We start from the raw sequence: 56,762 nt of genomic DNA, 5'->3' as shown, positions 1-56,762 counted from the left end.
GCGTAGAGCATGGGCACTGCCAGCGGGGCGCCATCGACCACCGTGGACAGGACACCCACCCACTGCGAATCCAGCAGGTCATCGAGAGCGCTGCGCTCGTGCACTCCCTGCTCGGGGAAGCGGCCGAGCCTGTCCACGGGGCTCACCACCACCCCTGCCGTCGCGCCCACCGGAGCAGTGCCAGGCTGATCACGAGCATGACGGACACTGCGATCAGGAGCTCGAGGTACTGGGTCTCGGAGTTGACGATGACGTTCATGCCCAGGATCGAGGCGATGGCGGTGATCGGCAGGGTGACCGCCGCGATCACGGCCAGCCGTTCCATCGCGACCGTCATCTTGGTGTGCACCTTCGTCTGGTAGAGCTCGATCACACCGAAGAGGAACTGGGCCTCGCCATCTGCCAGGGAACGGACCCGGTCGAACTGGTCGGCGGCGTCCTGCGCCAGTGCGGCGTCAGCATCGTCCACGAGGCCACGGATCCGGGCCATCCGGTGCCACACGTCATGGCACTGCGCGGCTGTGGTGCGCGCCGTGATCAGCTCGTGGCGGATCAGGAACATCTGTTCCAGCAACTCCTCGGGGTTGCGCAGCTGGGAGGACATCACGTGCTTCTCGAGGCCGGGAAGCTTGCGGGCCACCTCCGCGATGACCGCTCCCTGGCGCCGGGCGACCGCCGAGGTGATGGCATAGGACAGCGCAGCCGGTGACGTCGGGCGGAAGCGGCCCTGATCCATGCGGCGCAGCGTGGCGTCGGTCTCCACCTGGGCGTGGCTGGGATCCAGCTCGGGATTGAGCGGGCCGTGCACCGTGACGAGGTAGTGGTGACCGATGATCTGGTCGAGCTCGAGCAGGTGGACGTGGCCACCGACACCGAGCATCGGCGACTGGGTGGTGATGAACGCGTGGTCGTCGTAGCTGTGCACCGTGGGGATGTAGTTGCGCTGCCGGCACGACTCGAGCACCAGTGGATGGCAGCCGAGCGCGACCAGGAACGCCTCGCTGTCGGGCCCGAGGGTGGGAATGTCGATCCAGAAGAATCCGTCATCGTGGGCGAACAGCTCGACCACGTCGTCCGGCTGCCGCGGATGAGCCCCTGCGGCATCGATGAACCGGACCTCCATGTGCCCAGACTGACGCTCCGGCACCGCTGGGGACAAGCACCCACGCGCATCGGGCGTGAGATGGTGACGCCATGGTGCCCACGCTCGGTCCGGTCCCGACCCACGAACTGTTCGTGGGCCTGGGGGTGGTGGTCGCGGCCGTCGTCTTCCTGCTCGAGATGCGCCGCCGGAGGCAGGTCGACGAACGCCTGGTCTACATCGTCCTCGGAGCCCTCGTGGGCGGTGCGGTCTTCATGCGCCTCGGCACCTGGCTGCAGCACGTGGACCTACGGGAGAACGCGTCCCTCACCGAGCAGTGGCTCTACGGGAACCGATCGATCCTCGGTGGTCTGGTGGGCGCCTGGCTGGGCGTCCACGTCGCCAAGCGGCTGACCGGCTACCGCGCGCGCACCGGCGACCTGTTCGCCCCGGCAGTGGCCCTCGGAATGGCCGTGGGGCGCATCGGTTGCCTGCTGAGCGAGAAACCGGGCACCCCCACCGGCCACGCGTGGGGGATCACCCTGAATGACGAGCAGGCGTCGTACACCGGTTCGGTGGCGGGGGTCAGCCTGCACCCGTCGTTCGCCTACGAGATCGCGTTCCACCTGGTCGCCTTCGTCCTGCTGTGGTGCTGGCTGCGCCACCTGTCCCTGCCACCGGGGGAGTCGTTGGTGCTGTACGTCGCGGCGTACGGCGTCTTCAGGTTCCTCGTGGAGTTCGTCCGCGGCAATGAGGTCGCCTGGCTGGGCCTGAGTCGCCCACAGCTGTTCCTGCTCGTGACGGTGCCGATCGTGCTCCTGCGGATCGGGTGGCAGGTCCGTGCGGGTGCCTACCGCACCGCCTTCGAGCGCCGGGTGGAGGTCGCCGCATGAGCCAGCCCAGGGGAACGGGGATGCCGCTGCGCGAGGGCCGGATCCACCGCTACGTCAACGCCTTCTGCCCGCTGTGCCACGAGGAGAGTCCGGACCGGCCGCTCACCGAGGTGCACCGCCTCTCGGGGTGGCTCGCGATCCGCGACGACCGGGTGTGGCTCGAGCGGGGGTGTGCGACCCACGGGCTGGTGCGGACGCTCTACGACGAGTCACCCGAGATCCTCACCTACCTCGAGCAGTGGACCGCGCCGACCAAGGTGCACGGCCCTGATGTCCGGGGCAACTTCACGCCAGTGCCAGCGGCCTACGCCGACGGGTTGCCGGAGATGCAGACCCAGCACACGTGCATCCTTCTGGAGGATCTGCTCGACCACTGCAACCTCAAGTGCCCCACCTGTTTCGCCGAGTCATCGCCGGCCAGGGCTTCGGTGGCGCCACTGGAGCAGGTCTTGGCCTCGATCGACACCCGCCTCGAGCGGGAGAACGGTCGCATCGACGTCCTGATGCTGTCCGGTGGCGAACCGACGCTGTATCCCCAGTTGGCCGAGCTGCTCGACGCCGTGACGGAGCGTCCGGTGGTGCGCGTGCTGATCAACACCAACGGGCTGCTCATCGCCCAGTCCGACGAGCTGTTGACCCTGCTGACCAGGCACCGGGAGCGCGTCGAGATCTACCTGCAGTACGACGGGGAGTCGGCCGCGGCATCGACGTACCACCGCGGCGCCGACCTGCGGCGCTTCAAGGACCGGGCCCTCGAACGCCTCTCCAGTGCCGGCATCTTCACCACGCTCACCATGACCGCGGCCCTGGGGGTCAACGACGACGAGATCGGGGCCGTCGTCAAGCGCGCGCTCGACACGCCGTACGTCGGCGGCGTCTGCATCCAGCCGGTCTTCGGCAGCGGTCGCTCGGGGGCGATCGACCCGCTCGACCGGCTCACGCATACGGGGGTGCTGGCGCGCTTGGAGGCACAGACGGCGGGCGCCGTCACCTGGCGCGACCTCACCGCGCTGCCGTGCTCGCACCCGCACTGCTGCTCGGTCGGGTATCTGCTGAAGGACGACTCGGGAACCTGGCAGTCGCTCACCCACCTGATCGGCCACGACCGGCTCCTGCAGTGGCTCGACCTCGACCCCGATCTGCTCGCCAACCGCATCGCCGACGACACCATCCCGGATGCGATGCGCAAGATCGTCAAGGACTCGTTGCTCGACCTCCTCAGCGAGCAGTCGTCGCTCTCGCATCCGTCGATGAGCTCCATCTGGCGCGACATCTGCCAGAACTGCGACCTGGGCATCGGCACACTGTCGGCTCTCGCGTCCTCGAAGCTGCCCGGGCAGCGCAGGCGTCTGCGTCAGATGTTGGGCGAACGGGTGCTGCGGGTGACGGTGAAGCCGTTCATGGACATGAACACCATGATCGAGGAGCGCCTCACCCAATGCTGTGTCCATGTGGCCACGGTCAACGAGCGCACGGATGCCCACCAGTGCGCGCCGTTCTGCGCGGTCCAGGCGTGGCAACCGCTGTCGCGGACCCGGATCTCGTCGGCGACCGGGGAGCGACCATGAGCGACCCTCGCCAGGTGCCGACCGGCTCGACCGGGATCGAGACCACCCCCTTCGACCCGCTCCGCCTCTGCATCTTCGCCACCGTCGCGCTCCTGGGATGGGTGTTGGGGCCGGTCGCGGTGGCCGGCTTCGCCGCGGTGGGCTTCGTGGGCTACCGGAAGGCTCGCCGCAAGGGGTTGCTGCGCTCCAGGTGCGCCCTGGGCGACACCCGCATCGTGTTGGCCTATCTGGCACTGCTGTGCCTGGCCGGCGTGGGCGGAGTGGTCCTGTGGCTTCGGTGAGCACGATCGCCGACCCGGCGTGGGTACGACGGTGCCTGGCTGCGACGTGTGAGCATGGCGTTGAGATGAGGACCAGATGAGCCAGCAGCCACCCGACCCGGGCGAGGAGTCGCCAGGCCAAGGTCAGCCACCGGGCTGGGTGCCGCCCCCGCCGCCCCCGATCTCGCCGATGCCGTACCAGTCGTCGCCCTACGTGTCCGCGTCCGACTCCGGATCGAAGCTGGCCTCCTCGCTCGGCGGCTTCTTCACGGGAGTGGCGTGGCTGTTTGTGGTCCCCGCCATCACCGTCGGCATCGGTTCGTCCCTGTGGCCGGACTTCGCAGGACCGGGGCTCACCTTCACCGCGCTGGTGACCCTGGGGGGACCGATCGCCCTGTTGTTCCACCCCCGAACCCGCCGTTTCGGGGCCTTCATGCTGATCGGGATGGCGGTGACCCTGATCGTGCTGGCGGGAGTGTGTGTCGCCTTCATCGCCCTGCTCACGCAGAGCGAGATGGGCTGAGTTCGCCGTCTGGGGGTGTCCCGGGAGACAATGGATCCCTCATGTCTGACGCACCCCGACTCCTTCCGCTCGTCTTCGACGAACCGCGTGGCCGCGCGAAGCCGCCGCGGCACCTGGCAGACCTCACCGAGGCCGAACGCAAGGACCTGCTGGAGGCGGGGGGGCTGCCCGGGTTCCGTGCCAAGCACTGTCCACCCACTACTTCTCCCGGCTCGTCGACGACCCGGCGGAGATGACCGATCTCCCGGCCGCCCAGCGTGCCGATCTGGTGGCCACCCTGCTGCCGACCCTGATGACTCCGCTGCGCACCCTCGAGGCGGACAAGGGCACGACCCGCAAGACCCTGTGGAAGCTGTTCGACGGTGCGTTGGTCGAGTCGGTGCTGATGCGCTACCCCGATCGGGCCACCGTGTGCGTCTCCTCGCAGGCCGGCTGCGGCATGGCGTGCCCGTTCTGCGCCACCGGCCAGGGTGGCCTGCAGCGCAACATGTCGACGGCCGAGATCGTCGAGCAGGTCGTCGCGAGCGCCAGATCCCTCGCCCGGGGCGAGGTGCCCGGCGGGCCGGGGCGGGTGTCCAACGTGGTGTTCATGGGCATGGGTGAGCCGCTGGCCAACTACAAGGCGGTCATCGGCGCCGTACGACGCCTGACCGATCCGGCTCCCGCTGGCCTCGGGATGTCGGCGCGCGGCGTCACCGTCTCCACGGTCGGCCTGGTGCCCCGGATCCGACAGCTCACCGAGGAGGGCATCCCGGTCACGTTGGCGCTGTCCCTGCATGCGCCGGATGACGAGCTGCGCAACGAGCTGGTGCCGATCAACACCCGCTCGTCGGTGGCCGAGACCGTCGAGGCTGCCTGGGACTACGCCCGGGTCACCAAGCGCCGGGTCTCGATCGAATACGCCATGATGCGCGGCATCAACGACCAGGCCTGGCGCGCTGATCTCCTGGGCGACGTACTCAACTCCTACGGCGACTGGGGTTGGGTGCACGTCAACCTCATCCCGCTGAACCCGACCCCGGGATCCAAGTGGACCGCCAGCGCTCCCGAGGACGAGGACGAGTTCGTGCGCCGACTCGAGGCCAAGGGCATCGCCACGACGGTGAGAGACACGCGTGGGCGCGAGATCGACGGCGCTTGTGGCCAGCTGGCTGCGCTCGAGTGACGGTTCATCAAGGGATGTCGCTGAACCGCCACTGACCATGGTGAACAACGCATGGGAAGCGGAGGTTCGCCTGCATACCTTGATGAACCTGCCAACTCAGGCGATGACCGCCACCGCCTCCTCCACCGTGTCGACCAGGTGCACGTACGACTCCATGGGTCGGCCCTTGGCCAGTGATCGGAGCAAGGGCCAGGCAGGCGCCTGCACCGTCCAATAGTCCCGACCGACCAACACCATCGGAGCCACCGACGACTCGTCGGCGTAGTAGTTCTCACACGCGTCCTGGAAGATCTCCTGCACCGTGCCGCCGGCGCCCGGTAGGAACACGATCCCGCGGTCACAGAGTCCGAGCAGGATCGCCTCCCGCGTGGCGTTGCGGAAGTATTTGGCGATGGTGCTCGCCATGGCGTTGGGGGGTTCGTGTCCGTAGTGCCAGGTGGGGATCCCCAGCGAGTCGCGACCCTCGGGCCATTGGTCGCGGACAGCGAAGGCAGCCGCCGCCCACGCGCCGATGTCCGGCCGGAACGCCGGAGCGCCTCGCAGGATGTCCAGCGCCGGCTCGATGCTGTCGGCCGAGCCCAGCCAGGCGCCGAGGTTCGCGGCCTCCATCGCTCCGGGCCCACCGCCCGTGGCCACGGTCGCATGATCGGCCAGCCCATGGCCCAGCAGAACGGCGTCGCGGTAGCCCACTTCGTCGCGTTGGTGAGCGTGACCACCCATGACCCCCACTACGTGTCGCCCCGCCACCCAGGCTCCGAGGGCCTCGTCGACGGCGTGGTCGTGCAGCGCCTGGGCCATCCGCATGTCCGGTGTCGCCGACTGGCGTGACCACGCGTAGATCTGGGCGTCGAGGGAGTCGGCGTAAGGACCGGACCCGTACAGCTCGCTGGGGGAGTAGAGGGCGGTGCGAAACGTGTTCACGGGGACGTCGGGGATGTCGGGGAACACTGTGGCACCTCGAACGCGCAGGTCCGCCTCGAGGGCAGGACTGAGCGTGCAGCCCAGGAAGAGCGCCCCGGCCACCTTCATGCGGCGCAGCGGCTCGTCGTACTCACGCAGATCGAGGTCGTGCAGGTGCCAGCCCGAGAGGTTGCTGGTCCCTCGAGCCAGCCGGCGATCCAGCTCACCCAGTGACTCGACGGCCACCACCCGCCCCCGCTTCTTCCTCACGACAGCAACCTAGTGCCCGCGCCAAGCCCTGAGCCGGATGGGCGAATCAGAACGCGCTGGCCACGAGCTCGTTGAACAGGTCGTGTTCGTCGACCTCGAGTCCTCGGGCCCGGAACCAGGTGCAGACGTTGGTGCAGTCACGCAGCAGGAAGTCCATGCCCCGTGGGTTGCCGACCAGGTCGACGACCTGCGGCAGGTCGATGATCACCAGCCGCTCGTCGGCGGCCAGGATGTTGTACGGCGACAGGTCGCCGTGCACGACACCCTGCTGGGCGAGCAGGATGAGAGCCTCGCGCAGCTGGGAGAAGTACGACGCCAGCAACGCAGGCTCCGGCCGGGTCTGGGCCAACCGCGGGGCCGCGCCGCCGTCGACCTCGATGTACTCCATCAGGATCTCGGTGCCGTCCACCTGGACGGGGTAGGGCACCGGCAGCCCCAGGTTCCACAGTCGCTGCAGTGCCTCCCACTCCGCCCACGCCCACTGGCCGGCTGCGACGGCCCGGCCGTGGGTGGTGCCCTTGGCCATCGCGCGGGCGTCGCGGGTGTTGCGGCCCCGGCGACCCTCGGTGTAGGCACTGGATCGGTGGAAGGTGCGGTGATCGGTGTCGCGATAGCGTTTGGCCGCCATCACGACCGACTCGCCGACGCGGGTCGAGTCGGGCACTGCACGCTCGAGGAGGAAGACGTCGGCTTCCTTGCCGGTCTTGAGGATGCCGAGCTCGGTGTCGATCGCGGCCTGGGAGGTGACGACCCACTCGGGTCGTGGCTCCGGGCCACGGGACAGCGGCTCCACGGAGAGCCAGGTCGACCAGCGTTGCGAGGAGTCGTCAGGCTCGTCGTAGGCCTGGAAGTCGAAGACGAAACGGGGATCGATCCCCGGATGAGGTGTAGACATCGGTGGTGGTGCTCCAGTTCGAAGAAGAGGGACGGGCTGCAGGGCAGGCCGACAGGACAGTCGTTGACATGTCACAGCTCCTCTCGAACGGGTGGGACTACGATCGCCCATGCTCCGGGATGCCCGGAGCATGCGCAACGGGTTTTTCGTCGGAAGGATCTCCATGGAGTTGACCTGGTTCCGCAAGCCGTCGTCGGACCAGCCGGGCACCCTCAACCTCTGCTACAACGCGCTCGACCGGCACGTCATCCGCGGACGTGCCCTCGAGCCCGCCGTGATCACGCCGGCCGGCACCGACGACTTCGCCACCGTGCTGGAGCACGTGGCGGCGCTGGCGGGCGCGCTCCGGGCGCTGGGTGTCGGACCCGGGGCAGCCGTCGGGATCGACCTCGAGGATCCGGCTGACGCGCTGCTCGCATTCTTGGCCTGCGCCCGGTTGGGAGCCGTTCCCGGCGGGGCAGGTGCTCCCGCGGTGCTGCTCACCTCGCGCGAGCCAGGTGCTTCCTCGGCCAGTGTCAGCGTGCTGCGGGGGATCCCGGTCACCGATGTAGCCCGTCAGGTGGACTGGGACCTGGCGATCAAGGCCGGGCGTGACGAACCTGCTCCCTGTGCTGATGTCTCCCCGCGCGATCCTGCGTGGAGCAGTCCTGAGGAGAAGGTGCTGGTCGGCGAGGCGGTGGGCCACGGCTCGCCGCAGGGACAGGTGTTGGCCCGCCTGTGCGCCGGCGAGCCGGTGGGCCTCAACTGAGCAGCGGCTCGACGGCGCGTGCGATGAGGCTGGGCCGGCCGGTGACCTGTTCCTCGGTGTCGGCCAGGGTCATGGCCTGGAGCCCGGCGTTCATGCCGAGCCAGCGCAGCGGTTCGGGCTCCCAGCGAGGGGAGCGGTGGTTGACCCAGGGCAGCCCGGTGAGCGCCGTCTCCTCCTGCACGATCAGGTCACGCAGGGTACGGCCGGCAAGGTTCGTCGTACTCACGCCATCGCCGACGTAGCCACCGGCCCAACCGACACCGCTCGCGCGATCGAGCCCGACCGAGGCACACCAGTCGCGGGGGATGCCGAGCGCACCGCCCCAGGCATGGGTGATCCGGGTCGGGGCGAGCGCAGGGAACAGGTCGACCAGGGTGGCGCGCAGTTTGGCGAACACCCGGTCGTCCCGGTCGAACGAGGGCTTCGTCCGTGAGCCGAAGTGGTACGGCGCGCCTCGACCGCCGAACACGAGACGGTCGTCGGCCGTGCGCTGCCCGTAGATGATCAGGTGACGGTGATCGCTGAAGGTCTCTCGCTGCCGCAGCCCGATCTGCTCCCACAGGCTCTCCGAGAGCGGCTCGGTGCCAATCATGAGGGAGTAGACCGGGGCCACGTCGCGGGTCTGGCCGCGCAACGTGTGGGTGTAGCCCTCCGTCGCGCGGACCACGTGTGCGGCGCGGACGCTGCCCCGGGTCGTCGCGACCCGCCCCGGCTCGATCGACAGGGCTCTGGTGTTCTCGTGGATGGTGACCCCGTGTCGCTCACAGGCAGCGGCCAGACCGTGGACGAGCTTGGCAGGGTGGATCGCAGCACAGTCCTGGGTGTACGTCGCCGCGAGGACCCGGCTCGCGCCGACCCGCTCGCGCGCCTGGTTGGCGGTCAGCAGCGTGACGTCGTCTCGGCCCCACTCTCGGGTGTCGGCGACCTCGGCCCGGGCGCGGCGCAGCTGCGCGGCGGAGCGGGCCAGCGAGATCGTGCCCCCGCGGGCGTAACCGCAGTCGATGCCCTCGAGTTCGGCGATCCGTCCGACCTCGAGCACCGTGTCGCACATGGCCTGGTGCTGGGCGAGCGCGGACTCCCGTGACGAGCCCGGTAGGGCAGCCAGGCTGGCCAACGAGGCTGGGAAGAGCGCGGAGCACCAGCCACCATTGCGACCTGAGGCACCGAAGCCGACGTGCTCGCCCTCGATCACCATCACGCTGAGATCAGTGGTGGAGGCCAGGTAGTAGGCCGTCCACAGTCCGGTGAAGCCACCTCCGACGATCGCCACGTCGACGTCACGCTCACCCGGCAGGGGAGGCCGGGAGAGGCGGGAGACCTGCCCCTCCCATAGTGAGCCGGACGGCGTCGACATGCGACTCAGCGGACACCCCACGAGTAGGTCTGCTTGCGCAGCTGGAGGTACATGAAGGTCTCGGTCGACTCCACGCCCGGGATCGAGCGGATCGAGTTGGAGATGAGCTCGAGCAAAGCGTCGTCACTCTCGCAGACCGCCTCGGCCAACAGGTCGAACGTGCCGGCGGTGACCACCACGTAGTCGACCTCGTCGAGCGCAACGAGCGCCTCGGCCACAGGCTCCAGGGGGCCGCGGACGCGGATCCCGATCATGGCCTGGCGGGCGAAGCCGAGCTGGAGAGGGTCGGTGACGGCGACGACCTGCATCACTCCGGTTTCGATCAGCCGTTGGACGCGTTGGCGTACGGCGGCCTCGGAGAGGCCGACCACCTTGCCGATCGCCGCGTAGGGCCGTCTGCCGTCCTGCTGGAGCTGCTCGATGATGGCCTTGGAGACGTCGTCGAGGTGGTTTCCGGACTTCTTCACCTGAGCATCGTTTCAGTTGTGTGAACAAATGCAAGGGATTTCGTCGTTCTTAGACAACTTTTCCACGGAATCCCTTGTCCTCAGCGCCCGCCAAATGTCAGAGTGCCGAGACCGGGGGACGGGTGGAGGAGGAGCATTGGTCGACGAGATTCGACAGCCAAGTCGTAGGACGCTGCTGAAAGCAGGAGGGTTCGCCGTTTTCGGGGTGGGCAGCATCGGGCTGATCTCGTCCTTCTCAACCGCGGGCGCCCAGCAGGATCCCCTGAAGTGCCGGGCAAAGGACCTGTCGGCGACGTCCAACAAGCTCATCGTCTCCAACTGGCCGGCCTACATCGACCCCAACAACAAGAAGGGCACCTCCACCCGCCAGGTGTTCACGGCGCAGACCGGCATCGAGGTCGACTACACCGATGACGTCAGTGACAACGCCGAGTTCTTCGCCAAGGTCCGCAACCAGCTGAGCGCCTGTGAGCCGATCAAGCGAGACATGATCGTGCTGACCGACTGGATGGCCGCGCGGATGATCAGCCTGGGGTGGATCCAGCCGCTCGACGCCGCCAAGGTCCCCAACCTGCACAACAACCTCATCAAGGCCCTCCAAGGGCGTGACTGGGATCCTGATCTGACCTACCACGCGCCCTGGCAGAGCGGTCTGACCGGCATCGCCTACAACTCCGCCAAGGTCGGCGAGGTGAAGAGCTTCGAGCAACTGCTCACGAGCAAGGAGCTCAAGGGCAAGATCACGCTGCTCTCCGAGATGCGCGACACCATGGGGTTCGTGCTGAAGGTCATCGGCGCCGACCCTGCGGAGTTCAGCGACACCGAGTGGGACAACGCTATCGACTACCTGCGCGGTGTGGTCCGAGGCGGCCAGGTGCGGGCCTTCACCGGCAACGAGTACATCCAAGACCTGGCTGCCGGCAACATCGTGGCCTGTGAGGCCTGGAGCGGCGACGTGATCTCAGCCCAGGCCGACAACCCGGACATCAAGTTCGTGGTGCCGGAGGAGGGACTGTCGCTCTGGAGCGACAACATGCTGGTGCCGAACCTGGCGCAGCACCAGGCCAACGCGGAGAAGTGGATCGACTACTACTACCAGCCCGACGTGGCCGCGAAGCTCGCCGCCTGGGTCAACTACATCTGTCCTGTGGAGGGAGCGCGTGAGGAGATGGAGAAGATCGACCCGAGCCTCGTCGACAACCCGCTGATCTTCCCCGACTCCGAGACGCTCGACCAGACCTTCGCCTTCATGGCGCTCACCGAAGCACAGCAACGCAACTACGAAGGAGACTGGGCCGATGTCACAGGTGGCTGATCAATTCTCGAAGTCGTCTTCCGACGACAAGGATTTCACCGGCCTCCGACTGCGTCAGGTCACCAAGGAGTTCGCCACCTTCACCGCCGTCGACAACCTGGACCTGGATGTGCCCAGCGGGTCCTTCTTCGCCCTGCTCGGGCCTTCGGGTTGCGGCAAGACCACGACGCTGCGGATGGTGGCCGGGCTGGAGACGCCCACCTCGGGAAGCATCACGTTGGCCGGGCAGGACATCACCTACGAGAAGCCCTATCGCCGACCGGTGAACACGGTCTTCCAGAGCTATGCGCTCTTTCCGCACCTCGACATCTTCGAGAACGTCGCGTTCGGGCTGCGTCGTCGCAAGAAGGCCCAGGTCGAGGCCGAGGTCGGCCAGATGCTGGAACTCGTCGAGTTGACCAGTCAGGCCCGCAAGAAGCCGGCCCAGCTCTCCGGCGGGCAACAGCAGCGAGTCGCGCTTGCCCGAGCGCTGATCAACCAGCCAGAGGTGCTGCTCCTCGATGAGCCGCTCGGTGCGCTCGATCTCAAGCTGCGGCGCGCGATGCAGATCGAGATCAAGCGCATCCAGACCGAGGTGGGGCTCACCTTCGTCCACGTCACCCACGACCAGGAGGAGGCCATGACGATGGCCGACACCATCGCGGTGATGAACAAGGGCGTCATCGAGCAGATGGGTGCACCCGACGAGCTCTACGAGAATCCCCGCACCACCTTCGTGGCCAACTTCCTGGGTCAGTCCAACCTGATCGACGGCACGGTCACCGCCCGGGCGGCGGACGTGGTCACCGTGGACATGCACGGAATCTCGGTGTCGATCCCCACCGGCCGCAGCCACGCCGACGGCGACAAGGGTTGGGTCGGCATCCGGCCGGAGAAGGTGCTGATCGGGGATGTCGGCGAGGCGCTGGACGCTCCCGGCAACACCATTCCCGGTGGGGTCGTGACCGACGTGAGCTTCGTGGGAGTCAGCACGCAGTACCTGGTGCGGATGCCCTGGGGCCAGGAGCTCCAGGTCTTCGAGCAGAACACCGGCCGTCGACGACTCTTCGCGACGGGCGACAAGGTCGAGCTGTCCTGGCGCCCGGAGTACGCGTTCCTGCTCGACCACGACCAGGACGCAGGCGCTGGAGCTGGTGAGGGCGCCTTGTGAGTGACATGAAGCGCCGCACCGGACTCACCGGCTATCTGCTGCTGGTCCCGGGGGTCGCATGGCTCGGGCTGTTCTTCGTCATCCCGTTCTACACGCTGATCGCGACCAGCCTCTACGACCCCAACGGGTCCGTGCTCACCGGCTACGACATGACGTGGGCGTTCTCGAACTACTGGCACGCGATCATCGACTACGGCAAGCCCGTCAGTTGGTCCAACTGGGGACCGATCCTCAACTCGATCGTCTACGCCGGCATCTCCACGCTTCTGTGCCTGGTGCTCGGCTACGTGCTCGCCTACGCGATCGCGTTCAAGGCCGGACGCTGGAAGAACCTGATGCTGGTGCTGGTCATCGCCCCGTTCTTCACCAGCTTCCTGCTGCGCACGTTGTCGTGGAAGCTGATCCTCGCCGACGACGGGTTCGTGGTGAACACGCTGCAGTTCCTCCACCTGCTCGGGAGTGACGGGCGCCTGCTCGCCACTCCGGTCGCGGTAATCGCGGGCCTCACCTACAACTTCCTGCCGTTCATGGTGCTCCCCCTCTTCGCGAGCGTCGACAAGATCGACCACCGGTTGATCGAGGCGTCCAGCGACCTCTACGCCAATCCCGTCGTCGGCTTCTTCAAAGTCACCTGGCCGCTCTCGCTGCCCGGCGTGGTCTCCGGCACGCTGCTGACCTTCATCCCGGCCGCGGGTGACTACATCAACGCCCAACTCCTGGGCAGCCCCAACCAGCGCATGGTCGGCAACGTCATCCAGAACCTGTTCACCGACGCGGGGGACTACCCGGCAGCCGCGGCCCTGTCGATGATCCTGATGCTGCTCATCGTGGTGATGGTGTTGTTCTACGTGCGCCGCGCAGGAACGGATGAGCTGCTGTGAACGCCGGGCGCAACCTCACCCGGTGGCTGCGGCAGCACCTGATCCTCATCCTGGGGATGTTGGTGCTGGCCTATACGTTCGTCCCGATCGTCATCGTCGTGCTGATGAGCTTCAACGCACCGAAGAGCAAGCTGGTCTACCGCTTCGACAGCTTCACGCTCGACAACTGGCTGCACCCCTGCACGGCTGAGGGGATGTGCGCTTCGGTGGGACGGAGCATGTCGATCGGCCTGGCCGCCACCGTGGTGGCCACGCTGCTCGGGACCCTGATGGCGTTCGCCCTGGTGCGGCACGATTTCGCAGGGCGCTCATCGATGAACCTGCTGATCTTCCTGCCGATGGCCTCGCCCGAGATCGTGATGGGCTCCTCTCTGCTGGCGCTCTTCGTCGCCACCGGTTTCGGCGGGCAGTTGGGGTTCTGGACGATCCTGATCGCCCACATCATGTTCTGCCTGTCGTTCGTGGTGGTGACCGTCAGGGCACGCCTGGCTGGCCTGGACGACACCTTGGAGCAGGCAGCCATGGATCTCTACGCGACGCCCTCGCAGACCTTCTGGCGGGTGACCTTCCCGCTGGTGTTCCCCGGCATCCTCGGGGCGGCGCTGCTGAGCTTCTCGCTGTCCTTCGACGACTTCATCATCACCAACCTGAACGCCGGGACCACCACCACGTTCCCGATGTTCGTGTGGGGCGCCGCCCAACGCGGCGTACCCATGCAGGTCAACGTGGTCGGGACGTTGATGTTCGTCATCTCCATCGCCATCGTCGTGGGTTCGGAGCTCAATCGGCGAAGGCAGGAGAGGGCGCTCGCCGCCTCATGAGGGAGCCACACCCGTCGCTCGCCGACACCGAAGCGTCGGTCTACTGGCTCGACGACCCGGCCCGCCCCGAGCAGCTCCCTTCGCTCGGCGGAGACCTCAGTGCCGACCTGGTTGTCGTAGGTGGTGGCTACACCGGACTGTGGACGGCGCTGCGCTCGGTGGAGCGCTACCCAGGCTCGTCGGTCGTCGTGTTGGATGCCGGCTCGTGCGGTGACCAGGCCAGCGGACGCAACGGTGGTTTCGTGTCGGCGAGCCTGACGCATGGTTTCGGCAACGGCATCACCCGGTGGCCCTCGGAGCTGGAGCTGCTGGATCGCCTGGGTGCCGACAACCTGGCGGCCATCGGTGCGACCATCGAGCGCTACGGCATCGACTGCCACTGGGAGACGACCGGCGAGCTCGATGTGGCGCTGGCCCCCCATCAGCTCGCGGAGCTGGCCGAGGTCGCCCAGTCGATGCGAGATCACGGTCACCAGGTCGAGTTGCTGGACCAGGAGCAGACCCGTCGGCTGGTCGACTCCCCGGCCTACGTCGGCGGACTGCTGGACCGAACCGGCACGGCGCTCGTCGAACCGGCCCGCCTGGCGTGGGGACTTCGTCGGGCGTGCCTCGAGCAGGGTGTGATGATTCACGAGGCCTCGCCGGTGACCCGGCTGGAGTCGAGCGGGGGCGCGGTCGTCGTCCACACGGCTCACGGCTCGGTGCGCGCGGGACGAGTGGCCCTGGCAACCAATGCGTTCCCGCCGCTGCTTCGCCGCCTGAAGTTGATGACGGTGCCGGTGTACGACTACGTCCTGATGACCGAGCCCCTGACAACCGAGCAGTTGGCCTCGATCGGCTGGTCCGGCCGAGAAGGGGTCGGGGACAGTGCCAACCAGTTCCACTACTACCGGCTCACCCTGGACAACCGGATCCTCTGGGGTGGCTACGACGCGGTCTACTACTTCGGCTCCCAGATCTCGCGGGCACGAGAGCAGGCGATGACGACGCACCAGCTGCTCGCCCAGCAGTTCTTCGAGACCTTCCCGCAGCTCGAGGGGCTGCGGTTCAGCCATCGTTGGGGTGGTGTGATCGACACGTGCACCCGGTTCACCGCGTTCTTCGGAACTGCACACCAGGGCCGGGTGGCCTACGCAACCGGCTACACCGGCCTCGGAGTGGGGGCCACCCGCTTCGGCGCCGACGTGATGCTGGACCTGCTGCACGGCGAGGACACCGAGCGGACGCGCTCACAGATGGTGCAGGAGAAGCCCCTCCCGTTCCCACCCGAGCCGTTCCGGTACGCCGGGATCACGTTGACGCGACACGCCCTCGACCAAGCCGACCGCAACCAGGGCCGTCGCAACCTGTGGTTGCGCACGCTGGACCGGATGGGGCTCGGCTTCGACTCGTGAGGCGTCAGCTCGCGTCTCGCCGCCGGGTCACGACGTAGTGCGCGGTTGCGCAGGCGACCAAGGTGCCGGGAAGTGCCGTGAACTGCTCGAACACCACCAGCGGCACGATCGTGACCGCGTAGGAGATCCGAGCCACCAGGCGGAGTGTGGCCCGGTCGTCTGACTGGTCCTGCTGCCCGTCGTACTCAAGCACCGCGACCCGTCACCTATGGCTAGTAAGTTTGGTGACTATATCAAGAAAGTGCGGATTAAGGCGATGGTTGTCAGTGCTTGTTGGCGGTTGTCAGCCGTTGTATTGGCTGACAACCGCCACAATCACCGGTCAGCCGGTGAAACCTGCGGCGGCCGGACATGCAAACGGCTGGCAGTTGGCGCGATACCCATCATGCGATGGGTCGCAGCTCAACTGCCAGCCGCTTTGGCCCCCCCGGGCTTGTCAGAGCAACGTGTAGGCCTTGTCCAGGACGACGCGGAGGATCTGCTCGATCTCGTCGAAGTGGGACTGGTCGCAGATCAGCGGCGGAGCGAGCTGGACGACCGGGTCGCCACGGTCGTCGGCGCGACAGTAGAGGCCTTCGTCGTAGAGCGCCTTGGACAGGAAGCCGCGCAGCAGCTTCTCGGCCTCGGCGTCGTTGAACGTCTCCTTGGTGCCCTTGTCCTTGACCAGCTCGATGCCGTAGAAGTAGCCAGCGCCGCGGACGTCGCCGACGATCGGCAGGTCGGTGAGCCGCTCCAGAGTGGCCCGGAAGCCGTCCTCGTTGCTGCGGACGTGATCGAGGATGTTCTCCTTCTCGAACACGTCGAGGTTCGCCAGACCGACCGCGGTGGCCACCGGGTGACCGCCCCAGGTGTAGCCGTGCATGAACGAGTTGTGCCCTTGCAGGAACGGCTCCATCAGGCGGTCTGAGGCGATCATGGCGCCGAGCGGGGCGTAGCCCGAGGTGATGCCCTTGGCGCACGTGATGATGTCGGGCTGGTAGCCGTAACGCTCGGCGGCGAACATGTGACCGAGTCGACCGAAGGCACAGATGACCTCGTCGCTGACCAACAGCACGTCGTACTCGTCGCAGATCTCGCGCACCCGCTGGAAGTAGCCGGGCGGCGGCGGGAAGCAGCCGCCGGAGTTCTGGACGGGCTCGAGGAAGACGGCCGCGACGGTGTCGGGACCTTCGAACTCGATGGCCTCAGCGATCCGGTTGGCGGCCCAGAGACCGAACGCCTCCTCGTCGTCCTCATGGACGGGCGCACGGTAGAAGTTGGTGTTGGGCACCCGGAACGTCGAGGGCACCAAGGGCTCGAACGGTGCCTTCATGCCCGGGATCCCGGTGATCGACAGGGCTCCCTGCGGGGTGCCGTGGTAGGCGATCGCGCGGCTGATCACCTTGTGCTTGGTGGGCTGTCCGGTCAGCTTGAAGTACTGCTTGGCGAGCTTCCAGGCCGACTCCACGGCCTCGCCGCCGCCGGTGGTGAAGAAGACCCGGTTGAGGTCCCCGGGCGCATAGTCGGCGACCCGCTCGGCCAGCTCGATGGCGGTCGGGTGCGCGTAGGACCAGAGCGGGTGGAAGGCCATGCTGGCCGCCTGCTTCGCGGCGGCCTCGGCCAGTTCGGTGCGACCATGACCCAGCTGGTTGACGAAGAGCCCGCCCAGACCGTCGAGGTAGCGCTTGCCCTTGGCGTCGTAGATGTAAGCGCCCTCACCACGGACGATGATCGGCACGTCCGAGGTGTCGTACGTCGAATGGCGCGTGAAGTGCATCCAGAGATGGTCCTTCGCGGCCTGCTGCAGGTGGTCGTAGTCGGGGTGCTGATCCATGGACCAATCGTGCCGTCTCGACCGACTTTCGGCAAGTGAATTCGTGGTTTTGGGGACGATTCATTGCGGATTTCGTCGCATCCTTTGCGCTGGTGAGGGCACCTGATACTAATCGGACATGACGCTGACCCCGCAGGCCCGGTCGTGATCACCACCTTCGTCAACGGCAGCGTCTTCGACGGCCGACGTCACCTCCCGGGGGAGTCGGTGGTGATCGAGGACGGGGTGGTCCTGGGGCTCGGTCGCGGCGAGGACGCGGATCTGGTAGTCGATATCGCCGGCGGCCTGGTGGCGCCCGGCTTCGTCGATGCGCACGTACACGTCGTCCAGGGCGGACTGGAGCGGATCCGTTGCGACCTGTCCGACGTCGAGACCCGTGCTGGCTACCTCGCGCGGATCGCGGAGTATGCCGCCAGCCATCCCGAGCTGCCGTGGATCCTCGGTGGGGGTTGGTCCATGGCCGCCTTCCCGGGAGGCACGGCCCAGGCGAGCGACCTCGACGCCCTCGTCGCGGACCGACCGGTCTTCCTGGTCAACCGTGACCATCACGGTGCCTGGGTCAACTCCCGCGCCCTGGACCTGGCCGGGGTCGATCGGGCCACTGCCGACCCGGATGACGGGCACTTCGACCGGGACGCCGACGGCCGGCCCACCGGCACCCTGCACGAGGGGGCGATGGCCGCGGTGACTCGCCTCATCCCGGCCACCGACCCCGACGAGTTCTACCGAGGCTTCCTCGAGGGGCAGCGTCACCTCCACTCCTTCGGAGTCACCGGCTGGCAGGACGCGATCCTGGGCACCTACGCCGGCATCGACGACCCCTCCGCGACCTATCTGCGCGCCGCCGAGTCCGGTGACCTGACCGCTGACGTCGTGGGAGCCCTGTGGTGGGAGCGCGAGCGCGGCCTCGAGCAGGTGCCCGAGCTGATCGCGCGCAGGGCGGCTCTCACCCACGGTCGCCTCAGGGCCACCAGCGTGAAGATCATGCAGGACGGGATCGCGGAGAACGGGACCGCCGCCATGCTGACTCCGTACCTCGACCGGTGCGGCCACGCCACCGCCAACCTCGGCCACTCGTTCATCAGCGCGCAGGCGCTCAGGCAGTACGTCGCGGCCCTGGATGCCGAGGGCTTCCAGGTGCACGTGCACGCCATCGGGGACCGAGGGGTGCGCGAGACGCTCGACGCCCTGACCGGCACCCGTCGCGAGCTCCGGCACCATGTCGCCCATCTCCAGGTGATCCATCCCGACGACGTGCCCCGGTTCGCAGCGCTCGGGGTGACCGCCAACCTGCAGGCACTGTGGGCCTGCAAGGACGACCAGATGGTCGACCTCACGATCCCGGTCCTGGGTCCCGAACGCAGCGGCTGGCAGTACCCGTTCGCCGACCTGGTCCGCGCTGGTGCCGCACTGGCGATGGGCAGCGACTGGCCGGTGTCCTCGCCGGACCCTCTTGCCGCGATCCACGTGGCCGTCAACCGCACGGCGTACGGCGCGGAGGGGATCGAAGGCTCCGATCCACTCCTCCCAGCTCAGGCCATCGACCTGACGACTGCCTTCGCGGCGTACACCTCCGGCTCGGCGCGCATCAACCATCGCGACCAGTCAGGCGTGCTGGATCCTGGCACCGTGGCGGACCTGGTGGTGCTGGACCGCGACCCGTTCGCCGGAGAGGTCCAGGAGATCGGCGCGACCCGAGTCGTCTCCACCTGGGTGGACGGCGAGCCGGTCTACGTCAGCTGACGTCCTGCTGGTCGCCGAGCTCGTCGTCGGGGTACTTGTCCAGGTAGCGGTTGATCCTGTCCTCGCGCACCGCTTTCCACAGCTCTTTGGCGCGCGCGGCGTCGATGATGTTGACCGATCCGACGCCCTCCACCGTCTCGTAGTGGTCGAGCGGCAGCGTGACGAACTTGACCTTCTTGGCATCCAGGCCGTTGAGGCTCAGCGCCAGCCCACGGATCTCTCCGTTGCTGAAGTCCTCGTCGACGGTCAGGTGACTGGTGATGGCCTCGAGCGTCTTGGTGAACTTCACCGGGTTGCCGATCGTGCCGTCGTCGAGCACCTTCTCCATCACGGCGCGCAGGAAGTTCTGCTGGCGTGCCACCCGATCGAAGTCGCCGTTGATCAGACCATGGCGTTGGCGCACGTACTTCAGCGCCAGGTTGCCCTCGAGGTGGTTCCAGCCCTTCTCCCAGGTCTGGTCCTGATAGCTGTCGTAGACGGTCTCGGGCACGTAGACGTCCACTCCGCCGATGGCAGTGGTGAGGTCGCGGAAGCCTTCGTAGTCGATGACGGCCAGGTGGTTCATCCGCAGACCGGTCAACTTCTCCACGGTGCGCAGGGTGCCGAAGGGCCCGTACTCCGAGAACGCGGCGTTGATCTTGTTCTTCCCCTGCGTCGCGCCGGCCTCGTCGAAGATGGGCACATAGGAGTCACGCGGGATCGACACGACGTAGGCGGACTTCCGGTTGGCCGGGATGTGCACGACCATGATCGTGTCGCTGCGATACGCCCCCACGTCCCACTGCCCATCGGACAACAGTTCGGCGATGGTCGGCTTGTCGGCCTTCTGGTCGGGGTTGTCGGCGCCCATCAACAGGATGTTGAGCGCCTTGGTCTCCTTCTCCTCCGGTGGGCGGGTGCCCTCATCGATCGCGGCCGGCGGCTTGATGCGGGGAATGTTGTCGAGCTTCTGATTGAGGTTCCAGCCGTAGAAGCCGACCGTTCCCGAGGTCAGCACCGCCCCGGCCAGGAGCAGGGAGGCCCACTTGCGGTGGCCGTGGCGCCATTCCCAGACGGCGGCGAACAGCATGCCGAGCACCGCGACGACCAGCAGGATCGCGGACGTCTTGAGGAAGCCGTGGAGCATCAGCCAGTAGAGGCCGGCAATGCTCAACGGGACCGCCAACAGCCCCGCCATCGTCGTACGCCGCATCCGTGTCCCCTCGAGTCCCGCCCCACCTGCTTCCTTCTATCCTGTCGTATCACTGGTTGCTCCGGTTTCGAATGCCAAAGAACGTCAAATCTGTGGAATCCATCGAAAACAGCGGCAGACCCCTACAGAATCCGTTGAGGTGTCGTTAGGCTCCGTGGCACCCGGATGAACAGCCGGGCTCCGGACTGGATGGGACCTGAGATGGCACAGACAACCTTTCGCAACGTGATCGACGGCGAGCTGGTCGACGCGGCGTCAGGAGAGAGTTACGACGTCGTCGACCCGACCACGGGGGAGGTGTACGCGACCGCACCCCTGTCCAGCGCCGAGGACGTCGACCGGGCCTACCGGGCCGCCGACGCCGCTTTCGAGGCCTGGGGCGAGACGACCCCGAAGGAGCGACAGCTCGCGCTGCTCAGGATCGCCTCCTCCATCGAGTCACGGATCGAGGAGATCAACCGCGTCGAGTGCCGGGACACCGGCAAGCCACTGGGGCTGACCATGGCGGAGGAGATGCCCTACGCCTCCGACCACTTCCGTTTCTTCGGCGGCGCCGCGCGTGTGCTCGAGGGCAAGTCATCGGGGGAGTACCTGACCGATCACACCTCGTGGATCCGTCGCGAGCCGATCGGGGTCGTGGGCCAGGTGACGCCCTGGAACTACCCGCTGTTGATGATGATCTGGAAGATCGCCCCTGCGCTCGCCGGCGGGAACACCATCGTGCTCAAGCCGAGCGACACCACGCCCGCCAGTTCGACGCTGCTGGCCGAGTTGGCGCAGGAGTTCCTGCCGCCGGGAGTGCTGAACCTCGTGTGTGGTGATCGCGGCACCGGTCGTGCGCTCGTCGAGCACAAGACGCCCCAGATGGTGGCGATCACCGGCTCGGTGCGCGCCGGCATGGAGGTCGCCACCTCGGCCGCCCTGGACCTCAAGCGGGTCCACCTCGAGCTGGGGGGCAAGGCGCCGGTCATCGTCTTCGACGACGCGGACGTCGAGAAGGCAGCAGCGGGTATCGCCGGCGCCGGGCTGTTCAACGGCGGCCAGGACTGTACGGCGGCCACCCGCGTGCTGGCCGGCTCCGGGATCCACGACGACTTCGTCGCAGCCCTCACCGAGGCCGCGAAGGGACTCCCGACCGGCATGCCCGACGACGAGGCGACGTACTACGGGCCGTTGAACAACCAGAACCAGCTCGATCGCGTGGCCGGAATGGTGGACCGACTGCCCGACCACGCCACCGTGCAGACCGGGGGCAGCCGCAAGGGGGACCGCGGCTACTTCTACGAGCCCACCGTGCTCTCGGGCCTGCGCCAGGACGACGAGCAGATCCAGTCCGAGATCTTCGGTCCGGTGATGACCGTCCAGAAGTTCAGTGACGAGGCCGAGGCGCTGCGCTGGGCCAATGGCGTCGAGTACGGCCTGTCCTCCAGTGTCTGGACGCGTGATCACGCCCGGGCGATGAGGATGTCGAAGCGACTCGACTTCGGCGTCGTGTGGATCAACACCCACATCCCCTTCATCTCGGAGATGCCGCACGGCGGCTTCAAGCACAGCGGCTATGGCAAGGACCTGTCCATGTACGGCTTGGAGGACTACACGCGCATCAAGCACGTCATGTCCTACATCGGAGAGTAGGGAAAAATGCGCATCCTTCTGGTCGGCGCCGGCGGCGTCGGCGGAGCCATCGCTGCCATCGCCGCACGTCGCGACTTCTTCGAGACGGTGGTGATCGCCGACTATGACCTGGCCAAGGCCGAGAAGGCCGCAGCCGTCGACGGACGCTACGCGGCAGCGCAGATCGACGCCTCCTCCGAGGAGTCGGTCGCAGCCCTGTGCCGCGAGCACCGGATCACCCACGTGATGAACGCAGTGGACCCGGTCTTCAACATGTCGATCTTCGGCGGGGCCGCCGCGGCGGGTGCCGACTACCTCGACATGGCGATGTCGCTGTCGAAGCCGCATCCGGAGGAGCCGTACGCGCTGACGGGCGTGAAGCTCGGCGACGAGCAGTTCGAGGTCGCTGACGAGTGGGAGTCGGCCGGGCGGCTCGCACTCGTGGGGATGGGGGTCGAGCCGGGCCTGTCCGACGTGTTCGCGCGCTACGCCGCCGATCACCTGTTCAGCGAGATCGACGAGCTCGGCACCCGAGACGGTGCCACCCTGGTGGTCACCGACGACGACGGGAACGAGATCTTCGCGCCGTCCTTCTCGATGTGGACCACCATCGAGGAGTGCCTGAACCCGCCGGTGATCTGGGAGAAGGAGCGCGGATGGTTCACCACCGCACCCTTCTCCGAGCCGGAGGTCTTCGACTTCCCCGAGGGCATCGGGCCGGTTGAGTGCGTGAACGTCGAGCACGAGGAGGTGCTCCTGATGCCTCGCTGGGTGGACTGCAAGAGGGCCACCTTCAAGTACGGCCTCGGTGATGAGTTCATCACCATCCTCAAGGTCTTGCACACGCTGGGCCTGGACCGCACCGACAAGATCCGGGTCAAGGGCGTCGAGGTCAGCCCCCGCGACGTGGTCGCCGCTGTCCTGCCGGACCCGGCCACCGTCGGGCCCCGGATGACGGGCAAGACGTGCGCTGGCCTCTGGGTCACCGGGACCGGCACCAACGGCCAGCCGCGCTCGACCTACCTCTACCACGTCGTCGACAACGAGTGGACGATGCAGGAGTACGGCCATCAGTGCGTGGTGTGGCAGACCGCGGTCAACCCGGTCGTCGCGCTGGAGCTGCTGGCCAGCGGCGTGTGGAGCGGCACGGGCATCCTGGGCCCCGAGGCCTTCGACGCCGTACCGTTCCTCGAGCTGCTCACCGACTACGGCAGTCCCTGGGGCATCAAGGAGATGTGACCTGCCTGGTCAGGCGGTGGCAGCGAACGCCTCGGCCACCACGTCGAAGGCCTCGTTGAGCAGATCGTCACTGATCGCCAGCGGCGGCAGGAAGCGGAACACGTTGCCCCACGTGCCGCAGGTGAGCGTCACCACGCCGTGGGCGTGGCACCAGGCGTTGATGGCGGCGGCACGCGGAGCATCGGGCGTCTTCGTGCCCGGCACACACAGCTCGATGGCCATCATCGCGCCGCGACCGCGCACGTCGGCGACGACGGGGAACTGCTGGGCGAGGCCTTCGAGGCGGGTCCGCATGAGGGCACCCAGCTCTCCGGCGCGCGCGGCGAGGTCGTGACTGCGCATCTCCTCCAGCGACCCGAGCGCGGCGGCACACGCCACCGGGTTGCCGCCGTAGGTGCCACCGAGACCCCCCACGTGCACCGAGTCCATGATCTCGGCCCGACCGGTCACACCGGCGAGTGGCAGCCCACCGGCGATGCCCTTGGCGGTCGTGATCAGGTCGGGTACGACGCCCTCGGCCTCAGAGGCGAACCACGCGCCGGTGCGACAGAAGCCGGACTGGATCTCGTCGGCGATGAACACGATGCCGTTGGCCGTGCACCACTCGGCCAGGGCTGAAAGGAAGCCGGGAGCGGGCACGATGAAGCCGCCCTCGCCCTGGATCGGCTCGATGGCCAGGCAGGCGAGGTTGTCGGCACCGACCTGCTTCTCCAGGACGTCGATCGCGCGGGCGGCTGCCTCGGGGCCGCTGAGGCCGTCACGGAACGGGTACGACATCGGGGCTCGATAGACCTCGCCGGCGAACGGACCGAACCCGTTCTTGTAGGGCATGTTCTTGGCCGTCATCGACATCGTCAGGTTGGTGCGCCCGTGGTAGGCGTGGTCGAACACGGCCACCGCGTCGCGGCCGGTGAACGAGCGAGCGATCTTGACGGCGTTCTCGACGGCCTCCGCGCCGGAGTTGAACAGGGCGGTCTTCTTCGCGTGATCCCCCGGGGTGACCTGGGCCAGGGCCTCGCACACGTCGACGTAGACGTCGTACGGCGTGACCATGAAGCAGGTGTGGGTGAAGGAGGCGACCTGCTCGGTCACTCGGCTGACCACGGCCGGTGCCGCGTTGCCGACGCTGACCACCGCGATGCCGGAGGCGAGGTCGATCAGCGTGTTGCCGTCGATGTCGAGGATGACACCGCCACCGGCGGCAGCCACGAAGACCGGCAGCGTGGTGCCCACCCCGTCAGCGACGTACTTCTTCTTGCGCTCGAGCGCCGCCGCGGAAAGCGGGCCGGGGATCGGGGTGACGAGGTTGCGCTTCTGGGGCAGCGCGGGCCCGCCCGTGACGGGGGCGACGACGGTTGCGGTCATGAGATCAGCCTAGGGCCGCGCGGCGATCAGCGCCACGGATCCCGACGCGGGATGACCAGAAAGTGCTGAAAACATCAGTCGCCGGTCTCCGAGGCGACTGATTCAGTCGCCAAGAGGGCGCCCGACCTTCGAGAAGCCCGGCTTCTGCCCTTCAGGCGGCGATCGGCGCTGCCTCGGTGAGGAATGCCTCGTAGTGCAGGTGTCGCATGTCGCGGGCGACGGCTTCCAGCACGAGCATGAAGTCGCCCTGGCTGGTGCGCAGCAGGTGGGCTCCGGGCGTCAGCGGCCGGTCGGCCGGGCCGGTCAGGCGCACGCTGAAGCTGCTCTGGCCCGCGAAGGTGACCGGGGTCGCCACGTGCTCCAGCCACAGGCTGAGGCTGCCGCTGTCCAGCAGCGCCTCCACGGGCTGGCCGGTGAGGTAGGTGAGCTCCGCGTAGGACGGATCGATCAGAACTGCCGACATGTGGGTCCCCCCCGGGTGCGTCGCTGGCGTCTCACCCACTACGAGACACCCGGCGTGGATCGTTGGTGGGGCGTTCGGTCAGAGATGACCCGGATGGGCCATGCACCTCCGCCTCATCGGCCCAGTGGCGAGGGACGGGCAGGCAAGGCTGCGAGGATGGTCGGGTGAACGCACGTGACATCGCCGTCCTGGGCTCGACCGGGTCGATCGGCACCCAGGCTCTCGATCTGGTGCGCGCCCACCCCGACCGCTTCAGGGTGGTCGCGCTGACCGCCGGCGGCAGCAACCCCGAGCTGTTCGCAGACCAGGTCGAGGAGTTCAGACCCGCCTACAGCGGACTGGGCGAGGCGGCCTCGGTCGAGGCAGCCGGGCTCGGCGCCGACGTGGTGCTCAACGGCATCACAGGCGCGGTCGGATTGCTGCCCACGCTGGCAGCCCTGGATTCCGGCAGCACGCTCGCACTGGCGAACAAGGAGTCCCTGATCATGGGCGGCCCCCTCGTCGTGGAGCGGGCCAAGCCCGGGCAGATCGTCCCCGTCGACAGTGAGCACAGTGCGCTGGCGCAGTGCCTGCGCGGGGGCTCACCGGACGAGGTGCACCGTCTGATCCTCACCGCCAGCGGAGGCCCGTTCCGGGGCCGCAGCCGCGACGAGCTGGCCGACGTGACCCCGGAGCAGGCACTCGACCACCCGACCTGGTCGATGGGTCCGGTGATCACCATCAACTCCGCCACCCTGGTCAACAAGGGGTTGGAAGTGATCGAGGCGCACCTGCTCTTCGACATCCCGTTCGACCGCATCGAGGTGGTGGTCCACCCGACCTCGGTGGTGCACTCGATGGTGGAGTTCGTCGACGGCTCGACACTGGTGCAGGCCAGTCCGCCGACCATGATGATCCCGATCGCGCTGGGGCTCAACTGGCCCGATCGGGTGCCCGGGGCGGCCCCGGCGGTCGACTGGACCAGGGCCGAGACGTGGGAGTTCTGGCCGCTGGACGACGACGCGTTCCCGGCGGTCGAGCTGGCCCGGGCGGCAGGCGCCACGGGTGGCACGGCACCGGCGGTCTACAACGCGGCCAACGAGGTCTGTGTGGAGGAGTTCAGGCAGGGCCGGCTCGGGTTCACCGACATCGTGGCGACGGTTGCCAGCGTGATCACGCACCACGACGTACCCTCGAAGGAGCAGCTCACCGTCGACGACGTGCTCGCCGCGGATGCGTGGGCTCGCTCGCAAGCCCACAGCATCATCACCCAAGGATGTCGATGACCGCCCTGTACTACACGCTCGGCGTGCTCTTCTTCTTCGCCGCGATCCTCGCGTCGATCGGACTGCACGAGCTCGGCCACATGATCCCGGCCAAGAGGTTCGGCGGGAAGGTCACGCAGTACTTCATCGGCTTCGGGCCCACGGTGTGGAGCAAACAGGTCGGCGAGACCGAGTACGGCGTCAAGGCGATCCCGCTCGGCGGCTACGTGAAGATCGTCGGGATGCTGCCCCCCGGGGCCGAGGAGCTGGCCGAGGAGGTCAGCTATGACACGGCCGGCAACCAGATCGTCAAGGTGCGCAAGTCCAACACCGGCATGTTCACCCAGCTGATCTCCGATGCCCGCTCCGCGGAGTGGGAGCACGTGAAGCCCGGCGACGAGGATCGCCTGTTCTACCGGATGGCGTGGTGGAAGAAGGTCATCGTGATGGCCGGCGGGCCGACGGTGAACCTCCTCATCGCGTTCCTCATCTTCTGGGGGTTGTTCGCGACGGTCGGGAAGGTGGTCGACTACGACGTCAAGCCTGTGGTCGACGAAGTGATTCCCTGCATCGTCCCGGCTGCCGAGGACGGGCGGGCGTGCACCGCCGAGGAGCTGCGCAACAACCCGTCGCCGGCGAGCGCCGCCGGACTCCAGCCGGGGGACCGCTTCGTGTCGTTCAACGGTGAGCCGGTCAGCACCTGGAAGCAGATCCAGGACGACATCCGCAGCAACGACGACAAGACAGCGGTGATCGGCATCGAGCGCGACGGAGTGCCGTTGCAGCTCGAGGTCACCACCCAGGTCCAGCCCCGACCGCTCGACAGCCAGGACGCCACCAAACTCACCCCCGTCGGGTTCCTGGGAGTGATCCCGGAGCAGACGCCGATCGTCGAGACCGGTGGACCCATCTACACCCTGCAACAGATGGACACCATGGCCGTCGACACGGTCAAGGCCCTGGTGACCCTGCCGGTCAAGGTGTTCGGGGTGGCCAAGGCCCTGGTCGGCCTGGAACCCCGCGACGTCAACAGCCCGGTCAGCATCGTGGGCGGCGGCCGGCTCGCCGGTGAGGTCGCCTCCGACGACGCTTTCCCGGTCAAGGACAAGTTCGTCGCGCTGCTCAGCCTGATCGCCGGTTTCAACTTCTTCATCGGCATGTTCAACTTCGTGCCCCTGCTGCCGCTGGACGGCGGCCACATCGCCGGTGCGCTCTACGAGGCCGCCCGGCGCGCGGTCGCCCGGCTGCGACGCCGACCCGATCCGGGGTACGTCGACGTGGCCAAGCTGTTGCCGGTGGCCTACGTCATGGCCAGTGCTTTCCTGGTGATGGGAGTCGTGCTGATCCTCGCCGACCTGATCGTGCCCGTCCACCTGCGTGCCTGACCGAAGTACGCTGAGCGACATGACCTCCGCACAGTCCATCGGCCTCGGCATGCCCGCACTGCCGCCCCCCGTCCTCGCCCCCCGCCGACCGACGCGTCAGCTCCAGGTGGGCAAGGTCGGCGTCGGCAGCGAGTCGCCGGTCTCCGTGCAGTCGATGACCACGACGCTGACCTCTGACGTCAACGCGACCCTGCAGCAGATCGCCGAGCTGACCGCCACCGGTTGCGACATCGTGCGGGTGGCCTGCCCCAGCCAGGACGACGCCGACGCCTTGCCGGAGATCGCGCGCCACTCGCAGATCCCGGTCATCGCCGACATCCACTTCCAGCCCAAGTACGTCTACGCCGCCATCGACGCCGGCTGTGCCGCCGTACGCGTCAACCCGGGCAACATCCGGCAGTTCGATGACCAGGTCAAGCAGATCGCGGCCGCCGCGAAGGACCGCGGCACCTCCATCCGGATCGGGGTCAATGCGGGCTCGCTCGACAAGCGGGTGATGGAGAAGTACGGCAAGGCCACGCCCGAGGCCCTGGTCGAGTCGGCCGTGTGGGAGGCCAGCCTCTTCGAGGAGCACGACTTCCACGACTTCAAGATCTCGGTGAAGCACAACGACCCGGTCGTCATGGTGCGTGCCTACGAACTCCTGGCCGCGGCCGGCGACTGGCCCCTGCACCTCGGGGTCACCGAGGCCGGCCCTGCCTTCCAGGGGACGATCAAGTCCGCCACCGCGTTCGGGGCCCTGCTCTCGCAGGGCATCGGGGACACCATCCGGGTCTCCTTGTCCGCCCCGCCGGTCGAGGAGGTCAAGGTCGGCATCCAGATCCTGCAGTCGCTCAACCTGCGGCCCCGCAAGCTGGAGATCGTCTCCTGCCCCTCCTGTGGCCGCGCCCAGGTGGATGTCTACACGCTGGCCGAGCAGGTGACCGCCGGCCTCGAAGGCATGGAGGTGCCGTTGAGGGTGGCGGTGATGGGCTGCGTGGTGAACGGCCCGGGGGAGGCCCGCGAGGCAGACCTCGGGGTGGCCTCCGGCAACGGCAAGGGTCAGATCTTCGTCAAGGGCGAGGTGATCAAGACGGTGCCGGAGTCCAAGATCGTGGAGACCCTGATCGAGGAGGCCCTGCGCCTGGCCGAGGACATGGAGCCCGTCGAGGGCGCCGAAGCGAGCGTCAGCGTCTCCTGAGTCGGAGGAGCAATCGCGGACAAGCCGACGCGGCCGGTCCCCCGACCGGCCGCGTCAACTCAGAACTGTCCCGCTCAGGGCGCCACGGTCACCTGTCTGGTCACCGTGGTCGCCTTGCCCCAACCGTCGGTCACCGTGAGGGACACCGTGTAGGTCCCGGCGGCCGCGAAGGTCTTCGTGGGTGAGGTCGAGGTCGAGGTCGCCCCGCCGTCCCCGAAGTTCCACAGCCTGGTGATCGAGTCGCCGACGTTGGGATCGGTGGTGCCGGTGCTCGAGAAGCTGCACACCAGTCCGGTGCACGTGGGCACCCCGATCACCGCGTTGGGTGCGACGTTGTCCGGCGGCTCGACGATCGTGACCGTCTGGGTCGCCGTCGCGGTCGCGTTGTACTCGTCGCGCACCGTCAGCGTCACCGTGTAGGTGTTGGCGCTGGTGTAGGTGCGGCTGACGAAGGCGCCGGAGCCCGTCCCGTTCCCGAAGTTCCAGGAGTAGGTCAGGGCACTCGGGTTCTCGTCGGTCGAACCACGGCCGTCGAAACCACAGACGTTGTCGTTGCAGCTCACGACCATGTTGGCAACCGGTGGGTCGTTCGGCGGTTGCGTCACCGTGACGGTCGAGTCGAGCGAGGGGTTGGTGGTGAAGCCGTGCTGGTCCACGCCACGCACCCGCACGACGTACTCCCCGGCCGGGATCACCGGTGTGGTGAAGGAGTAGTTCGAGCCGGGCGATCCGGGGGAGTTCAGGAAGGCCGAGCGCCAGCTCTCGTTGGTGCTGGTGAACGTGCCCGTCGAGCTCATGTACTGCCCGGCGGAGTTGCGCACCGCGACCTGGACGGACGAGATCTGCTGGTCGTCCTCCACCCGCCCGGAGACCGGGATCCGGCCCTCGGTGTAGGTCTCTCCGCCGGTCGGCACCCGCAGGGCCTCGTTGAACGTCGGCGGAAGGTCACCGGGGTAGATCTCGTAGCGAGCGGTCGCTCCTGTGGTGGACGTGTCCTGCTGGCCCACGGTGTCGAAGCCGTACGCCGTCACCGACCAGTCGCCCATGGTGGGCAGATCGCGCGACAGCGACCAGGTGGTGCTCGTCGCGTTGGGGTTCGCCAGCACCGCCGGGAGATCGGCGTACGCCGCGGACATCGTGCCGTTCGGCTGCAGGTAGCGGTTGGTGTCGACATCGCGCAGGGCGACCCGGACACTCGCCACCCCGAAGTCGTCGGTCGCGGTCCCGGTCAGGTCCAGGTGCAGGACCTGGCCGCCGGTGATCGTCCCGGTGACGTCGAGCAACGCGTTCGGCGGAAGGTCCCCGGCCACCTGGGCGTTGAACGACAGCCTGCCCTGTCCACTGTTCGACGTCGTCAGCGTGAGGTCGTCGGTGGCTCGCACGGAGAACGTGTAGGAGCCGGGCGACAGGTTGAACGGCGTTGTCCAACTCCAGGTGAGGTTGTCGGTGTTGACGTTGAGGGCCGTGACCCGGAACCAGCCGGCGGACAGCCCGACTCCCCAGGTGCCGTCGGTGGCGAGCGCCTCCCGCGTGGTCGAGTTGCGGATCTGGATCTCCACGTTGGCGAGGTTCTCGTCGTCCGTGGCGGTCCCGGTGAACGTCATCGGCGATCCCGGTGTGACCGTGAAGGCCGGCACCGTGGTGGGCGGTGTCATCGCCACCGGTGCGGTGATCGTCACCGAGGGTGCGATTCCGGTGGAGCTGACGATGAAGTCCCGTACGAACTCGTCCAGCGAGTTCTGCCCGGCGGTGTCCCTCGGAGTCACGGCGATGCGCCATTCCCCCTCGTAGGGCACGGTGACCTCGTCCGACCAGCTCGTGCTCGTCGCGTCGACGACATCGGGCTGGATGGAGAAGGAGTTGAAGTTCGAGGACACCGTGCCGTTGCTCTGCAGGAACAGGTTGCCGCTCTTGATGACGTAGCTGATCGAGCGGACCCCGACGTCGTCGGTGGCCGTGCCGGTCACGTTGAACGTCGTGGACGGCACGATGCCCGACGGTCCGGTGATCGAGGCCCGAGGGGCCTCGTCCTCGACACTGAAGGTCTCGAACTTCTTGCCGGCCTTGGATGCGTCGTTGGTGCCGTTGGTGCCATAGGTGCGCGCCAGGACCCGCAGGACCCGGTTGGTGGAGATGGTCACCGGCAACGACCAGTTGGTCGAGTTCGCACCAGCGTTGGCCAGGTTGGCGTTGATCGTGTTGGAGGCCCCCCACGTGGTCAGGTCGTCCTGGAGGTACTGGTTGCTGTTGCGGTCCTGGATCTCGACCTGGACCCGGTTGACCCCGCTGGTCGCCGTGGCGGTGCCATCGATGGTGAACTCGGTGCCCGTCTCCTCGACGCGGCCCTCGATCGGGTTGGTGATCGTGGTCTCGTTGGCTCCCACGGCCGGGGTGCTGGAGAAGAGGTAGACGCCGATGCGACCGACGTTCTGCCCACCCTGGGTGGTGGCGTCGCCGCCGGTGATCACGCCACGAGGCGTGACCAGCATGGCCTTGTTGCCCTCGAAGGAGTTCGAGATCGGGCTCCACTCCAGCGCCTTGCCGTCGGTGGGGCTGATCACGCCGATGTGGTCACGTCGTACGACGTCGTCGCCGAGGCCGTAGCCGGACAGGCCCTGGCCGGTGCCGTAGCCCTGGTTGTCCAGACCGGGCCACGGGTCCTTGGCCGTCGGGGACTCCATCCAGGAGAAGTGGCCGCCGAGGTAGACCCCCACCTCGGAGATCGCGACGGAGTAGACGCTGTCGAACAGGCGCGAGACCCACAGGGGCTCGACGAAGTCGTCCCCGGCGACCGGGAGGGCGACCGCGGTGTCGTTGATCGGCGGACGGTCACCACCGGAGCCGCTGCTGGCCACGAAGTACTCGCCGTCCGGGGACATCGCCCCGCCGTAGATGCGCTGAATGCCGCCGACGTACTGGAGGTTGTCCTCCCACAGCCGCGTGCGCCACGGGCTCAACACACCGGTCTGGGTGTTGATCATGCCGATGCCGTAGCGGTCCTGACCCGCGATCTGGCGACCGGTGTGGATCACGATCAGCTTCGACTGGTCCGGGGTGAGCAGCATCTCCTGGACGTTCAGCGCACCGTCGGGGCCGATGCCACCGGTGATGTCGTTGTTCCAGGTGCCGGCCGGGTTGCCGGCGGTGCTGCCGATGAGGGCACCGGTGGTGGCGCTGACCGCGGCCAGGCCCCGGTGGAAGGCGCCGTTGATCCGGGTGAACTTGCCGCCCAGGTAGACCGTGGTGTTCGTGGCCTCGAGCTCGGTGCCCACGGCGTCGCCGGTGGCGGTCCACCCGGTGACGGTGGCGCCGGTGGTCGGGTTGATGGAGGCGAACTTGCGCTTGGCAACACCGTTGACGGTGTTGAACGAGCCGGCGACGAAGAGCTTGGTGCCGTCGGGGCTGGCCTCGATGTCCTGCACACCTCCGTCGAAGGTGGGCCGGAAGTTGGCGTCGACCAGACCGGTGGTCAGGTTGAACGAGGCCAGGAACCGCTGGTTGTAGGAGGTCGTGTTCCCCCCGGCGTTGTTGCGCAGCGAGGTGAAGCCGCCGGCGACGAAGACCCGGTCGCCGATGTACTCGAGGTCCTGGATCTCACCGGTGGTGATGCGCGGCATGTTGGTGGAGACGATCTCGGGCACGATCCGGGTGTGCCCGGGGCCCGCCGGGGGAGCGGTGGTGACCGCCGACCTCGTCGTCTGGTTGGTCAGGCTGCCGTCGCTCACCGTGAGGGTCACGGTGCGGGTGCCGGCGTTGGCGTAGGTCTTGGAGGCGTTGACACCGGTGCCGTTGCTGCCGTCGCCGAAGTTCCAGGCGTAGGTCAGTGCGTCGTCCTCCGGGTCGGTCGAGGCCGACGCGTCGAACGTGCAGGTCAGGGTCGCACAGGTCACGGTGAAGCTGGCGGTGGGCGCGGTGTTCGGCAGTTGGCCGCCGTCCTCGCCGGGGCTGACGACCACGGAGAACAGCATGCCGCGGCTGGCTGCAGTGGTGGTGGTGGCAGTGCGTCCGGCAGCGGTGCCGACCGCGACGACTCCGTTGGAGTCGCCGACGATGCCGCTGATCTTGCCGGACCCGGTGCTCGCACCGGTCGTGCGCGAGGTCACCGATGCCGGCAGCGTGAAGGTCTGCACGGTGTTGGACTTCTCGGCCCAGGCGTTGACGAGCCACGAGCCCTGGTCGCTCACCGCAACGCTCGGAGTGGTGTGGCTGGAGGCTGAGGTGTTCACGACGGCGCTCGCCGACGCCGTCACCGTGGCGAGGCCGACGGTGCTGCGATAGGCGGTCACGCTGAGCACGGACTTGACGCCGGCGCTGCTGGTCACCGTCACCGTTGCACCGTCGTCGGTCGAGGTGGCGGTCTTGGTCCAGGCCCGGCCGCGGAGACCGTTGCCGTCACGGGTCTGGATGAGCGTCCACCCGGCGACGGTGTTGTTGACCGTCGCAGTGGAGGAGTTGGTGGTCAGGAACATGACCAGCGCGTCACCCGGCTGCACGGAGGCCGGGATGACGACACGATGGTTGGTCCGGCTCCCGGCAGTGCTGGCTGAAGCGACATAGGAGAGTGTGCCCGGGGCGGCTGAGGCCGGCGGGATCGTCACCGCCGTCAATGCCAAGGCGGAGACCACAGCTCCTAGTAACAGCCCGATCAGTCCCCGCACACCACGGTTTGACCCCGACGTCAATCGATTCATCAGCTTTGCTCCCCACCTGGATGAACTCACAGACCCCCCACAGGAATCGTCTGTCGAACCGTCTCAAATGTGACGCGCGTCCGGAATGGCCCCGCAGTGCTGCTCACTGGTCCATTGGTGTCACGGATCACCCCAGGTTCGGCGTACTGGGGTTGGTCACCCGCAGGTGTCCACGGCGGCCACCGGAGGCGACGCGGACCGCTAGAGTCCTGAGTGTGCTCACCACGCGGCACGGCGTCCGACTGCTCGGCGCCGACGACCTCACCGACTTCCTCTCGCTCGCCGACGAGGACCCTGTCGTCAATGTCTTCGCCGACTACCGGGCACGCACCACACAGCTGCTTCCGCGTTGGCTGGGCGGCGAGGTGTGGGGGCGCTACGCCGACGGTCGGCTGGTGGCCGCGTGCCACGCCGGGGCCAACCTGGTGCCGGTGCAGTGCACCCCCGAGGACGCCGAGGCCTTCGCCGAGCGTGCGCTGACCCGGCGCAGAAGCATCACCACGATCGTCGGCCCCCAGGAGCCGGTGCACGCCTTCTGGCAGCGGGTCGAGCCCGACTGGGGCGCGCCACGCGAGGTCCGGGCCGGGCAACCGCACCTGGAAATCGCCGGCCCACCCATGGTCGACCCGGACCCGGCAGTGCGGATCTCCCGGCGTGCCGATCTCGACGCGCTCTATCCGGCCTGCGTCGCCATGTACACCGAGGAGGTCGGGGTCTCCCCGGAGTGCGGGGGCGGAGCCGATCTCTACCGGGCCCGCGTGAGTCAGTTGATCTCGCGCGGCTGGTCCTTCGCCCGCTTCGAGCACGGACGGGTCGTGTTCAAGGCGGAAGTGGCCTGCTCCTCGCCGTTCGCCGCGCAGATCCAGGGTGTCTACGTCGTACCGGACCGCCGCGGTCACGGGCTCGCCACCGCCGGGATGGCAGCCGTGGTCGAACTGGTCCGGGCCACGATCGCCCCGACGGTCTCGCTCTACGTCAACGACTGGAACCACCCCGCGCGCAGGGCCTACGAGAAGGTCGGCTTCGTGGAGACCTCCCGGTTCACCACCATCATGTTCTGACGAGAGTCGAGCACTAGGCTCGGCGAGGTGAAGATCTCCAAGGACGTCCTCGGACTCGCCGGCCTGTTCGCCACCAGTGCAGTGGTGCACCTGGCCAAGCCCAGTGTCTACCAGCCTCTGATGCCCGCTTGGGTGCCGAGACACCGCGAGGTGATCCTGGCCAGCGGGGTTGCCGAGCTGGTGTGTGCGGCCGGCCTGCTGCACCCCCGCACCCGCCGCATCGCCGGCTGGTCCAGCGCCGCCCTGCTCGTCGCTGTCTTTCCCGGCAACGTCAAGATGGCGAACGACGCCCGGCGCAGCAGCAGTCCGGCGGTGCGCTCGGCCGCCTTCGCCCGGCTCCCACTGCAGCTGCCCCTGATCCGCACGGCCCTCAAGGCGGCCCGCAGCCATTAACCGCGTCGCTCGGCGCGGCGGGTCACCAGTAGCCTTGCCCGCATGATCCTGCGCATGTCGAAGCTCTTCGTCCGCACGCTGCGAGACGACCCGAACGACGCCGAGGTGCCCAGCCACCGGCTGCTGGTGCGGGCGGGCTACGTACGACGTGCCGCTCCGGGCATCTACACCTGGCTGCCGTTGGGGCTCAAGGTGTTGCGCAACGTGGAGGCCATCATCCGCGAGGAGATGAATGCCATCGGCGCCCAGGAGCTGTCGTTCCCCGCGCTCCTGCCCCGCGAGCCCTACGAGGCCAGCGGTCGGTGGACGGAGTACGGCGACGGGATCTTCCGGCTCAAGGACCGCAAGGGCGGCGACTATCTGCTCGGGCCGACCCACGAGGAGATGTTCACCCTCGCGGTCAAGGACCTCTACTCCTCCTACAAGGACCTGCCCGTCTGGCTCTACCAGATCCAGACGAAGTACCGCGACGAGGCGCGTCCTCGCGCCGGCATCCTGCGCGGGCGCGAGTTCATCATGAAGGACTCCTACTCCTTCGACACCACCGACGCCGGCCTCGACGCGTCGTACGCCGCGCATCGCGACGCCTATGTGCGCACCTTCGACCGACTCGGCTTCGAGTACGTCATCGTGAAGGCCACCTCGGGCGCCATGGGAGGTTCGAAGTCCGAGGAGTTCCTGGCCAAGGCCTCGGTCGGTGAGGACACCTACGTCAAGTGCACCAACTGCGACTACGCCGCCAACGTCGAGGCGGTCGCCGTCCGGGCGCCCGCGCCGGTGCCCTACGACGACCTTCCGGCCGCCCATGCCGAGCAGACCCCGGACACCCCCACCATCGAGTCGCTGGTCAACCACCTCAATGCCACCTTTCCGCGCCAGGACCGTCCGTGGGTGGCCGGCGACACCCTGAAGAACGTGCTGGTCGTGCTCAAGCACCCCGACGGCACCCGCGAGCCGTTGGCGATCGGCGTACCCGGGGACCGCGAGGTCGACCAGAAGCGTCTCGAGGGTCAGTTGGAGCCCATCGAGGTCGAGGCCATGGATGAGGCCGAGTTCGCCCGGCACCCCGCCCTGGTGAAGGGCTACATCGGGCCCGGCTCGCTGGGTGAGAAGGGCGCCTCCGGGATCCGATTCGTGGTGGACCCCCGAGTGGTGGAGGGCACCACCTGGGTCGCCGGCGCGGACGTCCACGGCTCACACGTGCTCGACCTCGTCGCCGGCCGGGACTTCACTCCCGACGGCACCATCGAGGCCGCCGATGTGCGCGACGGTGACTCCTGCCCCAACTGCACGACGGGGACCCTGGAGTCGGCCCGGGGGATCGAGATGGGCCATATCTTCCAGCTCGGCCGCAAGTACGCCGACGCGCTCGACCTGCGGGTCCTCGACGAGAACGGCAAGCTGGTCACCGTCACCATGGGCTCCTACGGCATCGGGGTCTCCCGCGCCGTCGCCGCCATCGCCGAGGGCAACAACGACGAGCTCGGCCTGGTGTGGCCGCGGGAGATCGCTCCCGCCGATCTCCACCTCGTGGCAGCTGGCAAGGACCCGGCGCTGTTCGAAGCAGCCGAGGCCCTAGCGGCCGAGCTGTCGAGCGCGGGACTCGATGTGATCTTCGACGATCGGCCGGGCAAGGTGAGCCCGGGGGTGAAGTTCAAGGATGCCGAGCTGATCGGGGTCCCGACCATCGTCACCGTGGGCCGAGGGTTCGCCGACGGCACGATCGAGGTCAAGGACCGGCGCAGCGGTGAGCGCGCCGAGGTCGCCCTGGCCGAGGCGGTGGCACACCTGACCGCTCTGGTCCGCGGTTGATGTCAGGCGCCTACACGGGGCACGACTTCTACTGCGACGTCGCGCTCCGCGACGTCGGCGCTCTCAGAGTGGTGCACCACGACCGCCGGGTGCTGGCCTACCACCACACCCGACCGTTCTGGCCGGTCCATGTGGTGGTGGTGCCCGTGCGACATCTCGATTCGCTGACCACCCTCACCCAGGAGGACGAGGACGACCTGCGAGCCCTCCTGGTCGTCGTGCAGCGAGTGGCGGCCGACGTCGAGCAGGAGTACGGCGCCGCGCGTGTGCTCACCAACCTGGGCACCTACCAGGACTCCAAGCACCTCCACGTCCACGTGGCCAGTGGGGACCCGCTCTGAACGGGTCGACTCAGATGTCGTCGAGCGCAGCCAGGTCCTCGGGGGTGGGCGACCAGCGCAGTGCTGCGGCGTTGGTGCGCACCTGGTCGGCGGACGTGGCGCCGGAGATGACCGACCCCACCGCCGGCTGAGCGGCCAGGCCGGCGATGGCCACGTCCAGGATGCTCAGCCCTCGGGCCTCGGCATAGGCCGTGAGCGCCTCGATCCGATCCCAGTCGGCTGCATCGAGCCAGGCCGATCGCGTGGGATCGAGAGCTGCCCTGGAGCCGGCAGGCGCCGCGGAACCGCGCTGGTACTTCCCGGTGAGCAGTCCGTACTCCAAGGGGAAGAAGGGCAGGATCCCCAGTCCGAACTTCTCCGCGGCCGGGGTGACCTCGGCCTCGACGGTGCGATCGAGCAGTGAGTAGCGGTTCTGCACCGAGATGAAGGGGGTCAGGCCCGCCGTCGAGGCCGTCCAGGCGGCATCGGTGAGCATCCACGCATCGAAGTTGGAGCAGCCCACGTAGCGGACCTTGCCCTCGCGCACCAGTTCGGTCAGAGCCTCCAGCGTCTCCTCGATGGGCGTGACCGGGTCGGGTTCGTGCAGCTGGTAGAGATCGATGTGGTCGGTCTGCAGGCGCCGCAGCGACGCCTCGACGGCGCGACGTACGTAACGACGCGAACCGCGCACCCCGTGGTCGGCACCGTTGGCCCCGCGCATGTCCATCCCGAACTTCGTGGCCAGCACGAAGTCCTCGCGACGTCCCTGCAGCGCCACGCCCATCATGGTCTCGCTGGCGCCCGGCTCGATGCCGTAGGTGTCGGAGGTGTCGAGCAACGTGACGCCGGTGTCGGTCGCCGCGGAGAGGATGTCGCTCACGCCTGCCTGGTCGACGCGACGGCTGAAGGCGTTGCAGCCGATCCCGACGGCACTGACCATCAGGCCGGAGTTGCCCAGAGGGCGGTAGGTCATGTCCATGGGCCCCAGCCTAGATAGGTTGCCTCCATGAGCATCGATGCGGTCATCTTCGACTGGGGCGGCACCCTGACTCGCTGGCACGACATCGACTTCCACGCCGAGTCACTCGCGCTGGCCCAAGCGGTGCGGGCAGCCGGGGACGAGGACCATCACGTGAACGCGGCCGCTCTGCACGCGGCCGGCGAGTCGATCTGGGGTCGCAGTCGCGACCACCAGCAGAGCTCCACGGTCGGCGACCTGTTCACCCAGGCCGGCCTCGAGCACGACCCGGAGCTGCTGACCGCCTACTACGAGTTCTGGGAACCGCACACCTACACCGACCCGGAGGTGGCGCCCCTGTTCTCCAGGCTGCGGGACCAGGGGATCAGGGTGGGAGTGCTGTCGAACACGATCTGGCCGCGCGAGTGGCACCGCGACTTCTTCCGCCGCGACGGGGTGCTCGATCTGATCGACGGTGACGTCTACAGCAGTGAGATCCCCTGGACCAAGCCGGCTCCGGAGGCCTTCGGTGCTGCCATGGCCGCGGTGGGCGTGAGTGACCCGGGACGCTGTGTCTACGTCGGGGACCGTCTCTACGACGACATCTGGGGAGCACACAACGCCGGGATGCGGGCCATCCACATCCCACACAGTGACATCCCCTCGAGTCAGGTCGGCCACAGCGAGGGTGAGCCGGATGCGGTGGCTCACAGCCTCGGCGAGATTCCGGCACTCATCGGTCACTGGCGCTGACCCGCGAGCGGGCAGTCAGTTGAATGTTTGACATTGCAACTTTGTGCAATGCAGGAATCTGAGGGTCATTCCGGGTCCCCAAGGGCGCACAGGTGATGAATCATCGTGAACACCGCTGCAGCCTCCCACCTGCGGTGGTGCTCAACCCATCCGGAAGCGGCTCAGCGGTCCGCGAACTCGGCGAGGCCGGGGAAGATCTCGGGACTTCCCCGGTAGTCGAGTCCGCGGACCGCCGCATCCGTCAGGGCCCCGATCGCCCAGCGGCGCTGCGAGTCGTAGGTGCCCGCCACCAGCTCGGCGTACAGCCCGGCGCAGCGGCTCTCGATCTCGCGGGCCGCCCGGTTCACCTTCGTCGGCGTCGAGGCGTCGTTGGGGAGGTCATAGGCAGCGGCCGCGGCGGCCGGGACCACGCCGAGGTCGCGGATCATGGAGATGAGTTGGTCGCGACGTGAGCGGTGCACGCCGTAGCTCCTGGTGAGGGTCTCGAACAGCAACGGCTGGGACGACCGTGACGTCTGGCCACCCAGCACGGCATAGAGCCACACCGCTGCGTGCTCACCGCTCAGCGTGGACTGGAGGGACTCCAGGGTCGTGGGCATCAGCGACCTACCCGAGACAGCAGCGTCAGGTGCTGGGCAGTGGCTGCCGACATGCTCGCGAACAGCCGCGCCAGAGGTCCGCTGTCGGCGTCCCCGGCCCACTCGGCGAGCTGACGCTGGAGGGTGACCTCGTGACGGCGTACGACCGAGACGGCCAGCGAGCGCCGCTCCGGCACCTCACCGGACGGCGCGGCCACCGCATCCGGGGCCGACTCGGCCAGGACCAGGTCGTGGGCCTCATGCATCGCGACCAGCGATTCCATGATCGCGCCCAGCCCGGGATGCGCGGCACCGGTGCGACGCGCGAGGTCCGTGATCCCCAACAACTCAGCGCGCGCCTGCTCGACGAGCGATGCGTCCAGGTCCGGACTGGCGCTCGCCGACGGCATGCCCGTGGAGGGTCCGGAGGAGTCACCCGATCCGGTCTGTCCTTCGGTTCCGGTGCAGCCGGCGGCCGCCAGCAGTGCCACACCCAGGCTCGCGCGACGAGTGAGCTGCAGGGCGCTTCGACTGGACACGGACCCGACCCTACAAGTCGCAGGTCGATGGCCGGTCGGCTGCGCAGGAGCCGGTAGGCTGGCTGGAACAACAACACAAGGAGGTCGGATCGCGTGAGCAAACAGGACGCCGCCTGCGAGCGCATCGAAGCGGAACTTCACGACCCCTTGTCCGCCCTGGGCCTGGATGTCGAGGCCGTGGAGCTCACTCCCGCCGGCAAGCGCCGCGTGCTGCGTGTCGCCGTGGACAAGGACGGCGGAGTGACCATGGACGACGTCGCCGCTGCCACGAAGCAGATCTCGGCCGTCCTGGACGCCTCCGACACCCTGGGCGAGCAGCCCTACACCCTCGAGGTCACCTCGCGGGGCGTCGATCGTCCCCTGACCCTCCCTCGACACTGGCGTCGCAACGCCGACCGCCTGGTCAAGCTCGACCTGGTCGACAGTGGCGACGTGCTCGGCCGCATCTCCGCGAGTGACGAGGAGTCGGTGACCCTCGAGGTCGACGGCACGTCGCGCACCTTCCCCTACACGACGATCGCTCGCGCGAAGGTCCAGATCGAGTTCAACCGCAGAGCAGTCGAGGAGGACTGATGGACATCGACCTGAGCATCCTCAGGATGCTGGAGCGTGAGAAGGAGATCTCCTTCGACGTGCTCGTGGAGGCCATCGAGCAGGCCCTTCTCACGGCGTACCACAAGACACCCGGTGCCCAGCCCCGGGCGCGGGTGACCCTGGACCGCAAGAGCGGGCACGTGACGGTGATGGCGGCCGAGCTGGACGAGGAGGGCAACCTCGTCACGGAGTACGAGGACACGCCCGAGGGGTTCGGTCGGATCGCCGCGACGACGGCCAAGCAGATCATGCTGCAGCGGTTGCGCGACGCCGAGGACGAGCTGCGGTTCGGAGAGTTCTCGGGCAAGGAGGGCGACATCGTCTCGGGTGTCATCCAGCAGGGACGCAACCCCGATGACGTGATGATCGACCTCGGCAAGCTCGAGGCGCTGTTGCCGCTGGGGGAGCGGGTCCCCGGGGAGCGCTACGAGCACGGCGAGCGGATCAAGTGCATCGTCATCAGCGTGCGCAAGGGCATGCGCGGTCCCCAGATCACGCTGTCGCGCTCGCACCCCAACCTGGTGCGACGACTGTTCGCGCTCGAGGTTCCCGAGATCGCCGACGGCACGGTGCAGATCGCCGCGATCGCGCGCGAGGCGGGACATCGCACCAAGATCGCCGTCTTCACCACCACTCCCGGGGTCAACGCCAAGGGGTCCTGCATCGGACCCATGGGCCAGCGGGTGCGCAACGTCATGGCCGAGCTGCACGGCGAGAAGATCGACATCGTCGACTTCTCCGAGGACCCGGCCGAGATGGTGGCCCACGCCCTGTCGCCCGCCCAGGTCTCCAAGGTCGAGATCGTCGACCTCGCCGCCCGCTCTGCTCGCGTGGTCGTCCCCGACTTCCAGCTGTCGCTGGCCATCGGCAAGGAGGGGCAGAACGCCCGCCTGGCCGCCCGCCTCACAGGGTGGCGGATCGACATCCGCTCCGACGAGGCACCGGACCCCGCCTGAGGCCCCTTCTCAACCCCAGCGGGTGACCACCCAGTCGTCGGCGTCGATGCGCAGCTCGACGCTCGCGGTGTTCGCCAGTGGGGCGGGGACCACCGTGCCGAGCCTGGCCAGCACGGGAAGCGCGAGCCGGACGATCCCGCCGTGGCTGACCACCAGCACCGTCTCGCCCCGGTGCAGGTCGGCGATCTCGGCGCAGCTGGCCCGCATCCGCTCCACGACCTCGTGACCGTTCTCCGCGCCGGGGATGCGGACGTCGAGCTCGCCGGACAGCCAGCGTGCGTAGGTGGTCGCGAACGGGTCCTGCGACATGGGCGAGCCCGCGAAGTCACCGCAGTCGAACTCACGCAGGCCCTCCCGGGTGGTGACGGCCCGCCCCAGTCCCGACGCCGCGATCTCGGCGGTCTGCACCGCACGGGACCGGGTGCTCGTCCAGACGGCGGCCACACCGCTCGCCGCCAGCGACTCCCCGAGTCGTCGCGACTGCTCGCGCCCCGTTGAGGTCAGGCTGCCGCCGGCATCGCTCCAGCGGTCGCTCTCGTACTCCGCCGCGCCATGACGGGCGATGATGAGGGTGGCCGCGCACTGCAGGTCGCTCACCGGGTCTCCCGGACGCGAGCTGGCTCGAGGACCATCTGGTCGAGGGGCACGTGGTCAGCCTAGGCCCGGGCGCAGGCACGGGCCACCCGCTGCCTGGGACAGCCGGTTCGTTGTTGCGGGCGGGACGCGATAGACTCCTCTGTGGTGGTTCACGAACTCATCTCCCCTGCCCGGACTTCGCCTGATCCTGTCCGGACGTGTGTGGGGTGCCGGGAGCGGACTGCCAGGAGCGAGTTGCTGCGGGTCGTCGCAGGGACGGACGCTGACGGCCGACCGGTCGTGGTGCCCGACCCGGCAAGGACGGCCCCCGGTCGTGGGGCGCATCTGCACCCGACGCCCGCGTGCTACGACCTCGCCGCTCGCCGCAAGGCGTTCGCCAGGGCCCTTCGGGTCCCTGGGGCGCTGAACAGCGAGCCGGTGCGGATCCATCTTGCTCGCACCAACTGACCGTGATCGACCGAGAAGAAACTGGAGCAGCAGCTCATGAGCACTCGATGAGTTCTTTCCGATGAGCGTGCAACACCACTAGCGGTCCGAATCACCCCACCCGATCAACTGGGAGCCGGGGCTCGGACCAGAAGGAGAAGCGTGGCTAAGGTCCGAGTCCACGAACTCGCAAAAGAGTTCAACGTCGAGAGCAAGTTCGTTCTCGAAAAGCTCAAGGAGATGGGGGAGTTCGTCAAGTCGGCATCGTCGACGGTCGAGCCCCCTGTCGAAATGCGCTTCAAGAAGGAGTACGGCGACAAGCTGAAGGCAGCTGCCGCCACTGCTCCCGCGCCGGAGGCACCTGCCCCGGCCGCGCCTGCGCCGGCGGTACCGTCCGAGCCGGCAACGTCCGCCAGCCCGGCGACGCCAGCGCCAGCTCCGGCAGCTCCGGCCCCGGCCTCGTCGGCGCCTGCTGCCGGCTTCGAGGCGCCGTCGGCCCCTCGGCCCGGCCCCAAGCCAGGTCCTCGCAAGCCCGAGCCTGAGGCTGCCCCCGAGGTCGCTCCGGTGGCCCCGGCCGCCCCGGCTGCCTCCACGGAGGCCGAGACGGCTGCTCCGGCGCCGCGCGCACCGGCCCCGCGTCCGTCGGCTCGTCCCGGTGCTCCTCGTCCGGGCAACAACCCGTTCGCGCCCAGCCAGGGCATGGGTCGTCGACCGGCTCCCGCCGACCGCGGCCCTGCTGCTCCCGGCGGCCCGGCCGCACCGGGTGCCCCGGCTGCTCCCGGCACTCCGGGCGACCAGCGAGCACCGCGTCCGCCGGCCGGTCGCGATGGCGGATCCGCGGGTGCCGCCCGTCCCGGGATGCCGCGCCCCAACCCGGCCATGATGCCCAAGTCTCCTGCCGCCTTCGGCTCGGGTCCCGGAGGCCGTCCCGGCCCCGGTGGTCCCGGCGGTCGTGGCGGCGCTCCCGGCCGTCCGGCTCCCGGTGGTCGTGGCGGTGCTCCGGCCCGCGGCGGCGCTCCGGGCGGTGCTGGTGCCGGTGCTCCCGGTCGTGGCGGAGCCCCCGGCTCCTTCGGTCCGCCCGGTGGCGGCCGTCCCGGTGGTGGCCGTCCCGGTCAGGGTGGTCGTGGCCAGACCCAGGGCGCCTTCGGACGCCCCGGAGGTCCCTCGCGTCGTGGTCGCAAGTCGAAGCGCGCTCGTCGCCAAGAGTTCGAGCAGATGCAGGCGCCGACGATCGGTGGCGTCCGCGTCCGCAAGGGCGACGGCGAGACCATTCGCCTGGCCCGCGGTTCCTCGCTGACCGACTTCGCCGAGAAGATCGGCGTCGACGCCGCAGCCCTCGTGCAGATGCTCTTCAGCCTCGGCGAGATGGTGACCGCAACCGAGTCGGTCAACGACGAGACGCTGGAGTTGTTGGGCGAGGAGCTCAACTACATCATCCAGGTGGTCTCGCCCGAGGACGAGGACCGCGAGCTGCTGGAGTCCTTCGACCTCGAGTTCGGTGAGGACGAGGGCGACGAGAGCGACCTGGTCGTCCGTCCGCCGGTCGTGACCGTCATGGGTCACGTCGACCACGGAAAGACCAAGCTGCTCGATGCCCTGCGCAACGCCAACGTCGTCGACAAGGAGGCCGGTGGCATCACGCAGCACATCGGTGCCTACCAGGTCGCCACCGACGTCGACGGCACCGAGCGTCGGATCACCTTCATCGACACACCCGGTCACGAGGCGTTCACCGCCATGCGTGCCCGTGGCGCGCAGGCCACCGACATCGCGATCCTCGTGGTCGCGGCTGACGATGGCGTGATGCCGCAGACGGTCGAGGCGCTCAACCACGCCAAGGCTGCCGGGGTCCCGATCGTGGTCGCGGTCAACAAGATCGACAAGCCCGACGCCGATCCGACCAAGGTCCGCGGTCAGCTGACCGAATACGGTCTGGTGCCCGAGGAGTACGGCGGCGACGCGATGTTCGTCGACGTCTCGGCCAAGTCCGAGCTCAACCTGGACAAGCTGCTCGAGGCGGTCATCCTGACGGCCGATGCCTCGCTCGACCTGCGTGCCAACCCGACCCAGGATGCCCAGGGTCTGGTCGTGGAGGCCCACCTGGACCGCGGTCGCGGCCCGGTCGCCACGGTGCTGGTCCAGCGCGGCACGCTGCGCGTGGGTGACTCGATCGTGGCCGGTCCTGCCTACGGGCGGGTCCGGGCGCTGCTCGACGAGCACGGCGAGAACATCGAGGAGGCGACCCCGTCGCGTCCCGCGATGGTGCTCGGCCTCACCGCGGTCCCGGGAGCGGGTCAGAACCTGATCGTCGTCGACGACGACCGCATGGCACGACAGATCGCTGAGAAGCGGGAGTCGCGTGAACGCGCGGCCATGCAGGCCAAGCGTCGCGTGCGCCGTACCCTCGAGGACTTCATGGCCTCCATGGAGAAGGGCGAGAGCCAGGAGCTCAACCTCATCCTCAAGGGCGACGTGTCCGGTTCGGTCGAGGCCCTCGAGGACTCGCTGGCCCAGATCGACGTCGGGGCCGAGGTCAGCCTGCGGGTCATCGACCGCGGTGTCGGTGCGATCACCGAGACCAACGTCGACCTCGCCGCCGCTTCCGACGCGATCATCATCGGCTTCAACGTCAGGCCCCAGGGCAAGGCGAGCCAGATGGCCGACAAGGAAGGTGTCGAGATTCGCTACTACTCGGTCATCTACCAGGCGATCGAGGAGATCGAGGCAGCGCTCAAGGGCATGCTCAAGCCCGAGTACGAAGAGGCTGTGCTCGGCCAGGCCGAGATCCGCGACATCTTCCGGTCCTCCAAGATCGGCAACATCGCGGGCTGCATGGTCACCTCCGGCACGATCCGGCGCAACGCCAAGGCGCGCCTGCTCCGTGACGGTCAGGTGGTCGCTGACAACCTCGACCTCGCCTCGCTCAAGAGGGAGAAGGACGATGCCTCCGAGGTCCGCGAGGGCTTCGAGTGTGGTCTGGTGCTGAAGAACTTCCAGGACATCAAGCTCGGCGATGTCGTGGAGTCCTTCGAGATGCGCGAGATCCCGCGCAGCTGATGCAACGACCCGTCGCAGATGTACACGCCACGTGTGCATCTGCGACGGGTCACCGGCTTCTCGCAGGTACATCTGCGACAGGTCGGCGAATGAGATGGAGTGAAGGACATGGCCAATCCCCGCGTGCGCAAGATCGCTGACCGCATCCAGGTCATCGTCGCCGAGATGCTCGAGCGCCGGATCAAGGACCCGCGACTGGGGTTCGTCACGATCACCGACGTCCGCCTGACCGGTGACAACCAACAGGCCACGGTGTTCTACACCGTCCTGGGAGGCGAGGAGGAGATGGCCGCGACCGCTGCCGCCCTCGAGTCCGCGAAGGGCGTCCTTCGCTCCGAGGTCGCCAAGCAGCTCGGCATGCGCATCTCGCCCACGCTCACCTTCATCCACGACGCGCTGCCGGAGACCGCCCGCGCCCTGGACGAGGTGCTGGCCCGCGCCAAGGCACAGGACGAGGCCGTCGCAGCCGCCCGCGGCTCGACGTACGCCGGGGAGGCCGACCCCTACAAGAAGCCGCACGAGGACACCGACGAAGCGGACGACGACGAGAAGTGACCTCCACCGGACCGGTCTCCGGTCTCGTCGTCGTCGACAAGCCCACCGGCATCACCTCGCACGACGTGGTGGCTCGGGTACGCCGACTGGCCGGCACCCGCAAGGTGGGTCATGCCGGCACGCTCGACCCGATGGCGACCGGGGTGCTCGTCGTGGGCATCAACCGGGCGACCCGGCTGCTGGGCCATCTGATGCTCACCGAGAAGGCCTACGACGCGACGATCCGGCTCGGAGTGGCCACCACCACCGACGACGCCGAGGGCGACGTGGTTTCCACGAGTGACGCCGCCCACGTCGATGACCGCGCGATCCGTGCAGCTCTGACAGCGTTCGTCGGCGATATCGACCAGGTTCCGACCGCAGTCTCCGCGATCAAGGTCGACGGCAAGCGGGCCTACCAACGCGTGCGCGATGGCGAGAGCGTGCAGCTGGCGTCCCGCCGGGTGCGCGTGCACGCGCTCGACGTGACCGGAGTGGTCTCGAGGGGCTCGACCACGGACGTCGACGTCTCGGTGCGGTGTTCGAGCGGCACCTACATCCGTGCGATCGCCCGGGACCTCGGAGCGGCCCTCGGGGTCGGCGGCCATCTCACCGCACTCCGGCGCACCGCGGTCGGCTCGTTCGACCTGTCGCGGTCGCACACCTTGGAGGAGCTCGCGAACGACTTCACGATGATCCCCATCGCGGAGGCCGCGCGAGCCAGCTTCCCCGTGCTCGACCTGGACGACGCCCAGGCTGGTGACGTGCGGGTTGGCCGTCGACTGGAGATCGCCCTGGCGGGGCTGACCGCCGTCTTCGCACCTGACGGTGAGTTCCTGGCGCTCTACGAGCCCCGTGCCGACCACGCTCGGGCTGTCGCCGTCTTCACCGGATAGACCCGGAGCGGCAGCTCCCGGGTGCTGTCGAGGGCCATTTCATCGGTGACCTCGGCCGTGTGGGAGGCTGTCGGCCGTGCAGACATGGCGATCGCTCGGCGAGATTCCGGCCGACCTGGGGCGCACGGTCGTGACGATCGGCAACTTCGACGGCGTGCATCTCGGCCACCGGACGGTGATCCGGCGGGCGGTAGAGGAGACCGCGAAGCTGGCCGCCGACCGACTGGTGGCGGTGACCTTCGACCCGCACCCGATGGCCGTGCTGAGACCAGAGCACGCGCCCACCAGCCTGACCTCCATCGAGACCAGGGTCGCCCTGCTGGCCGACGTCGGTGTGGACGCCGTACTCGTCCTGCCCTTCGATCTGGACGTCGCGAGCTGGACGCCCGAGGAGTTCATCGAACGCATCCTGGTGGATGCCCTGCACGCGTCTGCCGTGGTTGTCGGAGCCAACTTCCGGTTCGGTCACCGCGCCGCCGGTGACGTGCGCACCCTGGCGGAGGTCGGGGAGACCCATGACTTCGTCGCTGTCGGGGTTGCCCTCGATGGCGGGCCGCAGGTGTGGTCCTCCACCTATGTCCGGACCTGCCTGGCGACCGGTGACGTGGCAGGCGCCGCCGAGGCGCTGGGACGGCCCTTCAGCGTCCGCGGCATCGTGGTCCGAGGTGACCAACGCGGTCGCGAGCTGGGCTACCCCACGGCCAACGTGCCGACCAACGCCATGGCCGCGGCCCCGTCAGACGGTGTCTACGCCGGGTGGCTCCGGCGCTGCGACAGCGGTGAGACGTTCCCGGCGGCCATCAGTGTGGGAACCAATCCGACCTTCGACGGCGAGCGCGAGCGCCGGGTGGAGAGTTACGTCCTGGATCGCACGGACCTGGAGCTGTACGGCGTCGAGGTCGAGGTGTCGTTCGTCGAGCGGCTGCGCGGGATGGTGAAGTTCGAGTCCATCGACGACCTGATCACCACCATGGGTGACGACGTCGAACGGGCCCGGGCGCTGCTCGGTGGCTGATTCGCTCGCGACCCGGCAGGCGGCGGAGTCGTGGTTCGTCGACCACGGACTGCCGTACTTCGTCGATCATCTGCGCGATCGCGTGCGGGCGCGACTGGCACGTCGCCGGGTTATCCTGGTGCTCGGCACCGCCGCGGTCCTCGGCGCCGTCGGCGGGGTGCTGATCGGCCTTCTGTCCGACCCGAGCGCCGGCGCCACGAGCGCGCTGGGCACGGCGCTGGTCGTGGTCGGCCTCTACGCGCTCCGGGCCCTCGACGCCTGGCTGATCACCCGATGGGCACTGCGCCGGGCGTTCGCCAGTCTGGGGCTGCTGTTCCCCCTGGCCACTCGCGCGCTGCCGATGCTGTTGCTGTTCGTGACCTTCCTGTTCATCAACACCGAGGTCTGGCAGGTCGCCTCGCACCTGGTCGGCGGTGTCCTGTGGGGCACGGTGCTCCTGTTCGGTCTCGCAGCGGTCGGCTTCCTGCTGGTCCGGCTGACCGAGGAGCTCGACGAGTACGACGACGAGATCGACGCCGACGAGCTGGTGCAGCTGTGCCAGGGGACGCCGCTGGCACATGCCGCGGTCACGATCGCCGCCGACGCCCCCGACCTCAGCGGTCAGTCCGAGGTACGGGGCCTCGAGAAGGCCAACCTGGTGCTGGTGCTGCTCATCACCCAGGCCGTGCAGGTGCTGCTCCTGGCCCTGGCCGTCTTCGGGTTCTTCCTGGTCTTCGGGTCGGTCGCCATCGACGACGCAGTCATCGAGGCGTGGATCGGGCGGCCGCCGTCGTACCCCTTCGGGCCGCACCTGGTCAGCGTCGAGCTGGCCAAGGTCTCGGTCTTCCTCGCCGCGTTCAGTGGCCTGTACTTCACCGTGTACGCCGTCACCGACGCGACGTACCGCAAGCAGTTCTTCACCGCGATCATGCGCGAACTTGCCCAGGTGGTCAGCGCCAGGGTCGCCTACCGCCACCTGCGCGACTGAGCCGGGCCGCCCCGACGGACGGCCCGGCTCGGTGGTCGTGGGTCAGGCGTCGAGGTCGGACTCGACCATGGCAGCGATCGCGTCCACCGCGGCCTGGTCCTCGCCGGAGACCTCGACGGTGTCGCCATTGCCGGCGCCCAGCGTCATGATCATCAGCGAGGAGCTGGCGTCCACCGGCTCGTCCCCGGGAAGCCCGATGAAGACATCGGACCCGAGCTCGCCGGCGGCCTCCGAGATGAGCGCGGCCGGGCGAGCGTGCAGTCCGACGGACGAGCCGACGACAACGGTCTTGGTGGGCATGTGGAACTCCTTCTGGTGGGGTGGGGTGATTCAGACGGTGGCGACGTCGACATCGGCAGCGGTGCGACCGATCGACTTGAGGGCGACGACTCCGACCGCACCGACCAGCACACCGGCGGCGAGCGCGATCAGGTAGCCCAGCACGTTGCTGACGGCGAACAGGACGAAGATGCCGCCGTGTGGAGCGCGGACCCCGACGTCCAGGGCCTGGGAGAGACCACCGGTGACCGCGCTGCCGAGCATGATCGCCGGGATCACGCGCAGCGGGTCAGCCGCGGCGAACGGGATCGCACCCTCGGTGATGAAGCTGGCGCCGAGCAACCAGCCTGCCTTGCCGTTCTCTCGTTCGGCGGGCGTGAAGAGCTGGGGTCGCACGACGGTCGCCAGGGCGAGCGCGATGGGCGGCACCATTCCTGCGAGCATCACGGCAGCCATGATCTTCAGCTGGGGTGCGTCACTGGCCAGGGAGGCCGCACTGCCGACGCCGGCCGCGGCGAACGAATAGGCGACCTTGTTGATGGGGCCACCCATGTCGAAGGCCATCATGAGGCCCAGGATGACCCCGAGGAGTACGGCGCTGCTGCCGCTCATGGAGTTGAGGCCGTCGTTCAACTGGGTCATCAGCCAGCTGATGGGCTTGCCGAACACCACGATCATGAGCATGCCCGCGACGATGGAGGTGACCAGGGGGATGACCAGCACGGGCATCAGGCCCCGTGCCCAGGAGGGCACCTTGCGCTGGGTGATCCAGTGCGCGATGACTCCGGCGAGCACGCCTCCCACGATGGCCCCGAGGAAGCCGGTCGCCGGCAGTGCGGTGGGGCTGTCGCCGCTGCTCTGGACACCGAAGAGGTTGACCGCGAGACCACCCATGACGAAGCCGGGGGCGATGCCCGGGCGATCGGCGATCGCGTAGGCGATGTAACCGGCCAGCGCGGGGATGAAGAGCATGAACGCGGTCTTGCCGATGATGAAGAAGAGCGCGCCGATGTAGGCCATCAACCCGGATCCGAACAGCGCGTGCTCCAGCCCGAGCGCCTTGGTGTCGGGAAGATCGAAGAGCGTGTTGTTGACCGCGATGTCTCCGTAGGGCCCGACGATCTCGTAGCCGCCCAACAGGAAGCTCAGGGCGATGAGGAGGCCGCCCGCGGCTACGAACGGGATCATGTAGGACACACCGGTCATGAGGACCCTGCGGGTCCGACCGCCCCAGGTCTCGCCGCCGCCACCACCTTCACCTGCGCCGGCGGCCGAGGCGTCGCCCTCGACGCGTGGCGGGTTGGGCTCATCGGCGTAGCGCAGCGCCTCGGCGATCATGCTGTCCGCGTCGTCGATCGGGCGCTTGACCCCCGAGGAGACGAGTGGCTTGCCGGCGAAGCGGGCGCGGTCGCGCACGCCGACGTCGACCGCGAAGATGGCGGCGTCGGCTGCGGCGATCGTGGCCGGAGCCAGGGGAGTGGAGCCGGCCGATCCCTGGGTCTCGACGTGGATGTCGACACCGGCGCGCAACGCCGCGGCCTCCAGAGCCTCGGCAGCCATGTAGGTGTGGGCGATGCCGGTGGGGCAGGCGGTGACCGCGACCAGGCTACGCCGCGCTGCGTGCGCGGGCGGCTTCTCCGTCGAGGTGGCCGTGGTGGGCGACGTGGGAGCAGCCGCTGCCGCGGCGGGCGCCGCGGCAGGGGCGGGTTCGAGCACGGCCATGACCAGCGACACGACCTCGTCAGCGGTCTCGGCGTCGCGCAGCGAGTCGGTGAACGCGGGCTTGACCAGGGCGCGCGCCAGCTTGGTGAGCAGCTGCAGGTGGGTGGCGTCGCCGCCCGCCGGAGCGGCGATCAGGAAGGCCAGGTCGGCCGGTCCGTCCTTGGCTCCGAAGTCCACCTCCGGCTGGAGTCGGGCGAACGCCAGCGTCGGCTCGCTCACCCCCGTCGTACGGCAGTGGGGGATGGCGATGCCACCCGGCAGCCCCGTGGCTGACGTCTCCTCGCGAGCGAACGCGTCTGCGATCAGCTGGTCCACGTTGTCGGAGCGTCCTGCTCCGGCGACGAGCGCTGCCAGGGACCGGATCGCCGCGTGCTTGTCGGCGCCCAGGTCGGCATCGAGGCTGACGAGTTCAGCGGTGATGAGATCGGACATTTCACCCTCCTTGGGTGAGATCGAGCTCGCGAACCGAGACCAGCTCGGGCCGGACCTGCGACGGGATGGGAATGGTGGTGCCGGGCAGTCCAGCCGCCGCGCTGCCGTAGGCCACGGCCAGTGCGAGCCGCTGGGCGGGATCGCGTTGCTTGACTTCCCCCAGAAGGTATCCGAAAAGGCTGCTGTCGCCAGCCCCCACCGTGCTCACGACGGTGGTCGGAGGCGGCGCGGCGTGCCATGCCCCGTCACGGTTGACGAGCACGGCGCCGTGCTTGCCCAACGTGGCCAGGACCGTCTCGACTCCCTGATCGACGAGCGTGCGGGCGGCCGAGGCGGCCTGGGCGGGATCGGACTCCAGCACATCAGGATCGCCACCGGTGAACGATGCGAGCTCCTCCCCGTTGGGTTTCATCAGGTGTGGCGGCGCCACGGCGAGCCGGGCCACCAGCTCGCGCAACGGCGCGTCACTGGTGTCGACCGCCACGCGTGCCGACGTGCGGCGCAGGACGCCGACCAGGTGGGAGTACCACTCGGCCGGGGCACCCGGCGGCAGCGATCCGGCCAGGACGATCCAGTCGGCAGCCCCGGCGCGGCGACGCAGAGCCCCCTCGAGGTCGGCCAGGACAGCGGGCGTGACCTCGGTGCCTGGACTGTTGAGCTTGGTGGTGGTGCCGTCGGGCTCGGTGATGGTGATGTTGACGCGGAGGTCGCCGGTGCTCGGCACCGGCCGACAGTCGATGCCTGCGGCGAGCAGCTCGATGACGAACGGGTCGTCCTTGGCCGCGGGAAGCACCGCGATCGAGGGCAGCCCGGCCGACACGGCCGCGCGGGAGATGTTGACTCCCTTGCCGCCTGCCTGGGAGGTGACGGACAGGGTGCGGATGACCGCACCACGCACGAGCGGTCCGCTCAGCTGAACGGTCCGGTCATGACTGGGATTGGCGGTCAGAGTGACGATCATGCGACCACGACCTCGATTCCGGCGCGACTCAGCGCGTCCTTGTCGGCTTCCGCGATCCGGCTGTCGGTCACGAGTACGTCCACCTCGGCGAGGGTGGCGAAGCGAATGGGGGTCTCGACCATGATCTTGTCGGCATCGGCGAGCACGACGACCTGGCGGGCACAGCCGACCATCGCCCGTTTCGCGGCGGCCTCGTCACGGTCGGGGGTCGACAGACCGTGCTCGACCGAGATCCCGTTGGTGCCGATGAAGGCGAGGTCGGCCCGAAGCCCGTCGAGGGCCAGGACGGTCTCGGGACCGACGGCGGCCTGGGTGTTGGACCGGACCCGGCCGGGCAGGAGGTGCAGCTCGATCTGCGGCAGCATCGCCAGCCTGGCCGCGACGGGGACGGCATGGGTCACGATGGTGAGCGGGTGGTCGCGGGGCAGGTAGGCGGCGATGCGCGAGGTGGTCGATCCGGCATCCAGCACGACGGTCGAGCCCGGCGGCGGCAGGAGTGCGATGGCGGCCGCGGCGATCCGGTCCTTCTCTGCGGTGTTGGCCGAGTCGCGGTCGGCCAGGGCAGCCTCGATCGCGATCAGGGTGCCCGCCGGGACGACGCCACCGTGCACCCGTCTGACCAGGCCCATCCGCTCCAGGGTGGAGAGGTCGCGGCGCACCGTCTCGGTGGTGACGTCGTACTGGTCAGCAAGCTCGTTCACCGATAGCCTGCCTCGACGGGTGACCAACTGGGCGATGGCCTGCTGACGCTCCTCGGCATACATGCTGACGGCCCTCACCTCCCCAATCCGCACACCTCAAGAATCTTTGTATGTGTTGTTTTACGCCCGAATGTGTTGACTGTCAAGGGGAGAGTGGGGTTAACTTGTGACCATGGTCACTGCTTCTGAGTCCGGTTCGGGCGTGCTCCAGGGCACTCCAGTCGTCACCGGGGTTGCCTTCGGGCCGGCCCTGATCGTCCGCGGAGAGGTCTCCGCCGAGGCCGTCGAGCGCTTCGGCGCCGGCCCCTTCGCTGACGCCGAAGCGGCCCTCGCGGCGTACGACGGTGCGGCCGGTGCCGTGGCCGACGGCTTCACGCGCAAGGCGGACAAGGCCGTCGGTGCGGCGGCCGAGGTGCTGACCGCCAGTGCCGGCCTGGCCCGCGACAAGGGCCTGCGCGGTGCCGTTCGCAAACACCTCAACACCGGCTCCTCGCTCGTGGCCAGTGTCCACGACGCCGTCGAGCAGTTCGTCGAGATCTTCACCCAGATGGGCGGCCTCATGGCCGAACGGGCCACCGACCTGCGCGACATCGAGCGCCGCATCGTCGCCCATGTCATCGGCGAGCCCGAGCCAGGCGTCCAGCTCCCCGAGGTGCCCTCGGTGCTGGTCGCGGAGGACCTCGCCCCGTCCGACACCGCCGGGCTCGACCCTGCCGTCGTGCTGGCGCTGGTCACCGAGCGCGGCGGACCCACGAGCCACACAGCGATCATCGCCCGCCAGCTCGGCATCCCCTGTGTCGTGGGCACTCCCGGGTGCCTCGACCTGCCGGTGGGCCTCGACGTCCTGGTGGACGGCACTGCGGGCACCATCACCTCCGGGGTCGATCCGGCCGAGGCCGCCACGCGCGTCGCCGCGGACAAGGAGATGCGTGCCGCGTCGGCCAGCTGGTCCGGCCCCGGCCAGACCGCTGACGGGACCGCGGTGAAGATCCTGGCCAACGTCGCCGACGGCGCCTCGGCGCGCGGGGCCGCCAGCGCACCGGTGCAGGGCGTGGGCCTGTTCCGCACCGAGCTGTGCTTCCTGGACCAGAAGGAGGAGCCCACCGTCGAGGAGCAGGCTGACATCTACGCCGAGGTGCTCTCGGCCTTCTCCGAGGTCGGCTACGTCGTCATCCGCACCCTGGACGCCGGTTCCGACAAGCCGGTCGCGTTCGCGACCCACGTCGGGGAGGAGAACCCGGCGCTGGGTGTTCGTGGCCTGCGGTTGTCCTTCGACAACCCCGGTCTCATGGACCGCCAGCTCGATGCGATCGCGCTGGCCGCAGAACGCACCGGCACCGAGACGTGGGTGATGGCGCCGATGGTCGCCACGGTCGCCGAGGCTGCCGACTTCGCCGCCAAGGTCCGCACCCGAGGCCTCAAGGCGGGGGTGATGGTCGAGGTTCCTTCTGCCGCGCTGCTCGCCCACCGGATGCTCGAGGTGGTCGACTTCCTGTCCATCGGCACCAACGACCTGACCCAGTACACGATGGCCGCCGACCGGATGGCCACCGATCTGGCCCACCTGACGGATCCCTGGCAGCCTGCGGTGCTGCAGCTCATCGCCATCACCGCCGAGGCCGGCAAGCAGGCCGGCAAGCCGGTGGGCATCTGCGGTGAAGCCGCTGCCGACCCGTTGCTGGCGTGTGCTCTGGTCGGGATGGGGATCACCTCGCTGTCGATGGCGGCGAAGGCCGTCAAGCCTGTGGGAGCGCAGTTGTCCCTGGTCGGCATGGACGCCTGTGAGGACGCCGCGGAGGCCGCCCTGTCCGCGGCCGACCCCATGGCCGGGCGCGCAGGAGTGCGGGCCGTGCTGGGCCTCTGAGGGCGCTCAGACCTGGAGCCAGGCCAGCACGGCCAGGACCCGGCGGTTGTCGTCGAGGGCGATCGGCAGGTCGAGCTTGGTGAAGATGTTGTTCGTGTGCTTGGCGACGGCCTTCTCGGTGATGAACAGCGCTGCTGCGATGGCCGCGTTCGAGCGTCCTTCGGCCATCAGCGCCAGCACCTCGCGCTCGCGTGGCGTCAGCCGCTCGACCGGCGCCTCCTGCTGGCGGGCCATGATCGTCGCGATCACCTCGGGGTCCAGGACGGTGCCACCAGCACCCACGCGCCGTACGCCGTCGACGAACTCACCGACGTCGGCGATCCGGTCCTTGAGCAGGTAGCCGATGGCGCCCTGGCCGCTGGCCAGCAGCTCGCGGGCATAGAGGCGTTCGACGTACTGCGAGAGCACCATGACCGGGAACCCGGGCCGGCGCGCCCGGGCGGCGATGGCGGCGCGCAGCCCCTCGTCGGTGAAGGTCGGTGGCAGGCGGACGTCGACGACTGCGGCGTCGAGGGTCGGGTCACCCAACGCGGCCTCCAGGTCGGCGGCATTGTCCACCGCTGCCACGATCGTGAAGTCGTGGGCCTCGAGCAGCCGGATCAGGCCGTCCCGGAGGAGGGCGTGGTCTTCGGCGAGGACAAGGCGCACGGCACCTCCAGCGTCACGATGGTCGGGCCCCGGTCGGGGCTGCTCACAGACATCGTGCCGTCGAACGCCGACAAGCGCCTCATCACCCCCGTCATCCCGGTCCCGCGAGCGGGGTCGGCGCCCCCGTCTCCGTCGTCCCCGACCACGGCGACGAGCCGACCGGCCCCGTGGGACAGCTCGACCCACGCGTGCCGCGCAGCGGCATGCTTGCCGACGTTGGCCAGGCACTCGGCCACGGCGAAGTAGACCGCTGACTCGACCGGTGCCGGCGGTCGACCTTCCAGCTGTGCGGTCACCGCTACCGGGAGCCCCATGTCGAGTGCGAGGGCCTGGACGGCGCCGGATAGGCCCCGGTCGGCCAGCACCGGAGGGTGGATCCCGCGGACCACGTCGCGCAGGTCGCCGAGAGCTGCGCCCGTGGTGGCACGGGCTTCGCTGACCATCTTGCGCGCCTGCTCCGGGTCGTGGGCGAACATCTCGTCAGCCATGCCCAGGCTCATGCTCAGCGCCACCAGCCGGGCCTGGGCGCCGTCGTGCAGGTCCCGCTCGATCCGCCTTAGCTCGGCAGCCGAATGGTCCAGGCTCTCGGCCCTGCTCTCGGTCAGGACCGCCACACGTTGCTCGAGATTCTCGGTGTGACCGTGGTTCAGGAACCATCGGTCGATGCTGCACCGGGCCCGCATGATCGGCTCGATCCCGTACCACCACAGCAGGCCGGTGACCACGATGACCAGCAACAGCACCACCAACAGCGACAACGCGAAGCCGGCCGTGACCGCGAACAGGGTCCACCCCAGGTCCCGCCACGTCATCGGGTCGCTCGCCCAGCTCCGCAACTGGGCGACACGACCGCCGGGCTGGCGGGGTCGGTAGGGCGAGGGAAGGGGATTGCCGAGTACGTCGTCGGCCATCGACCGGTGCCGGTCGGCCACCCAGCGACCCAGCGGGATGCTCACCAGCAACCTGCGCGATCCGCTGCTGGGGGTCATGGGCCCATCTTCGCTGATGCGCGGTCCCGGCACAGGGGTGCTGGGTCCACCCCCACACGGGGGCCTGCCGCCCCTGACGAGGGCAGCGCCCGTCGC

52 protein-coding genes and 1 pseudogene (1 of these 53 running past the window's edge) are annotated in these 56,762 nt (G+C 68.5%); 31 read left to right on the top strand and 22 right to left on the bottom strand.

Annotated elements, in window-relative coordinates:
- Both AB7I40_RS00265 and AB7I40_RS00260 read right to left on the bottom strand, forming a co-directional pair.
- Positions 1–146: the start of a pyridoxamine 5'-phosphate oxidase family protein gene (locus AB7I40_RS00265; RefSeq protein ID WP_428345423.1), read on the bottom strand. 541 nt of this gene lie to the left of the window's left edge; 146 of the gene's 687 nt are visible here — the first part of the coding sequence; the start codon lies at positions 144–146; the stop codon falls past the left edge of the window.
- On the bottom strand, positions 143–1,123 hold the full coding sequence (locus AB7I40_RS00260) for a CorA family divalent cation transporter (RefSeq protein WP_428345422.1): 981 nt from the start codon (positions 1,121–1,123) through the stop codon (positions 143–145). The genes AB7I40_RS00265 and AB7I40_RS00260 overlap by 4 nt, the downstream gene beginning before the upstream one ends.
- Positions 1,124–1,194: 71 nt before the next feature.
- Here AB7I40_RS00260 and AB7I40_RS00255 point away from each other — a divergent pair, with 71 nt between their 5' ends.
- The 5 genes and pseudogenes from AB7I40_RS00255 (at position 1,195) to rlmN (ending at position 5,490) form a co-directional block, all read left to right on the top strand.
- Positions 1,195–1,974 carry a prolipoprotein diacylglyceryl transferase gene (locus AB7I40_RS00255; protein ID WP_428345421.1) on the top strand — a complete coding sequence of 260 codons (780 nt, stop codon included), beginning with the start codon at positions 1,195–1,197 and terminating at the stop codon, positions 1,972–1,974.
- Entirely contained in the window at positions 1,971–3,542 is a 1,572-nt protein-coding gene (locus AB7I40_RS00250; protein ID WP_428345420.1) for a radical SAM protein, read from the top strand. The genes AB7I40_RS00255 and AB7I40_RS00250 overlap by 4 nt, the downstream gene beginning before the upstream one ends.
- On the top strand, positions 3,539–3,823 hold the full coding sequence (locus tag AB7I40_RS00245; protein WP_428345419.1) for a hypothetical protein: 285 nt from the start codon (positions 3,539–3,541) through the stop codon (positions 3,821–3,823). The genes AB7I40_RS00250 and AB7I40_RS00245 overlap by 4 nt, the downstream gene beginning before the upstream one ends.
- A 76-nt stretch (positions 3,824–3,899) precedes the next feature.
- The gene (locus AB7I40_RS00240) at positions 3,900–4,325 is read left to right on the top strand and encodes a hypothetical protein (RefSeq protein WP_428345418.1); all 426 of its coding nucleotides are present in this window, start codon (positions 3,900–3,902) and stop codon (positions 4,323–4,325) included.
- A 41-nt stretch (positions 4,326–4,366) separates the two neighbouring features.
- Positions 4,367–5,490 (top strand): annotated as a pseudogene (gene rlmN, locus AB7I40_RS00235) (23S rRNA (adenine(2503)-C(2))-methyltransferase RlmN).
- 96 nt (positions 5,491–5,586) lie between these two features.
- Here the strand turns inward: rlmN and AB7I40_RS00230 are convergent.
- Both AB7I40_RS00230 and AB7I40_RS00225 read right to left on the bottom strand, forming a co-directional pair.
- A complete protein-coding gene (locus tag AB7I40_RS00230) occupies positions 5,587–6,660 on the bottom strand; it encodes an LOG family protein (protein WP_428345417.1) in 1,074 nt (357 codons plus the stop codon).
- A gap of 46 nt (positions 6,661–6,706) precedes the next feature.
- A complete protein-coding gene (locus tag AB7I40_RS00225) occupies positions 6,707–7,555 on the bottom strand; it encodes a serine protein kinase RIO (RefSeq protein WP_428345416.1) in 849 nt (282 codons plus the stop codon).
- A 163-nt stretch (positions 7,556–7,718) separates the two neighbouring features.
- Here AB7I40_RS00225 and AB7I40_RS00220 point away from each other — a divergent pair, with 163 nt between their 5' ends.
- Complete coding sequence (locus AB7I40_RS00220; protein ID WP_428345415.1) at positions 7,719–8,303, top strand: AMP-binding protein; 585 nt, start codon at positions 7,719–7,721, stop codon at positions 8,301–8,303.
- On the opposite strand, the gene AB7I40_RS00215 is transcribed toward AB7I40_RS00220, so the two are convergent.
- Together AB7I40_RS00215 and AB7I40_RS00210 are read right to left on the bottom strand one after the other, a co-directional pair.
- Positions 8,296–9,657 (bottom strand): NAD(P)/FAD-dependent oxidoreductase, encoded by a 1,362-nt coding sequence (locus AB7I40_RS00215; protein ID WP_428345414.1) that lies wholly within the window; start codon positions 9,655–9,657, stop codon positions 8,296–8,298. The two genes, AB7I40_RS00220 and AB7I40_RS00215, sit on opposite strands and share 8 nt — an antisense overlap.
- 5 nt (positions 9,658–9,662) lie before the next feature.
- Positions 9,663–10,124, bottom strand: a complete 462-nt coding sequence (locus AB7I40_RS00210; protein WP_428345413.1) for an Lrp/AsnC family transcriptional regulator — start codon at positions 10,122–10,124, stop codon at positions 9,663–9,665.
- Between the two features lie 205 nt (positions 10,125–10,329).
- Here AB7I40_RS00210 and AB7I40_RS00205 point away from each other — a divergent pair, with 205 nt between their 5' ends.
- The 5 genes from AB7I40_RS00205 to AB7I40_RS00185 are packed head-to-tail and all read left to right on the top strand — an operon-like array spanning position 10,330 to position 15,685.
- Complete coding sequence (locus AB7I40_RS00205) at positions 10,330–11,439, top strand: polyamine ABC transporter substrate-binding protein (protein WP_428345412.1); 1,110 nt, start codon at positions 10,330–10,332, stop codon at positions 11,437–11,439.
- Positions 11,423–12,589: an ABC transporter ATP-binding protein gene (locus AB7I40_RS00200; RefSeq protein WP_428347906.1), complete on the top strand. Its 1,167-nt coding sequence runs from the start codon at positions 11,423–11,425 to the stop codon at positions 12,587–12,589. The genes AB7I40_RS00205 and AB7I40_RS00200 overlap by 17 nt, the downstream gene beginning before the upstream one ends.
- Before the next feature lie 5 nt (positions 12,590–12,594).
- Positions 12,595–13,470 carry an ABC transporter permease gene (locus AB7I40_RS00195; protein ID WP_428345410.1) on the top strand — a complete coding sequence of 292 codons (876 nt, stop codon included), beginning with the start codon at positions 12,595–12,597 and terminating at the stop codon, positions 13,468–13,470.
- Positions 13,467–14,291, top strand: coding sequence for an ABC transporter permease (locus AB7I40_RS00190; RefSeq protein WP_428345409.1), 825 nt, complete (start codon positions 13,467–13,469; stop codon positions 14,289–14,291). Before AB7I40_RS00195 ends, AB7I40_RS00190 begins: the two co-directional genes overlap by 4 nt.
- The gene (locus tag AB7I40_RS00185; RefSeq protein ID WP_428345408.1) at positions 14,288–15,685 is read left to right on the top strand and encodes an NAD(P)/FAD-dependent oxidoreductase; all 1,398 of its coding nucleotides are present in this window, start codon (positions 14,288–14,290) and stop codon (positions 15,683–15,685) included. Before AB7I40_RS00190 ends, AB7I40_RS00185 begins: the two co-directional genes overlap by 4 nt.
- 4 nt (positions 15,686–15,689) lie before the next feature.
- Here AB7I40_RS00185 and AB7I40_RS00180 read toward each other — a convergent pair whose 3' ends face one another.
- Together AB7I40_RS00180 and AB7I40_RS00175 are read right to left on the bottom strand one after the other, a co-directional pair.
- Positions 15,690–15,878, bottom strand: coding sequence for a hypothetical protein (locus tag AB7I40_RS00180; protein ID WP_428345407.1), 189 nt, complete (start codon positions 15,876–15,878; stop codon positions 15,690–15,692).
- A gap of 243 nt (positions 15,879–16,121) precedes the next feature.
- Positions 16,122–17,498 carry an aspartate aminotransferase family protein gene (locus tag AB7I40_RS00175; RefSeq protein ID WP_428345406.1) on the bottom strand — a complete coding sequence of 459 codons (1,377 nt, stop codon included), beginning with the start codon at positions 17,496–17,498 and terminating at the stop codon, positions 16,122–16,124.
- 144 nt (positions 17,499–17,642) lie between these two features.
- Between AB7I40_RS00175 and AB7I40_RS00170 the strand changes: the two genes are divergently transcribed.
- A complete protein-coding gene (locus tag AB7I40_RS00170; RefSeq protein WP_428345405.1) occupies positions 17,643–19,241 on the top strand; it encodes an amidohydrolase in 1,599 nt (532 codons plus the stop codon).
- Here the strand turns inward: AB7I40_RS00170 and AB7I40_RS00165 are convergent.
- Positions 19,234–20,433, bottom strand: a complete 1,200-nt coding sequence (locus tag AB7I40_RS00165) for an LCP family protein (protein ID WP_428345404.1) — start codon at positions 20,431–20,433, stop codon at positions 19,234–19,236. The genes AB7I40_RS00170 and AB7I40_RS00165 overlap by 8 nt on opposite strands.
- A gap of 201 nt (positions 20,434–20,634) precedes the next feature.
- Here AB7I40_RS00165 and AB7I40_RS00160 point away from each other — a divergent pair, with 201 nt between their 5' ends.
- Together AB7I40_RS00160 and AB7I40_RS00155 are read left to right on the top strand one after the other, a co-directional pair.
- Positions 20,635–22,068 carry a gamma-aminobutyraldehyde dehydrogenase gene (locus tag AB7I40_RS00160; RefSeq protein WP_428345403.1) on the top strand — a complete coding sequence of 478 codons (1,434 nt, stop codon included), beginning with the start codon at positions 20,635–20,637 and terminating at the stop codon, positions 22,066–22,068.
- 6 nt (positions 22,069–22,074) lie between these two features.
- Complete coding sequence (locus AB7I40_RS00155; RefSeq protein WP_428345402.1) at positions 22,075–23,286, top strand: saccharopine dehydrogenase family protein; 1,212 nt, start codon at positions 22,075–22,077, stop codon at positions 23,284–23,286.
- A gap of 9 nt (positions 23,287–23,295) precedes the next feature.
- Here AB7I40_RS00155 and gabT read toward each other — a convergent pair whose 3' ends face one another.
- Positions 23,296–24,651, bottom strand: a complete 1,356-nt coding sequence (gabT, locus tag AB7I40_RS00150) for a 4-aminobutyrate--2-oxoglutarate transaminase (protein ID WP_428345401.1) — start codon at positions 24,649–24,651, stop codon at positions 23,296–23,298.
- A gap of 151 nt (positions 24,652–24,802) precedes the next feature.
- Entirely contained in the window at positions 24,803–25,114 is a 312-nt protein-coding gene (locus AB7I40_RS00145; protein WP_428345400.1) for a DUF6916 family protein, read from the bottom strand.
- 164 nt (positions 25,115–25,278) lie between these two features.
- Between AB7I40_RS00145 and dxr the strand changes: the two genes are divergently transcribed.
- Genes dxr through ispG form a run of 3 tightly spaced genes read left to right on the top strand, consistent with a single transcriptional unit; the run spans position 25,279 to position 28,923 of the window.
- The gene (dxr, locus tag AB7I40_RS00140; RefSeq protein WP_428345399.1) at positions 25,279–26,379 is read left to right on the top strand and encodes a 1-deoxy-D-xylulose-5-phosphate reductoisomerase; all 1,101 of its coding nucleotides are present in this window, start codon (positions 25,279–25,281) and stop codon (positions 26,377–26,379) included.
- Entirely contained in the window at positions 26,376–27,743 is a 1,368-nt protein-coding gene (locus AB7I40_RS00135) for a M50 family metallopeptidase (protein ID WP_428345398.1), read from the top strand. Before dxr ends, AB7I40_RS00135 begins: the two co-directional genes overlap by 4 nt.
- Before the next feature lie 19 nt (positions 27,744–27,762).
- Complete coding sequence (gene ispG, locus AB7I40_RS00130; protein WP_428345397.1) at positions 27,763–28,923, top strand: flavodoxin-dependent (E)-4-hydroxy-3-methylbut-2-enyl-diphosphate synthase; 1,161 nt, start codon at positions 27,763–27,765, stop codon at positions 28,921–28,923.
- 74 nt (positions 28,924–28,997) lie between these two features.
- On the opposite strand, the gene AB7I40_RS00125 is transcribed toward ispG, so the two are convergent.
- A complete protein-coding gene (locus AB7I40_RS00125) occupies positions 28,998–33,521 on the bottom strand; it encodes a PKD domain-containing protein (RefSeq protein ID WP_428345396.1) in 4,524 nt (1,507 codons plus the stop codon).
- A 308-nt stretch (positions 33,522–33,829) separates the two neighbouring features.
- Here AB7I40_RS00125 and AB7I40_RS00120 point away from each other — a divergent pair, with 308 nt between their 5' ends.
- Genes AB7I40_RS00120 through AB7I40_RS00105 form a run of 4 tightly spaced genes read left to right on the top strand, consistent with a single transcriptional unit; the run spans position 33,830 to position 37,221 of the window.
- Positions 33,830–34,675 carry a GNAT family N-acetyltransferase gene (locus AB7I40_RS00120; RefSeq protein WP_428345395.1) on the top strand — a complete coding sequence of 282 codons (846 nt, stop codon included), beginning with the start codon at positions 33,830–33,832 and terminating at the stop codon, positions 34,673–34,675.
- A gap of 27 nt (positions 34,676–34,702) precedes the next feature.
- Positions 34,703–35,068: a DoxX family protein gene (locus AB7I40_RS00115; protein ID WP_428345394.1), complete on the top strand. Its 366-nt coding sequence runs from the start codon at positions 34,703–34,705 to the stop codon at positions 35,066–35,068.
- A 42-nt stretch (positions 35,069–35,110) separates the two neighbouring features.
- A complete protein-coding gene (locus AB7I40_RS00110) occupies positions 35,111–36,880 on the top strand; it encodes a proline--tRNA ligase (RefSeq protein ID WP_428345393.1) in 1,770 nt (589 codons plus the stop codon).
- A complete protein-coding gene (locus tag AB7I40_RS00105; protein WP_428345392.1) occupies positions 36,880–37,221 on the top strand; it encodes an HIT domain-containing protein in 342 nt (113 codons plus the stop codon). Before AB7I40_RS00110 ends, AB7I40_RS00105 begins: the two co-directional genes overlap by 1 nt.
- A gap of 10 nt (positions 37,222–37,231) precedes the next feature.
- Here the strand turns inward: AB7I40_RS00105 and AB7I40_RS00100 are convergent, their stop codons facing one another.
- Positions 37,232–38,179 carry an aldo/keto reductase gene (locus tag AB7I40_RS00100; RefSeq protein ID WP_428345391.1) on the bottom strand — a complete coding sequence of 316 codons (948 nt, stop codon included), beginning with the start codon at positions 38,177–38,179 and terminating at the stop codon, positions 37,232–37,234.
- A gap of 27 nt (positions 38,180–38,206) precedes the next feature.
- Here AB7I40_RS00100 and AB7I40_RS00095 point away from each other — a divergent pair, with 27 nt between their 5' ends.
- Positions 38,207–38,911, top strand: coding sequence for an HAD family hydrolase (locus tag AB7I40_RS00095; RefSeq protein ID WP_428345390.1), 705 nt, complete (start codon positions 38,207–38,209; stop codon positions 38,909–38,911).
- A 161-nt stretch (positions 38,912–39,072) separates the two neighbouring features.
- On the opposite strand, the gene AB7I40_RS00090 is transcribed toward AB7I40_RS00095, so the two are convergent.
- Together AB7I40_RS00090 and AB7I40_RS00085 are read right to left on the bottom strand one after the other, a co-directional pair.
- Positions 39,073–39,510 (bottom strand): ferritin-like domain-containing protein, encoded by a 438-nt coding sequence (locus tag AB7I40_RS00090; protein WP_428345389.1) that lies wholly within the window; start codon positions 39,508–39,510, stop codon positions 39,073–39,075.
- Positions 39,510–40,028: a hypothetical protein gene (locus tag AB7I40_RS00085; protein WP_428345388.1), complete on the bottom strand. Its 519-nt coding sequence runs from the start codon at positions 40,026–40,028 to the stop codon at positions 39,510–39,512. Before AB7I40_RS00085 ends, AB7I40_RS00090 begins: the two co-directional genes overlap by 1 nt.
- A 93-nt stretch (positions 40,029–40,121) precedes the next feature.
- Here AB7I40_RS00085 and rimP point away from each other — a divergent pair, with 93 nt between their 5' ends.
- Positions 40,122–40,601: a ribosome maturation factor RimP gene (gene rimP / locus AB7I40_RS00080; RefSeq protein WP_428345387.1), complete on the top strand. Its 480-nt coding sequence runs from the start codon at positions 40,122–40,124 to the stop codon at positions 40,599–40,601.
- Positions 40,601–41,578 (top strand): transcription termination factor NusA, encoded by a 978-nt coding sequence (gene nusA, locus AB7I40_RS00075; RefSeq protein WP_428345386.1) that lies wholly within the window; start codon positions 40,601–40,603, stop codon positions 41,576–41,578. Before rimP ends, nusA begins: the two co-directional genes overlap by 1 nt.
- A gap of 9 nt (positions 41,579–41,587) precedes the next feature.
- Here the strand turns inward: nusA and AB7I40_RS00070 are convergent, their stop codons facing one another.
- Complete coding sequence (locus AB7I40_RS00070) at positions 41,588–42,175, bottom strand: histidine phosphatase family protein (RefSeq protein ID WP_428345385.1); 588 nt, start codon at positions 42,173–42,175, stop codon at positions 41,588–41,590.
- 141 nt (positions 42,176–42,316) lie between these two features.
- Between AB7I40_RS00070 and AB7I40_RS00065 the strand changes: the two genes are divergently transcribed.
- From AB7I40_RS00065 to AB7I40_RS00040, 6 genes are all read left to right on the top strand, one after another.
- Positions 42,317–42,622, top strand: a complete 306-nt coding sequence (locus tag AB7I40_RS00065; RefSeq protein WP_428345384.1) for a YlxR family protein — start codon at positions 42,317–42,319, stop codon at positions 42,620–42,622.
- A 141-nt stretch (positions 42,623–42,763) separates the two neighbouring features.
- A complete protein-coding gene (gene infB / locus AB7I40_RS00060) occupies positions 42,764–45,658 on the top strand; it encodes a translation initiation factor IF-2 (RefSeq protein WP_428345383.1) in 2,895 nt (964 codons plus the stop codon).
- Positions 45,659–45,766: 108 nt separating this feature from the next.
- Positions 45,767–46,213 (top strand): 30S ribosome-binding factor RbfA, encoded by a 447-nt coding sequence (gene rbfA, locus AB7I40_RS00055; protein WP_428345382.1) that lies wholly within the window; start codon positions 45,767–45,769, stop codon positions 46,211–46,213.
- Positions 46,210–47,088, top strand: coding sequence for a tRNA pseudouridine(55) synthase TruB (truB, locus tag AB7I40_RS00050; protein ID WP_428345381.1), 879 nt, complete (start codon positions 46,210–46,212; stop codon positions 47,086–47,088). The genes rbfA and truB overlap by 4 nt, the downstream gene beginning before the upstream one ends.
- A 76-nt stretch (positions 47,089–47,164) precedes the next feature.
- Positions 47,165–48,103, top strand: coding sequence for a bifunctional riboflavin kinase/FAD synthetase (locus AB7I40_RS00045; protein WP_428345380.1), 939 nt, complete (start codon positions 47,165–47,167; stop codon positions 48,101–48,103).
- Positions 48,096–49,070: a hypothetical protein gene (locus AB7I40_RS00040; RefSeq protein WP_428345379.1), complete on the top strand. Its 975-nt coding sequence runs from the start codon at positions 48,096–48,098 to the stop codon at positions 49,068–49,070. The genes AB7I40_RS00045 and AB7I40_RS00040 overlap by 8 nt, the downstream gene beginning before the upstream one ends.
- Before the next feature lie 42 nt (positions 49,071–49,112).
- Here the strand turns inward: AB7I40_RS00040 and AB7I40_RS00035 are convergent, their stop codons facing one another.
- From AB7I40_RS00035 to AB7I40_RS00020, 4 genes are read right to left on the bottom strand one after another with little or no spacing between them, the layout of a single operon-like run.
- A complete protein-coding gene (locus AB7I40_RS00035) occupies positions 49,113–49,370 on the bottom strand; it encodes an HPr family phosphocarrier protein (RefSeq protein WP_428345378.1) in 258 nt (85 codons plus the stop codon).
- A 30-nt stretch (positions 49,371–49,400) separates the two neighbouring features.
- Positions 49,401–51,503: a PTS fructose transporter subunit IIABC gene (locus AB7I40_RS00030; RefSeq protein WP_428345377.1), complete on the bottom strand. Its 2,103-nt coding sequence runs from the start codon at positions 51,501–51,503 to the stop codon at positions 49,401–49,403.
- Between the two features lies 1 nt (position 51,504).
- Positions 51,505–52,464: a 1-phosphofructokinase family hexose kinase gene (locus AB7I40_RS00025; RefSeq protein ID WP_428345376.1), complete on the bottom strand. Its 960-nt coding sequence runs from the start codon at positions 52,462–52,464 to the stop codon at positions 51,505–51,507.
- Positions 52,461–53,243, bottom strand: a complete 783-nt coding sequence (locus AB7I40_RS00020) for a DeoR/GlpR family DNA-binding transcription regulator (RefSeq protein ID WP_428345375.1) — start codon at positions 53,241–53,243, stop codon at positions 52,461–52,463. The genes AB7I40_RS00025 and AB7I40_RS00020 overlap by 4 nt, the downstream gene beginning before the upstream one ends.
- A 94-nt stretch (positions 53,244–53,337) precedes the next feature.
- Here AB7I40_RS00020 and ptsP point away from each other — a divergent pair, with 94 nt between their 5' ends.
- Positions 53,338–55,029 carry a phosphoenolpyruvate--protein phosphotransferase gene (gene ptsP, locus AB7I40_RS00015; protein ID WP_428345374.1) on the top strand — a complete coding sequence of 564 codons (1,692 nt, stop codon included), beginning with the start codon at positions 53,338–53,340 and terminating at the stop codon, positions 55,027–55,029.
- 6 nt (positions 55,030–55,035) lie between these two features.
- On the opposite strand, the gene AB7I40_RS00010 is transcribed toward ptsP, so the two are convergent.
- Both AB7I40_RS00010 and AB7I40_RS00005 read right to left on the bottom strand, forming a co-directional pair.
- A complete protein-coding gene (locus tag AB7I40_RS00010) occupies positions 55,036–55,677 on the bottom strand; it encodes a LuxR C-terminal-related transcriptional regulator (RefSeq protein WP_428345373.1) in 642 nt (213 codons plus the stop codon).
- Positions 55,629–56,666, bottom strand: a complete 1,038-nt coding sequence (locus AB7I40_RS00005; RefSeq protein ID WP_428345372.1) for a histidine kinase — start codon at positions 56,664–56,666, stop codon at positions 55,629–55,631. The genes AB7I40_RS00010 and AB7I40_RS00005 overlap by 49 nt, the downstream gene beginning before the upstream one ends.
- Positions 56,667–56,762 lie beyond the last annotated feature (96 nt).

The organism is Nocardioides sp. (assembly GCF_050246775.1).
Classification (GTDB): domain Bacteria; phylum Actinomycetota; class Actinomycetes; order Propionibacteriales; family Nocardioidaceae; genus Nocardioides.
This window is presented reverse-complemented; position numbering and strand designations above follow the sequence as displayed.

Bases quoted from the DNA above. Each gene is read 5' to 3' on its own strand.
- AB7I40_RS00215 (WP_428345414.1), bottom strand. From the start codon at position 9,657: ATGTCGACGCCGTCCGGCTCACTATGGGAGGGGCAGGTCTCCCGCCTC.
- AB7I40_RS00005 (WP_428345372.1), bottom strand. From the start codon at position 56,666: ATGACCCCCAGCAGCGGATCGCGCAGGTTGCTGGTGAGCATCCCGCTG.
- gabT (WP_428345401.1), bottom strand. From the start codon at position 24,651: ATGACCGCAACCGTCGTCGCCCCCGTCACGGGCGGGCCCGCGCTGCCC.
- AB7I40_RS00165 (WP_428345404.1), bottom strand. From the start codon at position 20,433: ATGCGGCGTACGACGATGGCGGGGCTGTTGGCGGTCCCGTTGAGCATT.
- AB7I40_RS00200 (WP_428347906.1), top strand. From the start codon at position 11,423: ATGTCACAGGTGGCTGATCAATTCTCGAAGTCGTCTTCCGACGACAAG.
- AB7I40_RS00255 (WP_428345421.1), top strand. From the start codon at position 1,195: ATGGTGCCCACGCTCGGTCCGGTCCCGACCCACGAACTGTTCGTGGGC.
- AB7I40_RS00090 (WP_428345389.1), bottom strand. From the start codon at position 39,510: ATGCCCACGACCCTGGAGTCCCTCCAGTCCACGCTGAGCGGTGAGCAC.
- AB7I40_RS00110 (WP_428345393.1), top strand. From the start codon at position 35,111: ATGATCCTGCGCATGTCGAAGCTCTTCGTCCGCACGCTGCGAGACGAC.
- AB7I40_RS00095 (WP_428345390.1), top strand. From the start codon at position 38,207: ATGAGCATCGATGCGGTCATCTTCGACTGGGGCGGCACCCTGACTCGC.
- ispG (WP_428345397.1), top strand. From the start codon at position 27,763: ATGACCTCCGCACAGTCCATCGGCCTCGGCATGCCCGCACTGCCGCCC.
- AB7I40_RS00030 (WP_428345377.1), bottom strand. From the start codon at position 51,503: ATGTCCGATCTCATCACCGCTGAACTCGTCAGCCTCGATGCCGACCTG.
- AB7I40_RS00025 (WP_428345376.1), bottom strand. From the start codon at position 52,464: ATGATCGTCACTCTGACCGCCAATCCCAGTCATGACCGGACCGTTCAG.
- AB7I40_RS00145 (WP_428345400.1), bottom strand. From the start codon at position 25,114: ATGTCGGCAGTTCTGATCGATCCGTCCTACGCGGAGCTCACCTACCTC.
- AB7I40_RS00105 (WP_428345392.1), top strand. From the start codon at position 36,880: ATGTCAGGCGCCTACACGGGGCACGACTTCTACTGCGACGTCGCGCTC.
- nusA (WP_428345386.1), top strand. From the start codon at position 40,601: ATGGACATCGACCTGAGCATCCTCAGGATGCTGGAGCGTGAGAAGGAG.
- AB7I40_RS00100 (WP_428345391.1), bottom strand. From the start codon at position 38,179: ATGGACATGACCTACCGCCCTCTGGGCAACTCCGGCCTGATGGTCAGT.
- AB7I40_RS00220 (WP_428345415.1), top strand. From the start codon at position 7,719: ATGGAGTTGACCTGGTTCCGCAAGCCGTCGTCGGACCAGCCGGGCACC.
- AB7I40_RS00035 (WP_428345378.1), bottom strand. From the start codon at position 49,370: ATGCCCACCAAGACCGTTGTCGTCGGCTCGTCCGTCGGACTGCACGCT.
- AB7I40_RS00135 (WP_428345398.1), top strand. From the start codon at position 26,376: ATGACCGCCCTGTACTACACGCTCGGCGTGCTCTTCTTCTTCGCCGCG.
- AB7I40_RS00175 (WP_428345406.1), bottom strand. From the start codon at position 17,498: ATGGATCAGCACCCCGACTACGACCACCTGCAGCAGGCCGCGAAGGAC.
- AB7I40_RS00185 (WP_428345408.1), top strand. From the start codon at position 14,288: ATGAGGGAGCCACACCCGTCGCTCGCCGACACCGAAGCGTCGGTCTAC.
- ptsP (WP_428345374.1), top strand. From the start codon at position 53,338: ATGGTCACTGCTTCTGAGTCCGGTTCGGGCGTGCTCCAGGGCACTCCA.
- AB7I40_RS00240 (WP_428345418.1), top strand. From the start codon at position 3,900: ATGAGCCAGCAGCCACCCGACCCGGGCGAGGAGTCGCCAGGCCAAGGT.
- AB7I40_RS00225 (WP_428345416.1), bottom strand. From the start codon at position 7,555: ATGTCTACACCTCATCCGGGGATCGATCCCCGTTTCGTCTTCGACTTC.
- AB7I40_RS00195 (WP_428345410.1), top strand. From the start codon at position 12,595: ATGAAGCGCCGCACCGGACTCACCGGCTATCTGCTGCTGGTCCCGGGG.
- AB7I40_RS00245 (WP_428345419.1), top strand. From the start codon at position 3,539: ATGAGCGACCCTCGCCAGGTGCCGACCGGCTCGACCGGGATCGAGACC.
- rbfA (WP_428345382.1), top strand. From the start codon at position 45,767: ATGGCCAATCCCCGCGTGCGCAAGATCGCTGACCGCATCCAGGTCATC.
- AB7I40_RS00250 (WP_428345420.1), top strand. From the start codon at position 1,971: ATGAGCCAGCCCAGGGGAACGGGGATGCCGCTGCGCGAGGGCCGGATC.
- AB7I40_RS00260 (WP_428345422.1), bottom strand. From the start codon at position 1,123: ATGGAGGTCCGGTTCATCGATGCCGCAGGGGCTCATCCGCGGCAGCCG.
- AB7I40_RS00155 (WP_428345402.1), top strand. From the start codon at position 22,075: ATGCGCATCCTTCTGGTCGGCGCCGGCGGCGTCGGCGGAGCCATCGCT.
- AB7I40_RS00160 (WP_428345403.1), top strand. From the start codon at position 20,635: ATGGCACAGACAACCTTTCGCAACGTGATCGACGGCGAGCTGGTCGAC.